Source organism: Nonomuraea sp. NPDC049750 (genome assembly GCF_040659625.1).
Lineage (GTDB): Bacteria > Actinomycetota > Actinomycetes > Streptosporangiales > Streptosporangiaceae > Nonomuraea.
In genome coordinates, this window is the sequence record NZ_JBFANB010000005.1 from 227,567 (window position 1) to 284,214 (window position 56,648).

General features: G+C 69.3%; 51 protein-coding genes (1 of these 51 cut by a window edge). 26 read left to right on the plus strand and 25 right to left on the minus strand.

All coding sequences use genetic code 11. From position 1 onward, the window contains the following. The 4 genes from AB0J16_RS16030 to AB0J16_RS16045 all read right to left on the minus strand — a co-directional run. Positions 1-426 carry the 5' portion of a VOC family protein gene (locus AB0J16_RS16030; protein ID WP_358539370.1) on the minus strand. Its footprint begins 24 nt before the window's first position, so only the first 426 of its 450 coding nucleotides appear in the window; it begins with the start codon at positions 424-426; the stop codon falls past the left edge of the window. A gap of 95 nt (positions 427-521) precedes the next feature. Continuing rightward, positions 522-2,048, minus strand: coding sequence for a tripartite tricarboxylate transporter permease (locus AB0J16_RS16035; protein ID WP_358539374.1), 1,527 nt, complete (start codon positions 2,046-2,048; stop codon positions 522-524). Continuing rightward, complete coding sequence (locus tag AB0J16_RS16040) at positions 2,049-2,561, minus strand: tripartite tricarboxylate transporter TctB family protein (RefSeq protein WP_357950184.1); 513 nt, start codon at positions 2,559-2,561, stop codon at positions 2,049-2,051. It abuts the gene before it with no gap. Beyond that, positions 2,561-3,535, minus strand: a complete 975-nt coding sequence (locus tag AB0J16_RS16045) for a tripartite tricarboxylate transporter substrate binding protein (RefSeq protein ID WP_358539377.1) — start codon at positions 3,533-3,535, stop codon at positions 2,561-2,563. The genes AB0J16_RS16040 and AB0J16_RS16045 overlap by 1 nt, the downstream gene beginning before the upstream one ends. Positions 3,536-3,746: 211 nt before the next feature. On the opposite strand from AB0J16_RS16045, the gene AB0J16_RS16050 reads away from it, so the two are divergent. From AB0J16_RS16050 to AB0J16_RS16060, 3 genes are all read left to right on the plus strand, one after another. Next, positions 3,747-5,321, plus strand: a complete 1,575-nt coding sequence (locus AB0J16_RS16050) for a sensor histidine kinase (RefSeq protein WP_358539380.1) — start codon at positions 3,747-3,749, stop codon at positions 5,319-5,321. Beyond that, positions 5,318-5,980, plus strand: a complete 663-nt coding sequence (locus tag AB0J16_RS16055) for a response regulator (RefSeq protein WP_358539383.1) — start codon at positions 5,318-5,320, stop codon at positions 5,978-5,980. The genes AB0J16_RS16050 and AB0J16_RS16055 overlap by 4 nt, the downstream gene beginning before the upstream one ends. Before the next feature lie 327 nt (positions 5,981-6,307). After that, positions 6,308-8,101 carry a VanW family protein gene (locus tag AB0J16_RS16060; protein ID WP_358539386.1) on the plus strand — a complete coding sequence of 598 codons (1,794 nt, stop codon included), beginning with the start codon at positions 6,308-6,310 and terminating at the stop codon, positions 8,099-8,101. A gap of 5 nt (positions 8,102-8,106) precedes the next feature. On the opposite strand, the gene AB0J16_RS16065 is transcribed toward AB0J16_RS16060, so the two are convergent. Then, positions 8,107-9,168: a PQQ-dependent sugar dehydrogenase gene (locus AB0J16_RS16065; protein ID WP_358539388.1), complete on the minus strand. Its 1,062-nt coding sequence runs from the start codon at positions 9,166-9,168 to the stop codon at positions 8,107-8,109. Between the two features lie 29 nt (positions 9,169-9,197). On the opposite strand from AB0J16_RS16065, the gene AB0J16_RS16070 reads away from it, so the two are divergent. From AB0J16_RS16070 to AB0J16_RS16105, 8 genes are all read left to right on the plus strand, one after another. Further along, a complete protein-coding gene (locus tag AB0J16_RS16070; protein ID WP_358539391.1) occupies positions 9,198-10,106 on the plus strand; it encodes a 2-hydroxyacid dehydrogenase in 909 nt (302 codons plus the stop codon). Between the two features lie 237 nt (positions 10,107-10,343). Beyond that, positions 10,344-12,977 (plus strand): EAL domain-containing protein, encoded by a 2,634-nt coding sequence (locus AB0J16_RS16075; RefSeq protein ID WP_358539394.1) that lies wholly within the window; start codon positions 10,344-10,346, stop codon positions 12,975-12,977. 202 nt (positions 12,978-13,179) lie between these two features. Further along, positions 13,180-14,916, plus strand: coding sequence for an acetolactate synthase large subunit (locus AB0J16_RS16080; protein WP_358539397.1), 1,737 nt, complete (start codon positions 13,180-13,182; stop codon positions 14,914-14,916). Beyond that, positions 14,913-15,437, plus strand: coding sequence for an acetolactate synthase small subunit (ilvN, locus tag AB0J16_RS16085; protein ID WP_225292071.1), 525 nt, complete (start codon positions 14,913-14,915; stop codon positions 15,435-15,437). The genes AB0J16_RS16080 and ilvN overlap by 4 nt, the downstream gene beginning before the upstream one ends. A gap of 22 nt (positions 15,438-15,459) precedes the next feature. After that, a complete protein-coding gene (gene ilvC / locus AB0J16_RS16090) occupies positions 15,460-16,443 on the plus strand; it encodes a ketol-acid reductoisomerase (protein WP_357950756.1) in 984 nt (327 codons plus the stop codon). Between the two features lie 666 nt (positions 16,444-17,109). Next, complete coding sequence (locus AB0J16_RS16095; protein WP_358539400.1) at positions 17,110-17,346, plus strand: hypothetical protein; 237 nt, start codon at positions 17,110-17,112, stop codon at positions 17,344-17,346. Positions 17,347-17,527: 181 nt separating this feature from the next. After that, a complete protein-coding gene (locus tag AB0J16_RS16100; protein WP_358539403.1) occupies positions 17,528-17,740 on the plus strand; it encodes a hypothetical protein in 213 nt (70 codons plus the stop codon). Positions 17,741-17,846: 106 nt separating this feature from the next. After that, entirely contained in the window at positions 17,847-19,034 is a 1,188-nt protein-coding gene (locus tag AB0J16_RS16105) for a low temperature requirement protein A (protein WP_358539406.1), read from the plus strand. A 20-nt stretch (positions 19,035-19,054) separates the two neighbouring features. Here the strand turns inward: AB0J16_RS16105 and AB0J16_RS16110 are convergent, their stop codons facing one another. After that, positions 19,055-19,678, minus strand: a complete 624-nt coding sequence (locus AB0J16_RS16110) for a TetR/AcrR family transcriptional regulator C-terminal domain-containing protein (RefSeq protein WP_358539409.1) — start codon at positions 19,676-19,678, stop codon at positions 19,055-19,057. 68 nt (positions 19,679-19,746) lie between these two features. Between AB0J16_RS16110 and AB0J16_RS16115 the strand changes: the two genes are divergently transcribed. After that, positions 19,747-20,304, plus strand: a complete 558-nt coding sequence (locus tag AB0J16_RS16115; protein WP_358539412.1) for a peroxiredoxin-like family protein — start codon at positions 19,747-19,749, stop codon at positions 20,302-20,304. Between the two features lie 53 nt (positions 20,305-20,357). Here AB0J16_RS16115 and AB0J16_RS16120 read toward each other — a convergent pair whose 3' ends face one another. Then, complete coding sequence (locus AB0J16_RS16120; RefSeq protein ID WP_358539415.1) at positions 20,358-20,942, minus strand: class I SAM-dependent methyltransferase; 585 nt, start codon at positions 20,940-20,942, stop codon at positions 20,358-20,360. Between the two features lie 126 nt (positions 20,943-21,068). After that, entirely contained in the window at positions 21,069-22,007 is a 939-nt protein-coding gene (locus AB0J16_RS16125; protein WP_358539418.1) for an adenosine deaminase, read from the minus strand. An 88-nt stretch (positions 22,008-22,095) separates the two neighbouring features. On the opposite strand from AB0J16_RS16125, the gene AB0J16_RS16130 reads away from it, so the two are divergent. Then, the gene (locus AB0J16_RS16130) at positions 22,096-23,241 is read left to right on the plus strand and encodes a helix-turn-helix domain-containing protein (RefSeq protein ID WP_358539421.1); all 1,146 of its coding nucleotides are present in this window, start codon (positions 22,096-22,098) and stop codon (positions 23,239-23,241) included. Between the two features lie 20 nt (positions 23,242-23,261). Here AB0J16_RS16130 and AB0J16_RS16135 read toward each other — a convergent pair whose 3' ends face one another. Further along, positions 23,262-24,443: an amidohydrolase family protein gene (locus AB0J16_RS16135; protein WP_358539424.1), complete on the minus strand. Its 1,182-nt coding sequence runs from the start codon at positions 24,441-24,443 to the stop codon at positions 23,262-23,264. A 218-nt stretch (positions 24,444-24,661) separates the two neighbouring features. On the opposite strand from AB0J16_RS16135, the gene AB0J16_RS16140 reads away from it, so the two are divergent. Genes AB0J16_RS16140 through AB0J16_RS16155 form a run of 4 tightly spaced genes read left to right on the plus strand, consistent with a single transcriptional unit; the run spans position 24,662 to position 27,985 of the window. Next, on the plus strand, positions 24,662-25,705 hold the full coding sequence (locus tag AB0J16_RS16140) for an ABC transporter substrate-binding protein (RefSeq protein WP_358539426.1): 1,044 nt from the start codon (positions 24,662-24,664) through the stop codon (positions 25,703-25,705). Further along, positions 25,702-26,454 (plus strand): ABC transporter ATP-binding protein, encoded by a 753-nt coding sequence (locus tag AB0J16_RS16145; protein ID WP_358539428.1) that lies wholly within the window; start codon positions 25,702-25,704, stop codon positions 26,452-26,454. Before AB0J16_RS16140 ends, AB0J16_RS16145 begins: the two co-directional genes overlap by 4 nt. Beyond that, positions 26,451-27,209: an ABC transporter permease subunit gene (locus tag AB0J16_RS16150; RefSeq protein ID WP_358539431.1), complete on the plus strand. Its 759-nt coding sequence runs from the start codon at positions 26,451-26,453 to the stop codon at positions 27,207-27,209. Before AB0J16_RS16145 ends, AB0J16_RS16150 begins: the two co-directional genes overlap by 4 nt. Beyond that, entirely contained in the window at positions 27,206-27,985 is a 780-nt protein-coding gene (locus AB0J16_RS16155; RefSeq protein ID WP_358539433.1) for an ABC transporter permease subunit, read from the plus strand. The genes AB0J16_RS16150 and AB0J16_RS16155 overlap by 4 nt, the downstream gene beginning before the upstream one ends. A 13-nt stretch (positions 27,986-27,998) precedes the next feature. On the opposite strand, the gene AB0J16_RS16160 is transcribed toward AB0J16_RS16155, so the two are convergent. The 4 genes from AB0J16_RS16160 to AB0J16_RS16175 form a co-directional block, all read right to left on the minus strand. After that, the gene (locus AB0J16_RS16160) at positions 27,999-28,397 is read right to left on the minus strand and encodes a hypothetical protein (protein WP_358539436.1); all 399 of its coding nucleotides are present in this window, start codon (positions 28,395-28,397) and stop codon (positions 27,999-28,001) included. Between the two features lie 195 nt (positions 28,398-28,592). After that, on the minus strand, positions 28,593-29,327 hold the full coding sequence (locus AB0J16_RS16165) for a CAP domain-containing protein (protein WP_358539438.1): 735 nt from the start codon (positions 29,325-29,327) through the stop codon (positions 28,593-28,595). 379 nt (positions 29,328-29,706) lie between these two features. Then, on the minus strand, positions 29,707-31,251 hold the full coding sequence (dacB, locus tag AB0J16_RS16170; protein WP_358539441.1) for a D-alanyl-D-alanine carboxypeptidase/D-alanyl-D-alanine-endopeptidase: 1,545 nt from the start codon (positions 31,249-31,251) through the stop codon (positions 29,707-29,709). Positions 31,252-31,394: 143 nt separating this feature from the next. Next, entirely contained in the window at positions 31,395-31,943 is a 549-nt protein-coding gene (locus AB0J16_RS16175) for a DUF1707 and FHA domain-containing protein (RefSeq protein WP_358539444.1), read from the minus strand. 88 nt (positions 31,944-32,031) lie between these two features. Here AB0J16_RS16175 and AB0J16_RS16180 point away from each other — a divergent pair, with 88 nt between their 5' ends. The 3 genes from AB0J16_RS16180 to AB0J16_RS16190 are packed head-to-tail and all read left to right on the plus strand — an operon-like array spanning position 32,032 to position 35,776. Further along, positions 32,032-32,544 carry a PadR family transcriptional regulator gene (locus tag AB0J16_RS16180; protein WP_358539446.1) on the plus strand — a complete coding sequence of 171 codons (513 nt, stop codon included), beginning with the start codon at positions 32,032-32,034 and terminating at the stop codon, positions 32,542-32,544. After that, positions 32,541-33,221, plus strand: coding sequence for an ABC transporter ATP-binding protein (locus AB0J16_RS16185; protein WP_357950254.1), 681 nt, complete (start codon positions 32,541-32,543; stop codon positions 33,219-33,221). The genes AB0J16_RS16180 and AB0J16_RS16185 overlap by 4 nt, the downstream gene beginning before the upstream one ends. Further along, on the plus strand, positions 33,218-35,776 hold the full coding sequence (locus tag AB0J16_RS16190; protein ID WP_358539449.1) for an FtsX-like permease family protein: 2,559 nt from the start codon (positions 33,218-33,220) through the stop codon (positions 35,774-35,776). Before AB0J16_RS16185 ends, AB0J16_RS16190 begins: the two co-directional genes overlap by 4 nt. Before the next feature lie 60 nt (positions 35,777-35,836). On the opposite strand, the gene AB0J16_RS16195 is transcribed toward AB0J16_RS16190, so the two are convergent. Then, positions 35,837-36,691, minus strand: coding sequence for a hypothetical protein (locus AB0J16_RS16195; RefSeq protein ID WP_358428958.1), 855 nt, complete (start codon positions 36,689-36,691; stop codon positions 35,837-35,839). A gap of 241 nt (positions 36,692-36,932) precedes the next feature. Between AB0J16_RS16195 and serA the strand changes: the two genes are divergently transcribed. Then, positions 36,933-38,522, plus strand: a complete 1,590-nt coding sequence (gene serA, locus AB0J16_RS16200; protein ID WP_357950263.1) for a phosphoglycerate dehydrogenase — start codon at positions 36,933-36,935, stop codon at positions 38,520-38,522. Positions 38,523-39,067: 545 nt separating this feature from the next. Here the strand turns inward: serA and AB0J16_RS16205 are convergent. The 6 genes from AB0J16_RS16205 to AB0J16_RS16230 are packed head-to-tail and all read right to left on the minus strand — an operon-like array spanning position 39,068 to position 43,772. Next, positions 39,068-39,190, minus strand: a complete 123-nt coding sequence (locus tag AB0J16_RS16205; RefSeq protein WP_358539451.1) for a hypothetical protein — start codon at positions 39,188-39,190, stop codon at positions 39,068-39,070. Then, positions 39,187-39,876: a class I SAM-dependent methyltransferase gene (locus AB0J16_RS16210; RefSeq protein WP_358539454.1), complete on the minus strand. Its 690-nt coding sequence runs from the start codon at positions 39,874-39,876 to the stop codon at positions 39,187-39,189. Before AB0J16_RS16210 ends, AB0J16_RS16205 begins: the two co-directional genes overlap by 4 nt. Positions 39,877-39,905: 29 nt before the next feature. Next, positions 39,906-40,781 (minus strand): ROK family protein, encoded by an 876-nt coding sequence (locus AB0J16_RS16215; protein WP_358539459.1) that lies wholly within the window; start codon positions 40,779-40,781, stop codon positions 39,906-39,908. Then, positions 40,778-41,962, minus strand: coding sequence for a sugar ABC transporter permease (locus AB0J16_RS16220; protein WP_358539462.1), 1,185 nt, complete (start codon positions 41,960-41,962; stop codon positions 40,778-40,780). The genes AB0J16_RS16215 and AB0J16_RS16220 overlap by 4 nt, the downstream gene beginning before the upstream one ends. Then, complete coding sequence (locus AB0J16_RS16225) at positions 41,959-42,678, minus strand: ATP-binding cassette domain-containing protein (RefSeq protein ID WP_357950274.1); 720 nt, start codon at positions 42,676-42,678, stop codon at positions 41,959-41,961. Before AB0J16_RS16225 ends, AB0J16_RS16220 begins: the two co-directional genes overlap by 4 nt. Then, complete coding sequence (locus AB0J16_RS16230; protein WP_358539465.1) at positions 42,678-43,772, minus strand: sugar ABC transporter substrate-binding protein; 1,095 nt, start codon at positions 43,770-43,772, stop codon at positions 42,678-42,680. Before AB0J16_RS16230 ends, AB0J16_RS16225 begins: the two co-directional genes overlap by 1 nt. 107 nt (positions 43,773-43,879) lie before the next feature. Here AB0J16_RS16230 and AB0J16_RS16235 point away from each other — a divergent pair, with 107 nt between their 5' ends. The 3 genes from AB0J16_RS16235 to AB0J16_RS16245 all read left to right on the plus strand — a co-directional run bounded on the left by AB0J16_RS16235 (position 43,880) and on the right by AB0J16_RS16245 (position 47,493). Next, positions 43,880-45,055: an ROK family transcriptional regulator gene (locus AB0J16_RS16235; RefSeq protein ID WP_358539468.1), complete on the plus strand. Its 1,176-nt coding sequence runs from the start codon at positions 43,880-43,882 to the stop codon at positions 45,053-45,055. Between the two features lie 79 nt (positions 45,056-45,134). Continuing rightward, a complete protein-coding gene (locus AB0J16_RS16240) occupies positions 45,135-46,181 on the plus strand; it encodes a 3-isopropylmalate dehydrogenase (protein WP_358539470.1) in 1,047 nt (348 codons plus the stop codon). Between the two features lie 214 nt (positions 46,182-46,395). Next, positions 46,396-47,493 carry a branched-chain amino acid aminotransferase gene (locus AB0J16_RS16245; RefSeq protein WP_358539473.1) on the plus strand — a complete coding sequence of 366 codons (1,098 nt, stop codon included), beginning with the start codon at positions 46,396-46,398 and terminating at the stop codon, positions 47,491-47,493. 580 nt (positions 47,494-48,073) lie between these two features. Here the strand turns inward: AB0J16_RS16245 and AB0J16_RS16250 are convergent. After that, positions 48,074-48,643, minus strand: a complete 570-nt coding sequence (locus tag AB0J16_RS16250; protein WP_358539476.1) for a TetR/AcrR family transcriptional regulator — start codon at positions 48,641-48,643, stop codon at positions 48,074-48,076. Between the two features lie 91 nt (positions 48,644-48,734). Between AB0J16_RS16250 and AB0J16_RS16255 the strand changes: the two genes are divergently transcribed. Further along, complete coding sequence (locus AB0J16_RS16255) at positions 48,735-49,700, plus strand: 2-dehydropantoate 2-reductase N-terminal domain-containing protein (protein WP_358539478.1); 966 nt, start codon at positions 48,735-48,737, stop codon at positions 49,698-49,700. 912 nt (positions 49,701-50,612) lie between these two features. Here the strand turns inward: AB0J16_RS16255 and AB0J16_RS16260 are convergent. Then, the gene (locus AB0J16_RS16260; protein ID WP_358539480.1) at positions 50,613-51,782 is read right to left on the minus strand and encodes a helix-turn-helix transcriptional regulator; all 1,170 of its coding nucleotides are present in this window, start codon (positions 51,780-51,782) and stop codon (positions 50,613-50,615) included. A 230-nt stretch (positions 51,783-52,012) separates the two neighbouring features. Here AB0J16_RS16260 and AB0J16_RS16265 point away from each other — a divergent pair, with 230 nt between their 5' ends. Further along, on the plus strand, positions 52,013-52,639 hold the full coding sequence (locus AB0J16_RS16265; RefSeq protein WP_358178445.1) for a Uma2 family endonuclease: 627 nt from the start codon (positions 52,013-52,015) through the stop codon (positions 52,637-52,639). 549 nt (positions 52,640-53,188) lie between these two features. Here AB0J16_RS16265 and AB0J16_RS16270 read toward each other — a convergent pair. From AB0J16_RS16270 to AB0J16_RS16280, 3 genes are all read right to left on the minus strand, one after another. Further along, positions 53,189-53,668 carry a hypothetical protein gene (locus AB0J16_RS16270; RefSeq protein ID WP_358539483.1) on the minus strand — a complete coding sequence of 160 codons (480 nt, stop codon included), beginning with the start codon at positions 53,666-53,668 and terminating at the stop codon, positions 53,189-53,191. Positions 53,669-53,786: 118 nt separating this feature from the next. Next, positions 53,787-54,896: a serine hydrolase domain-containing protein gene (locus AB0J16_RS16275; RefSeq protein ID WP_358539486.1), complete on the minus strand. Its 1,110-nt coding sequence runs from the start codon at positions 54,894-54,896 to the stop codon at positions 53,787-53,789. 397 nt (positions 54,897-55,293) lie between these two features. Next, the gene (locus AB0J16_RS16280) at positions 55,294-56,427 is read right to left on the minus strand and encodes a serine hydrolase domain-containing protein (RefSeq protein ID WP_358539489.1); all 1,134 of its coding nucleotides are present in this window, start codon (positions 56,425-56,427) and stop codon (positions 55,294-55,296) included. Positions 56,428-56,648 lie beyond the last annotated feature (221 nt).

The window sequence follows — 56,648 nt, forward strand, 5'->3', positions numbered from 1 at the left end:
CTCTGGGTCGAGCAGGGTGATCGCGTAGTAGTCGGGCAGGCCCTCCACCACGAGCACCTTCGACAGCGTCGCCCCCAGCCCGACCAGCCGCTCGGCCTCCGCGTCGAGCTGGGCCCGGCGGACCTCCACCGGCCGATCCCCGGAGGTGACAGACAGGTCCAGGTGGAGGCGGTTCTTGACCACCTTGCCCTCGGGGACCTTCTGGAACCACAGCCGTGGGCCCACCCCGGCCGGATCGATGACCGAGTCGTAGCCGCCGTCGCCCGTCAGCTCCTCCTCGGGCAGCCCTCGGGCGCGCCAGTAGTCCTGCCAGGTGGCGAAGCCCTGCGGGGGCTCTTCCAGCCGGTAGTGCAGCGCCTCGGCCCAGAACCGGGCCAGCTTGTCGGGGTCGGCGCAGTCGAACGACACCTGTATCTTCACGGCCATGCCTGCCATGATGCCCGGCCGGTACGACATAAACGGGGCTCCACCGGTTCGGACAGACCGGTGGAGCCCCGGAGGAAAACCCACAGGACCGCCGCCTAGTCCTCCTCCCGGGACGCGGGCGTCGCCGGTTCGACGTGGTGCCGTTCCATCAGCTTCCTGAACAGCGGTGCGGTCAGCGCGGCCAGGGCGAGCAGCAGCAGGATCACCGCGATGGGACTGCGCACCAGCGTGGTCACGTCGCCCGCGCCGATGGCCAATGCCCGGCGCAGTTGGATCTCCGCCATCGGTCCCAGGATCAGGCCGATCACCGCCGGGGCGACCGGCAGGCCGAAGCGCCGCATCGCGTACCCCAGCAGGCCCAGCAGGAAGAGCACGACCAGGTCCACCACCGAGCCGTTCAGCGCGTACACGCCGAGCGCGGCGAACAGCACGATCCCCGCGTACAGGTACGGCCGGGGGATGCGCAGCACACGCGCCCACAGCGGCGCCAGCGGCAGGTTCAGCACGAGGAGCATCGTGTTGCCGATGAACAGCGACGCGATCATGCCCCACACCAGGGCCGGGTTGTGGTCGAACAGCTGCGGCCCGGGCTGCAGGCCGTACTGCTGGAAGGCGGCCAGCAGGATCGCGGCCGTGGCGGACGTGGGCAGGCCCAGTGTCAGCAGCGGCACCAGGGTCCCGGCGGCCGAGGCGTTGTTGGCGGCCTCGGGGCCGGCGACGCCTTCGATGGCGCCCTTGCCGAACTCCTCCTTGGCCACGCCGCGCGCCAGTCGCTTTTCTGCCGCGTACGACAGGAAGGTCGGGATCTCGGCGCCGCCGCCGGGCAGCGCGCCGAACGGGAAGCCGAACGCGGTGCCGCGCAGCCAGGGCAGCCACGAGCGGCGCCAGTCGGTACGTCCCATCCAGGCCCGCCCGACCGGTACGACTTCGGGCAGCGAATGGCGCAGCCGTGAGGCCACGTACAGCGCCTCGCCCAGCGCGAACAGCCCGACGGCCACGACCACCACGTCCACGCCGTCGAGCAGCTGGTCCAGGCCGAGCGTGAGCCGGGCCTGGCCGGTCTGCTGGTCGATGCCGATCAGGCCGATCACCAGGCCGAATCCGAGAGAGGCCAGCCCGCGCACGACCGAACGCGACAGCACCGACGACACGGCGGTGAAGGCCAGGATGGCCAGCGCGAAGTAGTCCTCAGGCCCGAAGGAGATGGCGAAGCTCACCACGGCGGGGGCCGCCACGACCAGCAGCGCGGTCGCGATCGTGCCCGCCACGAACGAGCCGATGGCCGCCGTGGCCAGCGCCTGCGCCGCCCGGCCGCGCCGGGCCATCTTGTTGCCCTCCAGCGCGGTGATCATCGAGGACGACTCGCCGGGGGTGTTGAGCAGGATGGAGGTGGTCGAGCCGCCGTACATGCCGCCGTAGTAGATCCCGGCGAACATGATGAACGCGCTGGTCGGCGGCACGGTGAAGGTGATCGGCAGGAGCAGAGCCACGGTCATGGCGGGCCCGATGCCGGGCAGTACGCCGACGAGGGTGCCGAGGGTGACGCCGATGAGCGCGTACATGAGGTTGATCGGCGTCAGCGCCCCGGCGAACCCGTCGAGCAGCAGCTGGAACGAATCCACCTAGATCACCCCCCGCAGCAGCCCACCCGGCAGCGACACGCCCAGGCCCTTGACGAACAGCAGGTACGTGGCGATCCCCAGGACCACCCCGACGCCCGCCGCGCGCAGCTTGTGCTCAGCGCCGAGCACCACCGAGAGCCCGAAGAACAGCAGGCTCGCGGCGATGATCCAGCCGAGCACGTTCAGCACCGCGGTGAACGCCAGGAAGATCCCGCTCACCAGCCCGACGCTGCGCCAGTCGGCGGGGGCGTCCACGTCGACGTCCTCGCTCTCCTCGGGGTCGCCGCTGCCGCCCCTGAGCACGTCGGCCACGTAGAACAGGCCGATGGCGATCATGGAGCAGCCCACCAGCATCGGGAAGAAGCGCGGCCCGATGCCGAGCTGCGAGGCGGCGGCGGACACGTCGAGCGTCCCGAGCACGACGAACACGCCGAGCGCCAGCACGATGACGGCCAACCCCAGCTCGGGCCGCCACCGCCAGCGCTGCTTCTGGCCAGTGTTGTCAGCGGACATCAGGAGACGACACCCAGCTCGGCGATGATGGCCTTGACCTTGGTCTGCTCGGCGTTGAGGTAGTCGGCGAACTGCTGACCGGTCTGGAAGGAGTCGATCCAGCCGTTCTTGGCCACCGCGTCCTTCCACACCTGCGAGTCGTGCATCTTGGTCACCTGGTCGGTCAGCGACTTCTTGGCCGCCTCGTCGAGCCCGCCGGGCGCCACGAAGCCGCGCCAGTTGGTCAGCTCCACGTTCAGCCCGGCCTCCTTGAGCGTGGGCGCGTCGAGGTCGGGCAGCCGCTGGGCCGAGGTCACGGCCAGCGCGCGCAGCTTGCCGGACTTCACGTGCTCGGCGAACTCACTGACGCCCGAGATGCCGGCGCTCACCTTGTTGCCGAGCAGCTCGTTCAGGGCCTCGCCGCCGCCCGAGTGGGCGATGTAGTTGACCTGCTTCGGGTCCACGCCCGCGGCCTTGGCCATCAGCCCGGCCGCGATGTGGTCGGTGCCGCCGGCCGAGCCGCCCGAGATGGACACCTTCTTCGGGTCGGCCTTCCAGGCGGCGACCAGGTCGGCCACCGACTTGAACGGGGAGGCCGCCGGGACCACGATGATCTCGTACTCCTCGGTCAGCTTGGCGATCGGCGTCGTCTGGGCCAGGGTGACCTTGGACTTGTTCTGCTCGATGGCGCCCACCATGACCAGGCCCATGGTCATCAGCAGGTTGCCGTTGCCCTTCTCGCCCGCCAGCTGGGCCAGGCCGATGGTGCCGCCCGCGCCGGGCACGTTGAACACCTCGACCTTGCGCTTCGGGTCGACGGACTTGAGCGCCTGCTCGGCCGTACGGGAGGTCTGGTCCCAGCCGCCGCCAGGTGAGGCGGGAGCCATGATGCGCAGCGCGCTCGTGCCGCCGCCCTCAGAACCAGAGCCGGCGCCGCAGCCGGACACCGCGGCGACGGAGAGCGCCGCGACGGCGGCGAGTATGCGGAGACGCATGATCACTCCAAAGGGGGGATTTCACGTTACGGAATACTGGATGGTGAAGTCCGCTGCCGATGGAGTCGACCCTTTTCACGATAGCCGTCATATAGGTCGTATTGGTCGCAACCCCCCTCGCATCGCCTGGCAACCCCCCTCGCACCGCCTGGCAACCCCCCTCGCACCCCCTTGCAACCCCCCTGTGACCTCGGCATGTTTCGATAGTGCGGTGAGACGGGTACGTGACGCCTCCCTCGGAACCCAGCTGTTCGTGCTCCAAATGGTCATCGTGCTGCTAGCCGTCGGAGGCACCGGAGGCGTGTGGGCCGAGCACACGCGCGCGCAACTGGACTCGCTGCACCAGCAGCGAGCGCTGGCGATCGCCCAATCCGTGGCGGGCCTGCCTCAGGTCCGGGCCGCGTTCAATGTCAAGGATCCGCAAAATGTGCTGCAGCCGCTCGCGCTGAGCGTGCAGCAGTCGACCGGCGCCGATTATGTGGTCATCGCCAACCGCGAGCAGACGCGGTACGCCCACCCCAACGCCGCGCTGATCGGCAAGCGGCTGTCCACCGACGGCACCACGGTGCTGAACACCGGCAAGAGCTGGGTCGGCACCGAAACCGGCACGATCGGCACCACGGTCAGGGGCAAGGCGCCGATCTTCGACGAGTACGGCGACGTCATCGGCCTGGTCTCCGTCGGCGTGCTCCAGACCACGGTCACCGGCCAGCTGGCGGGCGCGCTGCCGCCGCTGATATGGACCGCGCTGGCCGTCCTGCTGGCCGGGCTCGCGGCCGCGGCGCTGATCACCGCGCGGGTGCGCCGCCAGACGTTCGGCCTGGAGCCGCGTGAGATCGCCGCGCTGCTGGAGCAGCGCGAGGGCGTGTTGCACGGAGTCAAGGAGGGCGTGCTCGCGCTCGACCTCGCGGGCCGGGTGACGCTCGTCAACGACTCCGCCCGCGAACTGCTCGGCGAGGTGGGCGAGGACCTCACCCAGATGCCGGTCTCCGAGCGGATGCGCGACGTGCTCGGCGGCGCCGACCCGGGGGAGGACCGGATCGTGCTGCACGGCGAGCGGGTGCTGGTACTCAACCGCACACCGGTCTCCGTACGCGGCCAGCACCGCGGCTGGGTGGTCACCCTCAGGGATCGCACCGAGCTGGTCCGGCTGGCCCGCGAGCTGGACGACACCAGCAGTGCCACCGGGGCGCTCAGGGCGCAGGCGCACGAGTTCGCCAACCGCATGCACACCGTCGTCGGCCTGCTCGAACTGGGCGAGCACGAGGCCGCGATCGGTTTCATCACCAGCACCACCCGCGGCACGTACATCACCGACCTGCGCGAGCGCGTCCAGTGCCCGACGCTGGCCGCGCTGCTGCTGGCCAAGTCGGCGGAGGCGGCCGAGCGCGGCGTCCTGCTGGTCCTGTCCGAGGACTCCGCCGTGGAGCAGGGCGCGCTGGGCGATCCGCAGGACGCGGTCCTGGTGGTCGGCAACCTGGTGGCCAACGCGATCGACGCGCTCGACGGGGCCACGGGCACGATCGAGGTGTCGGTGCTGACCGACGCCGACGGGCTGCACGTCCGGGTCGGGGACTCCGGTCCCGGTATCGCTGCGGATCTGGTCGAAGAGGTTTTCAGGGAGGGGTTCACCACCAAGGCCGCCCATTCGGGGCCACGTGGGCTCGGCCTGGCGCTGACCCGGCAGGCGTGCCTGCGCAGGGGCGGCTGGGTGAAGGTGGGCAACGCGGACGGCGCGGTGTTCACCGCCCTGCTGCCGGCCCCGGTTCGCGAGCGGGTGCGATGAGCGAGATCCGGGTGCTGGTCGTGGACGACGACTTCATGGTGGCGCGCATCCACAGCGGCTACGTGGCGCGGGTGCCCGGCTTCCGGGTGGTGGCCGCCGCGCACACGGGGGCCGCCGCGCTCGCCATGGCCGCCGAGCTCCGGCCCGACCTCGTCCTGCTCGACATCTATCTACCGGACATGTCGGGACTTGAGGTGCTCAAGGCGCTGCAGGACGTGGACGTCCTCATGATCAGCGCCGCCCGCGACGTGTCCACGGTCAAGGAGGCGATGCGCGGCGGCGCGGTCAACTATTTGATCAAGCCGTTCACCGCCGCCGCGCTGACCGAGCGGCTCCAGCAGTACGTCGACACCCGCAAGCAGCTCACCGCCATCGGCGCGGAGGCCCGCCAGGACGACGTCGACCGGCTCTTCGGCACGCAGCCCGTCGCGGCGCCGCTGCCCAAGGGCCTGTCGTCGGCGACGTGCGCGCTGGTCGCCGACACGCTCCGGACCTGCGGCCGCGACCTGTCGGCGGCCGAGGCCGCCTCGCTCGCGGGACTGTCCCGCGTCAGCGCCCGCCGTTACCTCGAATACCTCTGCGTCGCCGGGCATGCCGAACTCAGGCCCCGGTACGGTATGGCCGGACGCCCCGAACATCGCTACCGGTGGCTAGGTTGACACACTTCCGTAGTCATTTCTCGTGACATATCCCAATGCGCGTGCCTTACTGTTGCCTGAGAATGTGGCTGCGGAGCGGGAGGAGATTGAGGCGTGCGTAACGCCGGACCGATCGAATCGCCGACCGACCCTTTCGCTTCAGTGCCTCTGCCCATGTCAGGCGGTAGCAAGAAGCCACGGGTCGAGGGCTTGCCCCCGGGAGTTTCCCGTGACATCTTCGGGCCGCCCGGTCAGCCGGAACCCCGGCCGGCGACTCCGAGCGTTGCGAACGGCTCCAACGGGCAGAACGCCCAGAATGGCCCGAACGGCAGCGGCGCCCTGCCGCCGGTGGCGCCTCCGCCCCAGCCGTGGCCGGTGAACGAGGGGCGCTGGCAGGAACCGCCCGCCCCCGTGTTCGGTGTTTCCGGCTCTGAGCGGCTGCCCGCCTTCATCGACCCGGAGCCGCCCCGCCGCCGTCGCCTTCTGCCCGCGTTGGTGCTGCTCGTGGTGATCCTGGCGGTGCTGGCGTACCTGGTACCGGCCGTACTCATGTCGGGGTCCGTACTGCGGGGCACGCGCGTGGCCGGTGTGGACATCGGCGGGCTCACCGTGACGCAGGCGGCGGACAAGCTCCGCACCGAGCTCGCGGCCAAGATGAACAAGCCCGTCGTCGTCGACATCGCCGGGCGCAAGGAGACCATCCAGGCCGACGAGGCCGGCCTGGAGCTTGACGTGGTGAGCACGATCGGGCAGGCGCCCAGTGGCTTCCCCGGCCCGGTCGAGGTCTGGAAGGGGCTGACCGGCACCACCGAGCTCCAGCCGAAGATGACCATCGACTCCTCCCAGCTGGCCAGGACCGTCGAGGGCCTGGCGGAGACCTACGACAAGAAGCCGCGCGACGGCCGGGTGGCCTTCAAGAACGGGCAGCCGGTCTCGTCGGAGCCGCGCGACGGTGTGGTGATCGACCGGCCCGACGCCGTCCGGGTGATCACCGACGCCTTCCTGCGCGGCCGCGACTCCGCCGTCCTCACGCTCAGGCCCGCCAAGCCCGACACCACGCCGACCGCCCTCAAGCAGGCCGAGGCCGCCGCCAAGCGGGCGGTCGCCGCGCCCCTCACGCTGAAGCTCGGCGCCAAGCAGGCCCAGCTACTCCCGGCCGTGATCGCCGCCAACCTGACCTTCGTCTCCGACGACGACGGCGGGCTGACCCCGCAGTTCAACGCCGCGGCGGCGCTCTCCTCGGTGGAGAGCAAGCTCGTCGACGCGGCGCAGGCGCCGCAGGACGCCACCTACCAGATCGTCAACGGCAAGCCGGTGCTGGTCCCCGCCCACCGCGGCAGGGGGATCGACGCCAAGCAGCTGGCCCGCGACGTGGCCAAGGTGGTCAGCGGCAACGGCGCGCGGATCATCCCCGTGACCCTGTCGGTGGTCCCGCCGAAGGTGACCACCGAAGAGGTGACGGGGCTCGGCATCAAGACGAACATCGCCGAGTTCACCACGACCTTCGACTGCTGCCTGCCCCGCGTGACGAACATCCAGCGGATGGCCGCCCAGGTCGACGGCTACCTGGTGAAGCCGGGGGAGACGTTCTCGCTCAACGAGGCCGTGGGCGAGCGCACCGTCGAGGGCGGCTACGTCCAGGCGGGGCAGATCGTCGGCGGCCGGATGGTGCCCATCGTGGGCGGCGGTGTCTCGCAGTTCGCCACCACGATGTACAACGCGGCCTTCTTCGGCGGGTTCGATGACGTCTCCCACACGCCGATGGACTACCACGCCGCCCGCTACCCGGCCGGTCGCGACGCCGCCCTGCTGTACCCGGACCTGGACCTCAAGTGGCGCAACGACTCCGACTTCGGCGTGCTGATCAAGACGGCGTCGACCGGGACCTCCGTCTCCGTGCAGCTGTGGAGCACCAAGCGGTACGACAAGATCGACGCGGTCGAGTCGGAGAAGCGGGACTTCACCCCGTTCCGCCGCGAGACCAGCTCCGCCCCCGGGTGCATGGCCACGGTCGGCGAGCAGGGCTTCACGATCGACGTGACCCGCGTGTTCATCAAGGACGGCAAGGAACTCAAGCGGGACAAGAAGCTGACCACCAAGTACCGGCCGCAGGCGCAGACCACGTGCGTCGCCGGTAACTAGCGCGGCTAGGAGCGGCTTGGGTTCACGGACAGGATGCGGTCGTCGCCGTCCCTGGGGTCGCCCCGGCCGTCCTTGTTGCTGGTGGACAGCCACAGCGTGCCGTCGGGGGCCGTGGCCAGGCCGCGGAGCCGGCCGTACGTGTCGGTGAAGTGCGCGACCGGCGTGTCGGCCGAGCCGTCCTGACTGAGCGGGATCTGCCACAGGCGCTCCCCGCGCAGCGCGGCCACCCAGAGGGAGCCCGCCGCGTATGCCGCGCCGGACGGTGAGGCCTCCGACGTGGGCCAGGTGATGATCGGGTTGACGAACCTCGGGTCGTCGCCCTTGCCCTCCACCTCGGGCCAGCCGTAGTTGGCGGCCGGCTTGATGAGGTTGACCTCGTCGAAGGCGTTCTGGCCGAACTCCGAGGCGTACAACCGGCCCGCCGGGTCCCAGGCCAGGCCCTGGACGTTGCGGTGGCCCAGGCTGTAGACGAGCGTGCCGAACGGGTTGCCGGGCGCTGGGGCGCCGTCCACCGTCATGCGCAGGATCTTGCCGCCGAGGGAGTCACGCCGCTGGGCGAGCCGCCGGTCGCCCGTCTCGCCCGTGGTGGCGTACAGGAAGCCGTCGGGCCCGAACGCCAGCCGGCCGCCGTTGTGGATGGCGCCCTTGGGGATGCCGCGCAGGATGACCTTCGGGTCGGACACGGTGTCGCCGGTGAAGCGGTAGCGGACGATCCGGTTGTCGTCGGCGGCGGTGAAGTAGACGAAGACCTGATCCCCCTTGACCGCCACGCCCATCAGCCCGCCCTCGCCGTCCGGGGTGACCCCGGCGATGCGGCCCACCTCGGTGACCTTGCCCGTCGGCGTCACGCGCAGCAGCCTGGCCGTGTCGCGCTCGGTCACCAGCGCGTCGCCGCCGGGGACGAAGGCGATCCCCCACGGCACCGCCAGATCACGCGCCACCGTCTTCGGCTCACCGGGCGGCGGCGCGGCGGCGACGGCCGCGTCCGGCACCGCCCCTCCGGCACTGGAGCAGGCGGTCAGCACAGCGAGCAGCATCAGAGTCATGAGCTTTCCCATGTGTTCCATACTTCCTCCCTAGCCGTAAGGTTCTCGGCATGAAGATCTGGGTCCCGTCTGATGCCGTTGCCGGGGTTTTGACCGATCTCCCCGGAGCGGAGTGCGACGTTTATGACGGTACGGGGCCGGTTCCCGATGGCGTAGGCCAGGTGGAGGTGTGGATCCCGCCGCTGATCACCGTTCCGGACGTGCCGGGCCTGCTGGCCGCGATGACCTCGCTGCGCCTCGTACAGACCGTGAGCGCGGGCGTGGAACCGTACCGGCCCCACATGCCGGACGGCGCGGTGCTGTGCAACGCGCGCGGCGTGCACGACGCCGGGACCGCCGAGTGGGCGGTCGGCGCGATGATCGCGGTGCTGCGGGAGTTCCCGGGGTTCGTCGACGCGCAGCGGCAGGGGGAGTGGACCTACCACCACACGGACGTACTGGCCGATTCCACCGTGCTGATCGTGGGCTACGGCTCCATCGGCGCGGCGCTGGAGCGGCGGCTCGGCGGCTTCGAGGTCGAGGTCGTCCGGGTGGCCAGGAGCGCGCGTGACGGCGTGCACCCCCTCGACGAGTTGCCCGCGCTGCTCCCGGCCGCCGACGTCGTGGTGCTGCTCGTGCCCGCCACGTCGGAGACCGCCGGGATGGTCGACGCCGGGTTCCTGGCCCGGATGAAGGACGGCGCGGTGCTGGTCAACGCGGCGCGCGGCGGCGTCGTCGACACCGACGCCCTCGTCGCGGAGCTGAAGACCGGCCGGCTGCGGGCGGCCCTGGACGTGACCGCCCCCGAACCCCTGCCGGCGGGCCATCCCCTGTGGAGCGCGCCCGGCTTGTTGATCACCCCGCACATCGCGGGCAGCACCCCCGCGTCCGGGCGGCGCATGCTGCGCCTGATGCGCTCGCAGCTCCTCCGCTACCTGTCCGGTGAGCAGCTGAACAACATCATCACCGACACGTATTGAGAGGATTCCGGAACGTGGCTGGCCCGTGACCTTCGGTGCGTACGGTTGCCTCTAACTGAGGATTCCTGACTCGCTGTCAAGTGAATCTTCGGGGCAATTGGTCTGTGTGGTTATCAGATCGGTGACGACATCGCCGTTGTCACCACCCGCACACCCGCAAACGCACACACTGGCGATGTGATCGACCGGACTTCGGCGATCACTGGACAGCGTTCGAGACGGGATGGGCTAACGACTGTGATCCGCTGGCGTGATCCACGGGCACCGCTGACCGCCGCGGCGGCGTTCGGTGCGGCGGGGTTCGCGGCTGCGCTCCTTGCGGGCGGCCCGGCTCTGCTCACCGGCGCGATCTCCGGACTCCTCGCGGCGCTGCTCGCCGCGATCTCCCTGCTCGTCGCCTCGGTCAAACTGGACGAGCACCGCTCGACCGCGATGGGCGCCCGCTGGATGGGCAGCGGCGCCATCATCTGGGCCGCCGGAGTCGGGGTGCGTCCGATCGCCGACACCTCCAGCGTCGCGGTGAGTTTCGCGGACCTGCTCGTGCTGCTCGGCGTGGTGCTCACCGCGGGCGGCGTCCTCATCGCGGCCCGGCGCAGGCTGCCCGCCACCGTGGTGCTGCGCCACGTTACCGGCGCCTACCTGTGCGCCGCCTCACTCTTCGTGATCGCCTGGGTGGTGGCGCTGCGGCAGGTCTACGCCGAGGCCGCCGACCCGGCGATGTTCACCTTTGCCATGCTGCCACCGATGATCGCGCTGTTGGTGACCTGCGCCGTGATCCCCTCCGTGATCACCAGCAGGACCGCGGCCTGGCCGCTCGGCCTCGCGGGCACCGGCGTGCTCGCCACCACCTCGGTCGCCGGGGTGGCGGCCGCGACCGCGCGCCTCACCGGCGGTGTGCCGCCGACGTGGAGCATCATGATCGCGCCCGTCGCGTTCCTGCTCCTGGCCGCCGTGCCCTGGGGGCCGCGCCCAGCCGAGCCGCAGACCCGCGCGAGTGGCAGCGGCATCGGCAACCTGATCGCGACGGTGCCGATGGCGCTGGTCGCGGTCGCGACCTGCACGCTGCTGGTGCACCTGGTGGGCGGCCAGCCGCAGACACCGGTCACCGGCGTCGTCGTGCTCATCGCCTCGGTGGTCCTGCTGCTGGTCGTACGCCTGTTCGTGCTCGCCGCCGCCAACATCCGGCTGCGCAGGAAGGTCTCGCTCGGCGACCGGCAGCTCAGGGAGCTGGCCGAGAGCACGGGCGACGTGGTGTTCATCTGCGACTACGACGGCCTCATGTACGAGATCGGCGCCGGGATGCAGGTCACCTACGGCTACCGCCCCGAAGATCTCGTCGGCGGGTCGATCTTCGACTACATCCACCCAGAAGACGTCCCCGGCATCCAGGCCGCGCTGAACGCGATGGGCCTCGACGACGAGGGCGCCACGTCCGGCGCCTGCCTGATCGCCTGCCGCGTGCGCGCGGCCGACGGCACCTGGCGGCCCACCGAGTCCGTCGCCACCCGCCACGTGGGCGGTGAGGACCAGCTGCTGGTGACCACCCGGGACGTGAGCGACGAGGAGGCCCTGCGCAACCAGGTCGTCCACCTGACCTTCCACGACGGCGTCACCGGGCTGCCCAACCGCTCCTACTTCGAGGAGCGCACGCGCGAGGTGCTGTCCGGCCGGATGTCCGGCCACGTGGCGGTGATCTTCCTCGACCTCGACGGGTTCACCTCGGTCAACGACTCCGTCGGCCATGCCAGCGGCGACTACCTGCTCGGGCAGGCCGCGCGTAGGCTGCGCGGGGCCGTACGCCCCGACGACACGCTCGCCCGGTGGGGCGGCGACGAGTTCGCGGTGCTGCTGGAGACCGGCGGTGAGGCGCAACCGGCGGTCGACCTGGCCGAGCGGTTGGTCAGGGCGGTCTCGCAGGAGCCGTTCCGGGTGGCCGACCGCGACGTGGCGCTGACCGCGAGCGTGGGGGTGGCCTTCGTCGAGGAGGACATGCCCTCCGGCGATCTCATCCGCAACGCCGACGTGGCCATGGCCAGGGCCAAGGAGCTGGGCGGGCGCCGGGTGGAGGTGTTCGCCGCGCAGATGCACGCCGACGTGGTGCGCAGGCTGGAGCTGGCGGCCGACCTGCAGCGGGCGCTGATCGAGCACCAGTTCGCCATCGAATACCAGCCGGTCGTCGACCTGGCCACCTCCCGGGTGACCGCGGTGGAGGCGCTGGTGCGGTGGTGGCGCGGCTCGGAGTTCGTCCCGCCGGACCAGTTCCTCGGCCCGGCCGAGGACACCGGCCTGATCGTGCCGCTGGGCGAGTGGATCCTGCACGAGGCGTGCCGCGAGGTGGCCGCCTGGCGGGCCTCCTCCTGGGACATCGGCCTGTCGCTCAACCTGTCGGCCCGCCAGATCACCGCGCCGCGCTTCGTCGAGACGGTCGAGGAGGCGCTCGCCGAGAGCGGGCTGCCCGCCTCCGCCCTCACCCTTGAGGTGATCGAGGAGATGCTCGTCGAGGACGCCGAGGAGACGGTCAAGCGGCTGTCCGAGCTGCGCGCTCTGGGCGTACGCCTGGCCATCGACGACTTCGGCACCGGCTACGCCTCGCTGGCCTTCCTCAGGCAGCTCCCGGTCGACATGATCAAGATCGATCCGTCGTTCGTGTCCGGGCTGGGCCGTGACGAAACCCTGACCCTGCTCACCCGCACGATCGTCCGGCTCGGCCACGACCTGGGTCTCATCGTGGTGGCCGAGGGCATCGAACGCCCTGAGCAGCTCGAACTCCTGCGGGAAATGGGCTGCACCAGGGGCCAGGGTTTCCTGGTGGCGCGCCCGATGGCGGCTCGCGGCGTGGACTCGCTGATGAGGACCAGTCTCACGGTTTGAGACATCTGTCCCAAGAAGTTGACATCAGGGCCTCCACAGGGGCTAAGGTGTGGCCATGCTTCGCAGTGAGATCCTCGTAGTACTTCGCCGGCGCGCAGGCCGATAGCGAAGCACTACAGCCTGCGCGCCGCCCCACTCCCACCCTCGGGTGGATGGGGCATTTTTTATGTCCTTAAGGTGTAGCCACGCAAGGAACGAGCCGATGACCGAACGGATGACAGGTGCACAGGCCCTGGTCAGGGCGCTGGAGCACGTGGGAGTCGACACTGTGTTCGGGATCCCCGGCGGCGCCATCCTGCCCGCCTACGATCCCCTGTACGACTCGACCAAGGTCCGGCACGTGCTCGTACGGCACGAGCAGGGCGCGGGCCACGCGGCCGAGGGATACGCGCAGGCCACGGGCAGGGTCGGGGTCTGCATGGCGACCAGCGGACCGGGTGCGACGAACCTGGTCACGCCCATCGCCGACGCCTACATGGACTCGGTGCCGATCGTGGCGATCACCGGCCAGGTGGCCAGCGCGGCGATCGGCACGGACGCCTTCCAGGAAGCCGACATCTCCGGCATCACCATGCCGATCACCAAGCACAACTTCCTGGTCACCGATCCGCTGGACATCCCCCGCACGATCATGGAGGCCTTCCACATCGCCTCCACGGGCCGTCCCGGTCCGGTGCTGGTCGACATCTCCAAGGACGCGCTGCAGGCCGACACCACCTTCAGCTGGCCGCCGATCATGCAGCTGCCCGGCTACCGGCCGGTGACCAGGCCGCACTCCAAGCAGATCCGCGAGGCCGCGAAGCTGATCGCCGAGGCCAGGCGTCCGGTGCTCTACGTGGGCGGCGGCGTGCACAAGGCGGGCGCCTCGCCCGAACTCCTCAGGCTGGCCGAGCTCGCCAACATCCCGGTCGTCACCACGCTGATGGCGCGCGGGACGTTCCCCGACAGCCATCCCCAGCACATGGGCATGCCGGGCATGCACGGCAGCGTCACGGCCGTCGGCGCGCTGCAGAAGGCGGACCTGCTCATCGGCCTGGGCGTGCGCTTCGACGACCGGGTGACCGGCCAGCTCTCGACGTTCGCGCCGCACGCGAAGGTCGTCCACGCCGACATCGACCCGGCGGAGATCTCCAAGAACCGCCACGCGGACGTGCCGATCGTGGGCGACTGCAAGGAGGTCATCACCGACCTGATCGCCGCTGTCGAGGCCAGTGGCCAGCAAGGCGACTACGCCGACTGGTGGAAGCTGCTCAACGGCATGAAGGAGACCTACCCGCTCGGCTACGAGGAGTTCGAGGACGGGTCGCTGGCTCCCCAGTACGTCATGGAGCGGCTCAGCGCCATCGCCGGGCCCGACACCTACTACGTGGCGGGCGTGGGGCAGCACCAGATGTGGGCCTCGCAGTTCATCGACTATGAGAACCCCGGCACGTTCATCAACTCCGGCGGCCTCGGCACGATGGGGTTCGCCGTGCCGGCCGCGATGGGCGCCAAGATGGGGCAGCCGGACAGCACCGTGTGGGCCATCGACGGAGACGGCTGCTTCCAGATGACCAACCAGGAGCTCGCCACCTGCGCCCTGGAGGGGGTGCCGATCAAGGTCGCGGTCATCAACAACGGTAACCTCGGCATGGTCCGCCAATGGCAGACGCTCTTCTACGACCAGCGCTACTCCAACACCAACCTCCAGTCGACGCGTCGCATCCCCGACTTCGTCAAGCTGGCGGAGGCATACGGTTGTGTCGGTCTGCGTTGCGAGCGGCCGGAAGACGTCGACGAGACCATCAAGAAGGCCATGGAGATCAACGACGTGCCCGTCGTGGTCGACTTCGTGGTCCACCAGGACGCGATGGTCTGGCCGATGGTCGCGGCGGGCACGAGCAACGACAGCATCAAGATCGCCCGTGACATGGCGCCGAAGTGGGAGAGCGAAGAATGAGCAGGCATACGCTTTCTGTGCTTGTCGAGAACAAGCCGGGCGTGCTCGCGCGCGTGTCCGCGCTGTTCAGCAGGCGTGGCTTCAACATCGACTCGCTGGCCGTCGGGCAGACCGAGCACGACGACATCTCACGCATGACCATCGTCGTGAGCGTCGAGGAGCTGCCGCTGGAGCAGGTCACCAAGCAGCTCAACAAGCTGGTGAACGTCCTCAAGATCGTCGAGCTCGACCCGACCCAGTCCGTGCAGCGCGAGCTCATGCTGGTCAAGGTCAAGGCCGACGCCGACAGCCGCTCGCACGTGCTGGAGCTCGTCCAGCTCTTCCGCGCCCGCTGCATCGACGTGGCGGCCGACGCCGTGACCATCGAGGTCACCGGCACTCCCGACAAGCTCGAGGCCTTCGTCAAGGTGCTCGAACCGTTCGGGATCAAGGAGCTCGTCCAATCGGGCATGGTGGCCATCGGCCGCGGCGCCCGTTCCATCACCGACCGGTCCCTCAGGGCACTGGACCGTACCGCCTGAAAGGTTTATGCAAGTGACCGAGATTTACTACGACGACCAGGCCGACCTCTCGATCATCCAGGGGCGTCACGTGGCCGTGCTGGGGTACGGCAGCCAGGGCCACGCCCACGCGCTCTCCTTGCGTGACTCGGGTGTCGACGTGCGCGTCGGCCTGCCGGAGGGTTCCAAGAGCCGGGAGAAGGCCGAGAACGACGGTCTGCGTGTCCTGACGCCTTCGGAGGCGGTCGAGGAGGCGAACCTCACGATGATCCTGGCGCCGGACCACATCCAGCGTCACCTGTACGCCGAGCACGTCGCGCCGAACCTGGTCGAGGGTGACGCGCTGTTCTTCGGCCACGGCCTGAACATCCGCTACGGCCTCATCGAGGCCCCCGAGGGTGTCGACGTCTGCATGGTCGCCCCCAAGGGTCCGGGTCATCTGGTGCGGCGCCAGTTCGAGGCCGGGCGCGGGGTGCCGGTTCTGGTGGCGGTGGAGAAGGACGCCTCGGGCAAGGCGCTGGATCTGGCTCTGTCGTACGCCAAGGGCATCGGTGGCACCCGGGCCGGGGCGCTGCGCACCACGTTCACCGAGGAGACCGAGACCGACCTGTTCGGTGAGCAGGCCGTGCTGTGCGGCGGTGTGTCGGAGCTGATCAAGGCCGGGTTCGAGACGCTGATCGAGGCGGGCTACCAGCCCGAGGTGGCCTACTTCGAGTGCCTGCACGAGATGAAGCTGATCGTCGACCTCATGTACGAGGGCGGCATCTCGAAGATGTACTGGTCGGTGTCGGACACGGCGGAGTACGGCGGCTACACCCGTGGCCCGCGCGTCATCACCGACGAGACCCGCGCCGAGATGCGCCGCATCCTGGGCGAGATCCAGGACGGGACGTTCGCCCGGCAGCTGGTGGAGGAGTTCGACGGCGGCCAGAAGGAGTTCACGCGTCACCGCGAGGAGCTGGCCGAGAACCCGATCGAGAAGACCGGCGCCAAGCTCCGCCCGATGATGAGCTGGCTCAAGGCATAACCAAACGGCCTCGCTACGCTCGGGCTGTGCTTTCTTTGGGGCTACAGGCGAGGTCCTCGTTTTGGGGGCTTCGCCCAATGGCTCGGGCTGTGTTTTGTGGGGGGCTCGGCGCCCCCCACCCCCCCCACAAGGGCGTGGTCCTCGCTACGCTCGGGCGTTTGCCCGAGGCGAGGGCTGCGCCCTCGCGCTGTCGCGAGGTGCGGCTGCTTGGGCTTCCATCCTGGCCGAGCCGATGAGGTCCCTCGCGTGTGTCGGGCGACACGTACCGAGTCCGGTACCCCCAAAGGGGTTCATCGCATCCACCCGGACGCGACGGCCAACGGCCATAGGTGGAACGCAGCCAATGATCGGAACGACGAAACCGCAGTAACGACAGGGATGGATGCGCGCCCGACCGAATGGCGTAGCGGTCCAGCCTGAGAAAACCTCACCACCTAATGGCCATGTCTCTTTCATGTTCCGTCACTCGTCCGCGCTGAGCGAGCACGGCCGGAAGCGGGAGGGCGGGCGTGGTCGACGCCAAGCAGGAAGCGCGCTTGGCCTTCGCGCATCAGTGAGGCGGACGAGTGTGTGGCTCGGCCTGTGCTTTGCCGGAAGTTCTTGAGAAGAGTTACGGAAGCCTTCTCTGCGACGCTCTTCGCGTAACCGAGCGAAGGCAGGTTCTCCATGCGGAACAAGGTCGTGAGCGTGGTGGTGTCAGCGGCCGCCCTGACGATGGCGGCGACACTCTGCACCAGCGTGTCCGCGAGCGCGGATGTGGCCACGACAAAGAAGGCCCACATCATCAGCACCCACAGGACCCTCGCGGAGTGTGAGAAGGCGGGCAAAAGGTACTCCGGAGACGGCGAGTACTGGGACTGCCTGTGGGACAGCCCGTTCTGGGCGCTCTGGGCCACGATCTAACGCGACCGCCGGTCCATGCTCTGGGGCCGGACCTTCCTTTGTGTCATGCGGGAGAGGTCGGCCGCAAGGGCGATAGCTGCTGATATTGACTAGATCACTTGATATGTCTTGCCGCTCACCCGGCTCGTTCGCCGCTGCGATGATCTCTGTGCATTGCCCCAGTGGTGAAAGGGAGTCAAGAATGCGTGTACGGACTGCAATAGCGGGCGCGGGAATCGCCGTCCTGGCGGTCGTCGGACTCGGCTTGCCCGCCCAAGCGGCCGACTGGGTGTCCTACGGGCAGTTCCCCACCAAGAAGAAGTGTGTCGACGCAGGCCAGCAGTATGTGCGTGAGAACTTCAACGCGTACAAGTGCACCGAAATACCCGGCGCCTGGGTCCTCTGGCTCAAGTAGGCCCGAGTGCCGGTCCCCTACTCGCCGGGGACCGGCACTCGTTCGCCGCCGTTTGGCAAGGCAGGCGCCTGTCAGCGAGGCAGGCGCGGGTCAATAGGGTAGGCACATGTCGCCGCTCCGGACCCGCATGGCCGCTCGCGATCTGACCGAGCCGCATCGCGTCTCGAGCCCGCTCGAGCTGCTCTTCGATCTCACCTTCGTCGCCGCGGTGTCCCAGATCGTGGGCCGGCTCGCCCACGCCACCGAGCAGGGGCACGGCCTCGAAGCGGTCGGGCCCTTCCTCATGGTCTTCTTCGCCATCTGGTGGGCGTGGATGAACTTCACCTGGTTCGCCTCCGCGTACGACACCGACGACGTCCCGTACCGCGTCATGACGCTCCTGCAGATGGCCGGCGTGCTGGTGCTCGCGGCCGGGGTGCCCGCGGCGTTCGAGGGCGACTTCACCGTCGTGACGATCGGCTACCTCGTCATGCGCGTCGGGCTCGTGAGCCTGTGGCTGCGCGCGGCGGTCGCGCACCCCGAGGGACGGGCGACGGCGCTGCGCTACGCGATCGGCATCTCGTTCGTGCAGGTGCTCTGGGTGTCCAAGCTCGCGCTGCCGGGGGGCGGGCCGGTCTGGTTGTTCATCGTGTGCGCGGTCCTCGACCTCGCGGTGCCGCCGATCGCGGAGCGTACGGGCTCGACGAGCTGGCACCCGCACCACATCGCCGAGCGCTACGGGCTGTTCACCATCATCCTGCTCGGCGAGAGCGTGCTCGCGGCGACGAACGCGGTGCAGGGCGCGGTCGCCCACGGGCTGAGCGTCGAACTCGTCGTCATCGCGATGACCGGCCTGGTCATCCTTTTCGCGCTGTGGTGGATCTACTTCTCCGAGCCGGCCGGCGACGGGCTTGAGGAGCGACGGGAACAGTCCTTCGTCTGGGGATACGGGCACTATCTGATCTTCGCGGCGCTGGCCGCGCTCGGTGCGGGTCTCGAGGTCGCGGTGGCGTCGGCAGGGGAGGGGGAGCACCACATCGCGGCGGGCGCGCGGGCCGTGGTGGCCTCGGTCGCCATTCCGGTCGTCGTCATGCTCGTCCTGCTGTGGGCGCTGCATGCACCCTTGGTGAGCAGGACCGTCGTGCGGCCGGAGTCGATCGGCGTGGCGGTGGTGCTCGTGGCGCTCACCGTGTTCGCCGCGCCCAGCGTGGGTGTGGCCGCGGGACTCACCGCCATCGCCGCGGTGCTCGTACTCCTGCTCGTGACGACACTCGCGCGCGAAGGACGCCGGTCGCTTCCCGCACCGCCGCCTTAGCGCACGTCCGCGCCGCCGCCTTAGCGCACGTCCGCGCCCCCGCCTATGCCGCGCAGCAGGAGGGCGAGCCCGCCCCGGAACTCCTCGTCCGTGGTGACGTCGTGGGCGTGCCTGGCGGTCTCGGACAGGTAGGGGAGCTCGGCCCGGTCCGCGATGACCTGGGTGCCCGCTCCGGCCAGCGGTCCGAGCTGTTCGAGCTGGATCGCCCCCACCACGTACGCGAGCAGCGAGCGCAGCGCGATCACCCGCTCGCCTCCGTCCAGCCCGGCCTCGGCGAGGATGGCGGCCAACGGCTCTGACCAGCGCAGTATGGCCACCGACCGGTGCCGATGGGTGATGATCAGCGGCACGAGCCACGGGTGGGAGCTCACCACGCCGCGCAGCCGCTCGACCATGATCTCGATCCGCTCGTACCAGGGCCGGTCCTTGTCGGGCGGCACGGTGTCGACGGTGTCGAGGACGCGGTCGATGACGAGTTGTTCGAGCTCACCGCGGTCGTCGACGTAGCGGTAGAGGCCCATGGTGCTCATGCCGATCTCCTGCGCGACCGCGCGCATCGACAGCCCGGCCAGTCCGTCGCGGTCGATGACGGCGAGGGCGGCCGTGGCCAGTTGGTCGGGAGTGAGTGAACGGGGTCGCGGCATGACAGTTGACAGCGTACGGCATACGCCTATCATCGTAAGCGTATGCCGTACGCCTATAGGAGGTTCACATGCGTGTCGTCGATGCCAGAGAGCTGAGCGCAGTGTCCGGTGAGGCGGTCGCCATCCCTGACCCGGAGCGGCTGGTCCACCTGCAGTTCCGGCGGTTCGCCGGGTGTCCGGTCTGCAATCTGCACCTGCGCTCCATCGTGCGCAGGCACGACGAGATCGAGGCGGCGGGCGTCCGCGAGGTCGTGGTCTTCCACTCACCGGCAGAAGAGCTGGCCGAGCACACGCCCGATCTGCCGTTCCCGGTGATCGCCGACCCGGACAAGCTGCTGTACGTCGAGTTCGGCGTGGAGTCGGCGGCCCGCTCGTTGCTCGACCCGCGCGTGTGGGGGACGATCCTCCGCGTGGTCGCCGTGACCACGTGGCGGGTCCTGCGGGGCCGCGAACGCGCCCCGGCGGCCAAGCCGCACGGCGGCCGGTTGGGCCTGCCCGCCGACTTCCTGATCGGGCGGGACGGCCGGGTGCTCGCCGCCAAGTACGGCGAGCACGCCTACGACCAGTGGTCGGTCGACGAGATCCTCGACCAGGCGTCCCACGCGCCGAAACCCGTACAGAAGTAGCCTGGTCAAGGCGCCCCCGTCCAGCAGTAGCTCGGTCAAGGCGCCACGGCCTGCTACAGCCGCACCACCGTGAGCACCCCGTCGCCGACCTCGTGCAGCTGTACGGCGAACTGCCCGTCCGCCGTCACCAGGTCACGAAAGGCCGCCACCTGCTCCTGATGGCTGAGCGCGTTGTCCACGGCGACGACACCCCGAGGGGTGAGCACCCGCTGCAACTGCGGCCAGTAACCCACGTACGCGGGCCGTTCCGCGTCGAGCACCACCAGGTCGACCGACCCGTCCGGGCTGGCCGCCAGCACCTCCCCGCCATCCGCGTGGATCACGGTCACGTGGTCGGCCACTTCGGCCGCCGCGATGTTGGCCCGCGCCTGGGCGACCCGTGAGGCGTCGATCTCCACCGTCTCCAGATGTCCGCCGGTGTCCCGTACGGCGTCGCCGAACCAGATGGCCGAATAGCCGTTGGACGTACCGATCTCCAGCACCCGCCGGCTCCCCTGGACGCGGATCAGCAGCGCGACGAGGCCCGCCGCGCCAGGGGTCATGTTGCGCAGCCGCAGCAGCCGGTCGGCCAGGGGCGCGTCGTGGTCGCGGCCCAGCTGGTAGAGGCTGTCGAGGTAGTCGGCCAAGGATGTGTTCACCGGATGTCCTTCCGTCTCCTTCCGAACCTAGAGTCAGCCCATCCGACGCCGTCATCCGCCCCGCGGTTTTGGGTCCCCGATCGCCCGCGGGCCGAACTCAACCGGCTCCTCCGGACGCTCCACGCCTCATTGACCGGCTGACGGGACCTCGACGAACGACGCCTCGAAGGAGTTGCGGGCGATCTGGTCCAGTTGCGCGTCCGTCATGCCCAGCTCGTCGCGCAGCGCCCGGTAGTTGTCCTCGACATAGCCGCCGAAGTACGCCGGATCATCGGAGTTGACCGTCACCATCAGGCCCTCGTCCAGCATCGCGGGCAGGATGTGGTCCCGCAGCGACGGCACCGTGCGCAGCCGGACGTTCGACAGCGGGCACACCGTCAGCGGGATCCGCTCCTCCCGCAGGCGGGCGACCAGCGAGGGGTCCTCCATGGCGCGGATGCCGTGGTCCACCCGCTCCACCTTGAGCACGTCCAGGGCCTCCCACACGTAGTCGGGGCCGCCCTCCTCGCCGGCGTGCGCGACCCGGCGCAGGCCCTCCGCGGCCGCCATGTCGAACACCCGGCGGTACAGTGCCGGCGGATGACCGACCTCCGCCGAGTCCAGCCCGACGCCGATGAAGTGGTCCCGGTACGGCAGCGCGGCCCGCAGCACCTGCTCGGCCTCCTCGGCCCCCCGGTCACGCAGGAAGCACATGATCAGGGCCGCCGAGACGTCGCTGTCCTTGAGGGCGGCCGACAGCCCGCCGAACACCGCCTCCAGCGACACGCCCCTGCTCAGATGCGCCTGCGGGTCGAAGAAGATCTCGGCATGCCGTACGCCCTGCGCCCGGGCCCGCCCCAGGTAGGCGGTGGCAAGGTCGTAGAAGTCCCGGTCGGTGCGGAGGACCGCCATGTTCTCGTAGTAGATGTCCAGGAACGACTGGAGATCGGCGAAGTCGTAGCGCGCCCTGATGGCCTCCGCGTCGAAGGTCGGCAGGTCGATCCCGTTGCGCCTGGCCAGCTCGACGACGAGCTCGGGTTCGAGGGTGCCTTCGATGTGCAGATGGAGTTCGGCTTTGGGACGCATGTGATCGAGTAAACCTGACAAGACACCGGCCACGGTATCGTGCGAACCTCCGAACTCTCGCCCGATGACCTGGCATAACATCACATTCATGAGGCTGGCGGATCTGGTGGCGCGCGAAGACCTGAGTCTCGTGCCGGTGACCGGACATGACGGGCTCGGCAGGGAGGTGGGGCGAGCCTATCCGACGGATCTGCCCGACCCACGACGCTACCTGCGCCCCGGCGACCTCGTCCTGACCAGCGGGGTCTGGTACACCCAGCCGTCCGACTGCGAGACGTTCGCCGACGCGCTGTGGACGAGCGACGCCGCCGGGTTGATCGTCGGGCTGGTAGTGCTGGGGGAGCTGCCGGAAGCGCTGGTCAAGGCGTGCGAACGCCGCCGGTTGCCGCTGCTCCTGGCCGCGCCCGACCAGTCGTTCGGCGCGATCACCGAGGTGGTGATCGAGGAGGCGTTCGCGGCCGAGCGGCGCCGGGATGAGCGGGCTCGGGCGCAGACGCTGCTCGACCTCCTGGGCACGCAGCGGATCGCGCCCGGTGAGGTGTCGGCCCACCTGCGGCTGCTCGGCGCCGATCCGGGGCTGCCGACCACGGCCATGGTGGTGGCCAGGACCGGCGGGTCGGACGACGACGACGTACCCGCGATCATGTACGCGCTGGCCAGGAGAGGGCGGCAGCTGGTCGTCGGCGGACGGTCCGACGAGGGGATCGTGCTGGTCAACGGCAAGGTGTCGCGCCAGGCGCTGACCGACGAGTTGCGCGCGCTGGTGACCAACCGGCCAGGGATGCGGGTGGCGGTCGGGATCAGCGACGCGACCGCCAGCGTGTCGCAGCTGGGCGAGGCGCTGGAGTCCGCGCGGCGGGGCATGGAGTCGGCCCGCTACGGCGAGGGGCCGGTGTCGGTCATGTCGGTCGCCGACGTGGACAGCCACGAACTCCTGCTGGCCCAGCTGCCCGTGAGCGTGCGGCGCTCGTTCAGGGAGCACCTGCTCGGGCCGATCATCGAGTACGACGCGCGGCACGGCTCCGAGCTGCTGCGCACGCTCGACGTCTTCCTGGAGACGTGCGGCTCCTGGCAGCGGACGGCCGACGAGCTGTATGTGCACGTCAACACGCTGCGCTACCGCATGCAGCGGATCGAGGAGCTGACCGGGCGGCGGATGTCGTCGATGCGCGACCGTACGGACCTCTATCTGGCCCTCAGGTCAGCTCAGCCGTCCGAAGGGGACCCTGCCTGAAGGGGTCCCGTCTTGACGGGTCAGGGCAGCTCGCCCGCGACGAGACGTCCTCGTGAGACCACGGCGACGATGTTCTCCACGGCCAGGTCCGCGATCCGCTCCCACGGACGCCCGCGCAGCACGATGAAGTCCGCCCCGAGTCCGGGCTCGATCCGGCCCACCGGCACGCCGATCGAGTCGGCGGCGTCCGAGGTGGCCGCGCGCAGCGCCTCCGAGGCGGACATGCCCAGGATCTCGGTCATGTGGACCACCTCAGCGAGCTGGTCGCCGAACTGGACGTGGTGCCCGTTGGCATCGGTGCCCAGGACAAAGCGGACACCCAGCCGCGCCGCCTCGGCGAGCAGCACGTTACGCGTGGCCACGAGCTCGGCGGCCTTGGCCATCGACTCCGCGGTGACCGGGACCCGGCCTTCGGCGATGGCCTCGTTGATCAGGAGGGTCGGCGCGACGGGCGTACGGCGGGCCGCGAGCACCTCGGCGAGATCCGCGCTCAGCAGCGTGCCGTGCTCGATCGAGTCGACGCGCTCCTCGACGGCGACGCGGATGCCCTCCTCGGAGTGGGCGTGGGAGGCCACCAGCATGCCGAGCGCGTGCGCCTCGTCGACGACGGCGCTGATCTCCTCGCGCGTGTAGTTGCGCCAGCCGTTCTTGTCGCCGATCGACAGCACGCCGCCGCTGGTGGTGAGCTTGATGCCGTCCATCCCGGCGCGGGCCCAGGTACGTACCAGCTTGCGGCACTCGTCGGGTCCGTCAGCGGTGGGCTTGCGCTGCGGGATCGCCGGTGGCACGAACAGGTCGTTGTGCCCGGCGGTCATGCCGACCACGCCGTGGACCTGGACGCGCGGGCCGGGCAGCACGCCCGCGTCGAAGGCCCGGCGCAGGGCGATCTGCGCCTCGTCCCCGGCCAGGTCGCGCAGGGTCGTCACGCCGTGGCGCATGGCCCGCTGGGCGTGGGCGACACCGTGCAGCACTTGCTCGTCGCGGGTCGTGACGAGCGGCCAGGTGGCGAAGTCGGGCATCGGCCCCGAACCGGCGTAGCCGATCAGGTGCACGTGCGTGTCGACCAGGCCGGGGAGCACGCACAGGTCGTCATACCGCTGCGCGGCCGGCCTGACGTCGCCGATCCGGTCCGGTTCCCAGCTCAGCTCGACCGAGCCCCGGAATTCGGTGCCGTCCCAAAGGGGGATTCCGTCCAGTTTCATGTCAGCGAAAACGCTACCGGACGCCTTCCGCCGCTGGAGGGATCTACGGACCTCGCCGAGCGCTCTCGTAGGGACCTACAGGGTCTGAAGCGCCGGTGCTGGGCTTTTCCACATCCGGGCCCCGCACCCCATGCGATGTCCGATTTTTCGTCACACGATGGTAATAATCAGTGTATAGCTTCCTGACCTGCAGGTTCACCGCTCTTCCAAGGAGAATTATGGCTACCCTCGACCGTCGCGCGTTCCTGCGGACGACGGGAATGGCCGGACTGGCGCTCGGCCTGGCCGCCTGTGGCGACAGCGGGACGTCCGGCGCGGGCGGAAGCGGGTTCGGCGCGGTCAAGATCCAGCTCTCCTGGAAGAAGAACGTCGAGTTCGCCGGCGAGTACTTCGCCGACAGCAAGGGCTACTACAAGGCCGCCGGGTTCTCCCAGGTGGAGCTGCTGTCGGGCGGCGGCTCCGGCACCTCGGTCGAGTCGGGCCTGACCACCGGCCGCTGCTGGATCGGCCTGTCGACGCCGACGATCACCGCGCCCGCCGTGCTCCAGGGCGCCCCGCTCAAGATCGTGGGCGCGACCTTCCAGAAGAACCCCTTCGCCATCGTCTCCCTCGGCAAGAACCCGATCAAGGACCCCAAGGACCTGGCCGGTAAGAAGATCGGCGTCCAGGACTCCAACGAGCTGGTCTGGAACGCGCTGCTCAAGTCCAACGGCATCGACCCGTCGAGCGTGACACGGGTGCCGTTCCAGTCCGACCCGTCGATGCTGACCTCCGGCCAGCTCGATGGCTACGTCGGCTTCGTCACCAGCGGCCCGGTGCGGCTGAAGATGCAGGGCGTGGACGCGGCGCACATGCTGTTCGCCGACCACGGGCTGCCGCTGGTCGCCGAGACGTTCACGGTGACGCAGGAGACCATCGACAAGGAACGCGACAAGCTCAAGGCGTTCCTCACGGCGGAGATCAAGGGCTGGAAGGACGCCGTCGCGGACCCGGCCAAGGCCGCCGAACTGGCCGCGAAGACGTACGGCAAGGATCAGAACCTCGACGTCGCCGAGCAGACCGAGGAGGCCAAGATGCAGAACGAACTCGTCGTCACCCCCGACGCCAAGGCCAACGGCCTGTTCACGATGACCTCCGAGCTGATCGAGCAGAACATCGCCTCCCTCGCCAAGGCCGGGCTGACCGTCAAGGCCGAGAACCTCTTCGACCTGTCGATCCTGGACGAGATCTACAAGGCCGACGCGAGCCTCAAGCTCTCATGACCGGCATCGGCATCACGGGGCTGAGCAAGACGTTCGGCAGCGGGCTGACCGCGGTCGAGAACGTCGACCTGGAGACGCCGAAGGGCTCCTTCCTGTCCCTGCTCGGCCCCTCGGGCTGCGGCAAGTCGACCGTGCTGCGCATCCTGGCCGGGCTTGAGAAGCCCACCACCGGCGAGATCCGGGTGAACGGCGAGACCCCCGAGGAGCTCCGCAGGAGTCACCACCTCGGCATCGCCTTCCAGGACTCGGCGCTGCTGGCCTGGCGCAGCGTCGCGGCCAACATCCGGCTGCCGCTGGAGGTCGCGGGGATCAGGCCGGAGCCCGGCGTGATCGACGACCTGATCAAGCTGGTCGGGCTGCAGGGCTTCGAGAAGGCGCGGCCCGCCGAGCTGTCGGGCGGCATGCGGCAGCGCGTGTCGATCGCCCGCGCGCTTGTGGTCAAGCCCAGCGTGCTGCTGCTCGACGAGCCGTTCGGCGCGCTGGACGACATGACCCGCCAGCGGCTCAACCTGGAGCTCCTGCGCATCTGGACCGAGAAGCCCGCCACCACGCTGATGGTCACCCACGGCATCGGCGAGGCGATCTTCCTGTCGGACGTGGTGGCCGTCATGAGCCCGCGCCCTGGCCGCATCGAAGAGGTGGTCCCGATCGACCTGCCGCGCCCCCGGGTGCCCGAGATGATGCGTACACCGGAGTTCCACGCCATCCACGACCACCTCAGCGACCTGCTGTTCGGGCACGGCTCGTGAAGCGGATCCACGGGCTGCTCGGCGTCGTCGCCCTGATCGCCCTGTGGTGGCTGCTCGCCGTGACGGTCTTCGCGGACGGTGGCGCGGTCCCGACGCCGTGGGCGGTCCTGGCCGGGATGGGCCACGACGGCTGGGGCTTCTACGGCCCCAACACGACCGCCACTGTCAGCGCCGCGCTCCAGGGCTTCCTCTGGGGCAACGGCCTGGCCATCGGGGTGGCGCTGATCGTCCTGCTCGTCCCGCGCCTGGAGGCGGTGGCGACCCAGCTCGCGGTGATCAGCTACTGCATCCCGCTGCTGGCCATCGGCCCGATCGTCCTGGTCGTCTTCGGCGGTGAGGCCGCCGTGGTGTTCCTGGCCGCCGTCTCCGTCTTCTTCACCACGCTCATCGGCGCGCTGCTCGGGCTGCGCTCCGCCGACCGGACCAGCCTCGACCTCATCGCCGTGTACGGCGGCGGCCGCCTGGCCAAGCTCCGGCACGTCCAGGTCATCGCGGCGCTGCCGAGCACGTTCGCCGGGCTGAAGATCTCGGCCCCCGGCGCACTGCTCGGCGCGATCATCGGCGAATACCTCGGCAGCAACGACCAGGGCCTCGGCGTCTCCCTGATGATCTCTCAGCAGCAGTTCCAGGTCCCGCGCACGTGGGGGCTGGCGCTCGTGGCCGGTCTGGTCGCGGGCCTCGGCTACGCGATCGTCGCGCTGGTCTCCCGTGTGGTGACACCCTGGTCGTACGGCAGAGCGAGGTCCTCCTCATGATCGGCCGCATCGTGTTGCGCGTCGTCGGCCCGCTGCTTCCCTCCGTGGTCATCGTGGTGGCCCTCTGGTGGCTGTCCCTGGAGGCTTTCGGCATCAGCCCGTTGGTGGGCAAGCGTCCCCCGCAGGTCTGGGAGTACCTCTTCGGCTCGTCCCCGGCCCATCGCGACGCGGTCTTCGCCGCTTTGGGCATCACGATCAGGGACGCGGCCATCGGCTTCGTCAGCGGGATGGTCGCGGCGGTGGTCGTGGCGATGGCGTTCGTGCTGTTCAGGACCGTCGAGCAGACGTTCATGCCGGTCGCGATGCTGCTGCGCTCGGTGCCGCTCGTGGTGATGACGCCGCTGATCACGCTCGTCTTCGGCCGCGAACTCGTCGGCGTCGCGGTCATCGGCGGCATCGTGGTGTTCTTCCCCGCCCTGGTCAACGTCGCCTTCGGGCTGCGCTCCGCCTCACCGCAGGCCACCGACCTGATCATGGCGTACGGGGGCGGACGGCTGACCGTGCTGCGCAAGGTGGCCGTGCCGACGGCGATGCCCTCGGTGTTCGCCTCCATGCGGATCTCCGTGCCCGCCTCGATCATCGGCGCGCTCATCGCCGAATGGCTGGCGACCGGGCAGGGGATCGGCGCCGGGATCCTGCGGGCCATCGGCGGGTTCCGGTATGACGAGGTGTGGGCGGACATCGTGGTGGTCACCGCCGTGTCGATCCTGGCGTACGCGGCCGTGGGCGTCGTCGAGTCCCTGGTCCTGGCCCGCTTCTCGGACAACCGGGACTGACCGCTCCCGGGAGTCAGGGGCGGCGGATGGGGCAGGGGTGTGTGACGTGTCTGTTCGGGCAGCAGATCACGCTGATCGTGGCGAACCTGCCCCCGGTCAGCCACTCGCCCCACTGCACGTCCACCCCACGGGGTAGCGCGTCGGCGGCGCCGTCGAGCCGGGCCGTCAGCCCGACGCGGTCCGGGTGCGGGAACGCGCCCCTGATCTGCGCGTACTGGACGGCCAGCCACTCCACCGCTCGGCCAGGGTCGTCGAAGGTGGCGCGGATCCGGGAGGCCGGTCGGGCCAGCCAGTCGCCGGTGCGCATCGGCGGAAGGAGTGAACCGGCGAACCCGGGCGAACCCGGACGCCGCTCGTCCTCCCTTTCCCGCTCCTCGCCGCTGCCCACCCACGTGTACGCGTGCCAGTGCATGAGATCCCCACAGGTCTGTTGCCCTATACAGGCTCATTCCCCGTTAAAAGGGTGCGGGCCCGGTCGCGGTCCGCTGTGCGGGGGGAGGCGCGACCGGGCCCGCCGGATGGGAGCGCCGTGGCGTTGCGGTGGGAACCGGCGCGGTGGCGCGCCTGGTGGAGGCCCGACGCTCCCTGGCTGGGTGGGTTCTGTGGTCTAGTGGGCGGCGAAGTCCTGGGTCCAGTAGGGGCCCTTCGTGGACTGGCCGACGCCGATATGGGTGAAGGAGCAGTTCATGATGTTGGCGCGGTGTCCGGGGCTGTCGAGCCAGGCCCGTACGACCGCGGCGGCCGTCGGCTGGCCCATGGCGATGTTCTCGCCCCAAGTGCTGACCGGCGCGAAGCCGGCCGTCGATATGCGGTCACCCGGAGTCCGGCCGTCCTTGGAGTCGTGGTCGAAGTAGTCGCGGGCGGCCATGTCGGCGGAGTGCCGCTCGGCCGCCGCGTGGAGCTTGGGATCGTGGGTGAGCGGGCGGCAGCCCTTCTTGGCCCGCGCCTGGTTGGTAAGGCTGACGACCTGGTCCTCGGTGGCCGAGGCGGCGCCGGTCTTCGCCGGTGTCCGGGCGTCGCAGGACAGGGCCACGGGCCGTGACCGGCTCGGCTTGCCCTGGTAGTCCATGGCCAGGACGTAGTAGCGCCCGGGAGCCGCGCAGCCGGCGCGGACGCTGATCCGGCCGTTCAGCACAAGCTTGGCGCCGCTCTTCAGCGTACGGTCGGGACGACCGACCATGTCCCGGACGATCCGGACTCTGAGCGTGGCCTTGGTGTCGCAGCCGATCCTGCTCGCCGAGCCGACGATCACGCCCTTGGACAGGGACGGCTTGGCGGCCACGACCCGGCACGGGGCCTTCGTGGTGGTCGCCGCCTGGGCGGCGGGCGTGGGGATGCTCAACGCGGCCAGACTTCCGAGGCAAACGAGTGCCTGGAGTTGCCTGCGCATCCTGTCCCTCCGCTGCTGCTAGATACGGCGTCGATCCCGCATTCTGGTGTGCCCGCAACGGCCATGTCCCGAAAAACACCTCTATATCTGGAGCACCAGGTGACCTAATCGTAACGATTGCCCCATCGACCTCGGTAAACCTTCTCTGTCACCTGCGCGTCTTGTGCGAAAAAAAATAGGGCCGTGCGGTGAAATGCCGCACGGCCAGGGGTGGAAGTCGGGGGCGGATGCCTGGGAGTCGAGGCGCGAGGCGTCAGCTCCCAGGCAGGACAGGAGACGTCAGGTCCCAGGCGGGACAGGAAGTGTCAGCTTCCCGCCGGAGCGGAAGGCGTCAGCAGGCGGCGGGCTTGAGCCAGGAGCACTCGAGGTCGCCGGTCGCGCTGTCATCCGCCGCGCGGAGCTGCGACACGGCGTCCACCGGCGCGGTCCGCGAGAACTGGGCGAGCCGGATGGCGATCTTGTCCTCGATGTCCTTCGGCGAGCCCGACAGGTACTGGTTGAGCATGATGGAGAACACCAGCGGCTCGCCCTCGGCGCTGTTCACGTAGCCCGACAGCGACGTGACGCCGGTCAGCGACCCGGTCTTGGCGTGCACGTTGTTGGCGGCGGCGGTGTTGCGCATCCGGCTGCGCAGTGTGCCACCGGTGAACCGGTCGGCGTTGCCCGCGATGGGCAGCGCGTCGTACCAGGTCTTGAACCACGGCTTGGCGCGTACGGCGCTCAGCAGCTGGACGATCGAGCCCGGGGCGAAGCCGTCACGGCGCGAGAGGCCGGAGCCGTCCCGCATGTTGAGCACCTGCACGCCGTTGGCCTTGGCGAAGTCGGTGCTCACCTTGAGCCCGGCCGCCCAGGTGCCCTGGCCGGAGACCTTGCGGCCCATCGCCTTGGTCAGGATCTCGGCGTGGATGTTGTTGCTCAGCTTGAGGAAGGGCACCAGCAGCTCGCTCAGCGGCATCGACTGATGCTCGGCCAGCGTGGTCGCGCCGGACGGGGCCGCGCCGGTGACGGTCGGGCCCGCCACGCGGACGCCGTGCTTGGCCAGCGACTTGCGGAACAGCGACGCCACATAGCGGGTGGGGTCGTCCACGGCCACCCACTCCTGGTACGGGTCGGCCACGGTGCCGGTGATGACCACGGTGTTCGTGGAGTGCTGCCGTTCGATGAGCACGTCGGTCGTGGTGCCCACGGTGGCCTTGTTGACGATCTTCAGGTAGTCGGTCTCGGGCGTCGTCGACACCTTGACCTCGTTGCCGGCCGCCGCCACGGAGACGATCACCGAACCGGCGTCGTAGTCCCGGTCCGGGGAGGCGGTCAGCGCGGAGATCTGCGCCGCGTAGTAGGCCGTCTCGTCGTCCCAGGTCCAGTCGTTGCCGAGCCGTACGGAGTCGAACCACGTGTCGTCGGCGACCATCTTGCCCGCGACCAGCTTGACGCCCGAGGCGGCGACCTTGGCGGCCAGCGCGTCGTAGTCCTCGGCCAGCATCGTCGGGTCGCCGGTGCCGCGCAGGATCAGGTCGCCGGTCAGCACGGAGCCGAGCTTGCGCCCGCCGCTCAGCACGGTGGTGGGGAAGCGGTAGTCCAGGCCGAGCGTGTCGACGGCGGCGGCGGAGGTGAACAGCTTGGTGTTGGAGGCCGGGATCATCAGCTTGCCGGCGTCCGTGGCGTACAGCTCGTCGCCGTTGGCCGCGCTCTTGACGACCACGCCGGCCCGCCCGACCGTGAGCCGCGAGTCGGCGAGTATCTGGTTGATGTCCTGGGTCAGGTCCGCGACGCCCGCCGTGGGTTCGAGCGCGACGGCGGGGGAGGAGGGGCTGGACGCCCAGGCGAGGGCCGCGACGAGCGCGCCCGCGACGAGGGATGCTGAAGTACGCCGCATGGGGTCTCCAATGAGGACTGGGGGTCTCGCTTGGGATCATGCGGCAGCGCACGCAGCCTGTAATCCGCAAATATCCGTATTTCTTGGGTCGGTCGTACGGCGGGCACGCCGTTACGACGGCGGGCCCGTACCCAGGAAAGTACTCAGGAGAGCTGGCCGGCGCTCACCATGAAGCCGCAGTCGCCGAAAGAGACCTCGTCGCCCGACTTGATCTTGGCGGGTCCCACCAGCCGCCAGCCGTTCAGCCGCGTGCCGTTGAGCGAGCCCAGGTCGACCAGCATCCATCCGCCGTCGTCCTCGCGCCGCAGCTCGGCGTGCACCCGCGAGACCGTCAGATCGGACAGCACCAGGTCGCAGGCCGACCCGCGACCGACCACGTAGCGGATGCGGTGGTCGTCGGGCAGGGCCAGCCTGGGCAGGCGCGGCCGGCGCCAGGCCGCCTGGAGGCGGGTGGTGAAGTCGGAGACGTTCGACACCGCGTCGGTCACTCGCTGGTGGAACGTCCGGCGGCGGGGCAGATCGGCGACCAGTTCGTCGAGCTCGTGGCGGTTGCGCGCCCGCAGGGCCTGATCCACCCGGCCGACGAAGGTGTCGTGGGAGATCCGGCCTTCGACGGCGCGGTCGCGGAGCTCGTCGATCGCGCGATCGCGTTCCCCGTCGGACGCGCGGAACGGTGGATGCGTCGAGCTCATGCCCCGAGTATCGGCCTGAACGGCGTTCCCTGTCCAGAATATGCGAATCAGTTGCGTTGAGCATACTCAGTATGCATACTCAGTATCCATGTCGATCAGACACGGACTGCTCGCGTTGCTGAGCAGGGGGCCGCGTTACGGCTACCAGCTCCGGGTGGAATTCGAGGCGTCGACAGGGGCGACCTGGCCGCTCAATATCGGCCAGGTCTACACGACGCTCGCCCGGATGGAACGTGACGGCCTCGTCGAGCCCGGGGGGGCCGACGAACAGGGGAGGGCCGTCTACACGGTCACCGAGGCCGGTCGGGCCGAACTGGAGCGATGGTTCAGCACCCCCGTCGACCAGACCGACCGGCCTCGGGACGAACTGGTCATCAAACTCGCCATGGCCGTCGCCGCAGGGGACGTCGACGTGTCAGCGGTGATTCTGGCCCAGCGCACCGCCACCATGCGCGCGCTGCAGGAGCTGACCAAGGCGAAACGGGCGAACACCGAAGGGCTCGCGCAGCGGCTCGTCCTCGATTCATTGATCTTTCAGGCCGAGGCGGAACAGCGCTGGCTGGACCACTGCGAGGCCGTACTCAAGGAGAAGAACACATGACTGTGCTGAGACTGGACGAGGTGACGCGCGTGCACGGTCAGGTGCACGCGCTCAAAGGGGTGAGCCTCGAGGTCTCCAGCGGCGAGCTGGTCGCCGTCATGGGCCCATCGGGCTCTGGCAAGTCGACCCTGCTCAACTTAGCGGGCGGCCTCGACCGGCCGACCTCGGGCAGCGTGACGATCGAGGGCACGGACCTGGCCGGCGTGACGGACCTGGCGGCGCTGCGGCGCGGCAGCGTCGGGTACGTCTTCCAGGACCTGAACCTGATCCCGTCACTCACGGCCGCCGAGAACGTGATGCTGCCGAGGGAGCTCGACGGCGTCCGCTCGCGGCAGGCCCGCGAGGAGGCGCTGGCCGTACTGGCCTCGGTGGGGGTGGACCATGTCGCCGACCGCTTCCCCGGGGAGCTGTCCGGCGGGCAGCGGCAGCGTGTGGCGATCGCCAGGGCGCTGGTCGGTGAGCGGCGCCTGGTGCTGGCCGACGAGCCCACGGGGGCGCTCGACACGGCGAGCGGCGACGAGATCCTGCGGCTGCTGCGCGAGCGCTGCGACGAGGGCGCGGCGGTGCTGCTGGTCACCCACGAGCCCCGCTACGCCGGGTGGGCCGACCGCGTGGTGTTCCTGCGCGACGGGGAGATCGCCGACTCGACGGCCGTACCTCTGGAGAGCGCCCGATGAGCGCGTTCACCGCCGCGCTGCGGATCTCCCGCAGGGACGCGCTGCGGTTCAAGGGCCGGACCGCGCTGATCATGGTGATGATCGGCCTGCCGGTGCTGCTCATCACCGGCGTGCTCACGGGGTACGCCACGCTCCACGTGGACATGCGGGAGGGACTGACCGCCGAGCTGGGCAGCGCGGACGCGCGGATCGCCACCTCGTCGGCGGGGCAGAGCCGGATCGAGCAGGACGTCTCGGGCAAGAGCTGGTCTAGCGACGGAGAGCCGCCCAAGTCTCCGCCGTGGACGACCGCAAGGGTGGCCGCGCTGGTCGACGGCCGGCTCATCCCGTACGACAAAGGCACCGTGGTGTTCGTGGGCAAGGATGGCTATCAGTGGGGGGACGCCAGTGAGGTGGACCTGCGGGACCCGATGACGCGGGGGATGCGGCGCCTGACGGAGGGCAGGCTCCCGGCCGCTTCCGGCGAGGTCGTGGTGACACCCGCGGTCGTGGAGCAGGGAGTCAAGGTCGGCGACACCGTCAATGTGATCCGGGCGAACAAGCGGGTGCGCGTGGTCGGCGTGATCGAGTTTCCGAACTGGCCGGGTGTGCGGGAGTTCGTCGGACTCCAAGGTGCGCTCCTGGCGGACAAGAACAACGGCAACGGCACCGGCTGGCTCGCCGACACCGCCACGCCGTTCGGTTGGTCGCGGGTGGAGGCGCTGAACGCCCAAGGGCTGCTGGTCCAGTCGAGAGCCGTCATCGAGGATCCGCCCGCCGATGCCCCCCAAGGTGCCCTGGACAGAGACCAGCTGATCGCGATCGCGCTCGCCGTCGTCTTCATCGTCATGGAGACGGTCCTGCTGGCCGGACCCGCGTTCGCCGTGGGACTGCGGCGCCGCCGGCGGGAACTGGCCGTGATCGCGGCACAGGGCGGTTCGGGGGCGCACCTGCGGGCCATCGTGCTCGCCGACGGGCTGGTGCTCGGCGGCGCGGCGGCGCTGGCCGGGACGGTCATCGGCGTCGGAGGCGCCTTGGCGACGGTGCCGTTGGCCGAGGGGCTGCTCGGTTCGCTCGGCCCGCGTGAGGTGCCGTGGGCGAGTGTCGCGGGCGTAGCCGCGCTGGGCGTGGTGAGCGGGCTGATCGCCGCTCTGGTGCCCGCCTTTCAGGCCGCGCGGCAGAGCCCTGCCCAGGTGCTGGCGGGCCGTGAAGGCGAGCTCCGCGACCGTGCGGGTCGTCCGGTGCTCGGTCTGCTGCTGGTGGTGGCCGGACTGGTCCTCCTCTGGCTGGCCCTGGTCAGGCTGAGTACGCGCGGCCAGGAGTTGCCGCTCGTCGCGGCCTTGGGGCTGGTCGTGCTGGGGCTGGTCGCGTTGATGCCGTGGCTGGTGCGCCGGACGAGCCGGTTCGCCGCCCGGCTGCCGCTCCCGCTGCGCCTGTCGGTCCGCGACGCCTCGCGCCACCGGTCCCGTACGGCCTCCGCGATGGCCGCCGTCATGGCGGCCACCACGGCGGCGGTCGCGTTCGGCACCGGGCTCGCCAGCTCCGACGCGGCCTACGACGCCGCCTACCATCCCTACGCCCCGACGGGCAGCATCAAGATCGAAGCCGTCAAGCTGGACGACAGCGGCTGGGCCAGGGTGCGGGCGGCGGTCGAGCGCGAGCTGCCGAAGATCCAGCTGCTTCCGGCCCTGAGTCCGGTGGACTCCCAGGGCCGTCGGGCGTGGATCGACCTCGACCGGCGCTGCGATGGGCGGTGCGGGGAGTCCTCTTACGGAGGTGAGCTTCCGGTCGGTGACGCGCGATTGCTCGCCTTCATCCAGGGACGTCGGGACCCGCAGGCCGCCGCGGCCCTGGCCGCGGGCAAGATCGTGGTGTTCGATCCGGCGCTGATCAAGGACGGCCTGGCCACCCTGAAGTCCTACGGGGAGGATGGCAAGATCGGCCGCAAGCAGGTTCCCGCCGTGCTGGCGAGCGCCGCCGATCCGCGAGTCAGTGGCGGGGTCGTTCCACCGGAGGTGCTGCGGACCATCGGAGCGCAGGTGAAGGAGCGGCGGCTGTACGCCATGTACCAGCCGACGGATCAGGCCCGCCTGAGACAGTACCTCTCGGTGGTCGGGAACGAGGCCGACCTCTACGTCGAGAGTCCCAGGGAAGGCTCGTTCACGCAGGTGTTCTGGATCCTGCTGGGCGCCGCCATGGTGCTGGTGCTCGGCGGCACGTTCGCGGCCACCGGGCTCGCCGCGGCCGACATGCGCCACGACCTGAACACCATGTCGGCGGTCGGCGCCCCGCCGCGTGTCCGGCGGCTGGTGGTGGCTGGTCAGGCGGGTTACATCGCCGGGCTGGGCGCGCTGGTCGGCGTCGTGGCCGGGGTCGTGGGTGGAATCGCGCTGTCGTGGCCGATGAGCCGCCACAACGGGGTCCAGGGGGCGAGTTGGTTCACTCCCGGGCCCACGACGATCTCCATCCCCTGGCTGTTCCTCCTCGCGTTCGTGGTGGGACTGCCGCTGCTGGCGGCGCTGGTGGCCTGGGCGTTCGCCGGGACGCGGCTGGAGCTGGCTCGCCGCCTGACGTAAGGCGTACGCGCGTGCTCGTGACCGCGGTCCGCTCGATGCGGGCCCCGGTCACGAGCATGGTTAGTCGATCACGTCGGCGCAGACCACGTGCGCGCCGATCTCGATCATCCGGCGTTCACTGCGCGAGTCCGCCACCCGGGCCATCAGGATGGGCGCCCCGCTCGCCGCGAACTGCGGCAACCGGGCGCGGGCCCCTCGGTGCAGGTCGCGGACCACGTCCTCGGCGGCCGACATGTGCACCTTCACGTGCAGCATGATCCCCGGCGCCCCCGAGGCGGTGCGCGCCTCGGAGATCCAGACGTGGTGCACGAGCGGGTAGTCCATGAGCAGGTTCCCGATGGCCCGCCGCAGGGCGGGCAGGATCGGGTGCGTGCACCGCCGGTAACCGGGGTCGACCTGCTGCATGGGCCCCGACAGGTGCGGTCGCGGCGCCGGTATCCACGGCAGCGCGGGCGCGTCCGGCGAGGGCGGCGCCACCTGGGCGAGCGCGGCTCCCCGTGACACCGTGGCCATCGCGCCCGTCGCGTACGCGGCGGGGACGGCGCCCGACAGCACTGGATGAGGCCCCGATCGCGTGGAAGCGAGGAAGCGCTGGAGGTCGTCGATGGGCACGGCCGCCGCTGCGGGCCCCGCCGCGTCGATCACGATCTCCCGCACACCCGTGACGCGCTGGATGTCGAGGATCGTGTCCGGATCGCAGGCGGAGAGGGAGTGACTGCCGCGGTGCCGGGCGTACGTAGCCGCGCCCGTGTATCCGAGCAGCACTCTGTCGCCGGCCTGGGTCGTACCCAGGACGACTGATCGGTCTGGTCGCACTGCCACCAGAACCCCACCATCAGCGAGCGCCGCCAGCAGGCGATGTGGATTGCCATGCTGGGCGAGCACGTCGGCAAGCGCAGGATTCCCGATGCTCATATGACGAACCATAGGTAGTCGGTCACGGCTTATCAGGCTAATAGCCAAGAAATCCCCCGATCAAGACAAAGATGGGAGCAGTCTGGATGAGTTTGCGGGACACGGGGTATGGCGCCAGCCGTCTCAGATCCTGGGTCACTCGTGAACACATTCACAAGCGCGGATAGACTCGGAGGCGATCCGAGGGTCCCGGAGACGTGTCCCTCAATGCCCGCCCAGCTGCCCCTAAGGATCCACTTCCATGAGCAAGCCCGTCGTACTGGTCGCAGAGGAGCTGTCCGAGGCAGGCCTCGCCGTACTCGCCAACGATTTCGAGGTCCGCCACACCGACGGCGCCGACCGCTCGCAGCTGCTGCCCGCGCTCGCCGACGTGGACGCGCTCATCGTCCGCTCCGCCACGCAGGTCGACGCCGAGGCCATCGCCGCGGCGCCGAAGCTGCGTGTGGTCGCACGGGCCGGCGTCGGGCTCGACAACGTCGACGTCGAGGCGGCCACCAAGGCCGGTGTGATGGTGGTCAACGCCCCGACCTCCAACATCACCAGCGCCGCCGAGCAGACCGTCGCGCTCATCCTGGCCAGCGCCCGCAACACGGCCCAGGCGCACGCCGCGCTGAAGAACGGCGAGTGGAAGCGGTCCAAGTACACCGGTGTCGAGCTCGACGAGAAGGTCGTCGGCATCCTCGGCCTGGGCAAGATCGGTCAGCTCGTGGCCCAGCGCCTGCAGCCGTTCGGCGTCGAGCTGATCGCCTACGACCCCTACCTGCCGCCGGCCCGCGCCGACCAGATGGGCGTCAAGCTGGTCAGCCTCGAAGAGGTCATCAAGCAGGCCGACTTCATCACCGTGCACCTGCCCAAGTCCAAGGAGACGCTCGGGCTGATCGGTGACAAGGAGCTGCACGAGGTCAAGCCGTCGGTGCGGATCGTCAACGTGGCCCGCGGCGGCATCGTCGACGAGGCCGCGCTCTACTCGGCGATCAAGGAGGGCCGTGTCGCCGGGGCGGGCATCGACGTGTTCTCCAAGGAGCCCTGCACCGACAGCCCGCTGTTCGAGCTCGACCAGGTCGTTGTCACGCCGCACCTGGGCGCCTCCACGCACGAGGCCCAGGAGAAGGCCGGCACCCAGGTCGCGCGGAGTGTCAAGCTCGCCCTCGCCGGCGAGTTCGTGCCCGACGCGGTCAACGTCCAGGGCGGCGCGGTCGCCGAGGACGTCAAGCCGGGCCTGCCGCTGGCCGAGAAGCTGGGCCGCGTCTTCACCGCGCTGGCGGGCGAGGTCGCCACGAAGCTCGACGTCGAGGTGCGCGGCGAGATCGCCTCGCAGGACGTCCGGGTGATCGAGCTGGCCGCGCTCAAGGGCATCTTCGCCGACGTGGTCGAGGACTCGGTCACGTACGTGAACGCGCCGCTCCTCGCCAAGGACCGCGGGATCTCCGTCAATCTGGTGACCAGCTCCGACAGCCCCGACTGGCGCAACGTGGTCACCGTGCGCGGCGTGCTCGCCGACGGCCGCCGCGTCTCGGTCTCGGGCACGCTGTCGGGCCCGCGCCAGATCACGAAGATCGTCGAGGTCAACGGCTACGAGATGGAGATCGAGCCGACCGCGCACCTGTCGTTCTTCACCTACACCGACCGGCCCGGCATCGTCGGCGTCGTCGGCCGCCTGCTCGGTGAGCACGGCGTCAACATCGCCTCGATGCAGGTGGCCCGTGACGCCAAGGGTGGCAAGGCGCTGATCGCGCTGACGGTCGACTCCGCCATCCCGGCCGACGTGGTCGAGCAGATCGGCACCGAGATCGGCGCCGAGAGCGGCCGCTCGGTTGACCTGGAGGACTGACCCCTTCTTCAGAGCGTTCCAGGATCAACGGCTGTCGCGTCCGCGGCAGCCGTTTTTCTGTCTCAGGATGCGAGATAGTAGGACGTCCAACGAGACAGCCAAACTACCGCCAGGTATTCTTTCGGATGATGCGCCAGGTTCTCGTACTTATTACCTGCCGCGGCGGGGCCTGTTAGGGCAGGTCGACGACCCGCCGTGGTGTGCGGCGTTGCGTCGACCGGTAAGCCCCATCGTCCGGTCCGCGATCCGGACCCTACGAGCTCAGGCCCGGTCGGATTCGTGACCGGAGTCCGACCGCACAGCACACGACGCCCCGCGAAATGAGATGAGACACACATGTACGAGATGTATGCCTGGAACTCCACCGACGAGACCGCTGATGAGGCGACCGAGGCCCTGCAGACCGCCCTGGACCGCAGGGACAACGGCGGCGCCCCGCAGAACACCGGCCGCTAACCGCCAATTCCGGCCGGAAGCCCGCAGAACTCCGGCCGGTTGCTCTCAGAAGTCCGGCCGGAAGCCCTCACCACTCTGGCCGGTTGCCCTCAGAACTCCAGCCGGTAGAAGGCCGCCATCCTCCTGAATCCGGGCACGACCTTGGCGAGCCCGACCGAGATCCGGTGCGACGCCGACAGGCTGCCGTAGCCGGGCAGGTCGAAGGCGCTCATCGCGGTGACCAGGCGTAGCTTCGGACTGATCGACAGCAGGTCGGCCGGGCCGTCCATGCCCCAGTGCATCGTGGCCTCGGCCTTCCTGACCGGTTTGTTGAGCTTCTGCAGACGCAGCCCGAAGGGGCTGAGCGCGTCGAAGACGAACTGGCCGCTGGGAAACGGTCGACGATCGCCCTGACCAGCGCGCGGCCCTCCGCCGGGTCGAGGTAGTAGAACAGGCCCTCGGCGATGACCAGCACCGGCTTGCCCGCGGGCACCTGGTCCAGCCAGCCGAGGTCGGTGACCGAGGTGCCGATCGTCCGGTGCTCCTCCGGATACAGCCGTCGCCGTAGGTCGATGACGTCTGGATAGTCCACGTCGTACCAGTCGATGCTCGGCGGCGGGTCCAGGCGGTGGGCCCGCGTGTCGAGACCGCAGCCCAGATGCAGCACGGTCGCCTCGGCGTGCCGGGCGAGGAACTCCCTGGCCCAGCCGTCCAGAAAGCGGGCCCGGATCGCGACCGAGCCGGCCATGCGCTGGTCCATGCCGGTGTCGCTGAAGTCGTGGTCGATGCGCTCGACGGTCGCGGCCGCCAGGCGGTCGTCGAGTATGGGACGCGGTGAGCGGGCGTCCAGTGCCCTGCCGTACAGGGTGGCGAGGAGCGTGGCCTTCTCGGCGGTCAGCCGCACCTTTTCAGGAGCCATGCCGTCGAAGCTACACCCGTTTCACGAACTTATGAAGACTGTGAAGCGGCATGGGCGAGGGCCAGCGCGCCGAGCAGCGGGGCGTCGTCGGCGAACCGCGCCGGGCGTACCTCGGGCGGGAAGGGTACGGCCCGCCGCAGCTCGGCTGTCAGGCGTGGCATGATCAGGTCGGCCGCGCCCATCATGCCGCCACCGACCACCAGGCACTCGGGGTCGAAGGTCGCGCACAGGTTCGCCGCGTTCATGGCCAGCAGCCCGAGCGCCTCGTCCACCAGCTCCGCGACCGCCGAGCCGGGGGCCGAGGCGGACAGGGCGAACAGGTCGGCCGCCGTGGTCTCGCGGCCCAGCAGGGCCGTGCCCCGGGCCGCGAGCGCGCCGCCCGAGACCCGCTCCTCCAGGGGAACGTGCCCGTCGGCGAAGGCGGGCTCTCCCGGAACGGCCTGCAAGTAGCCGATCTCGCCGGCCGCGCCGTGCGCCCCGGACACCACCTGGCCGTTCACCACCAGCGCCGCCGCCAGCCCGGTGCCCAGGTTCAGGTAGACGCCCGCCGACACGCCGCGCAACGCTCCCCAGCGCAGCTCGGCCGCCGCGGCCGCCTTCACGTCGTTGTCGATCGCCACCGGGATCGCGCCGTACTCCTCGCGCAGCAGCCTGGGCAGCTCCAGCCCCTCCCAGCCGGGCACGTTGGGGGCCAGCCAGATCCGGCCGTCGCGGATGACGCCGCAGGTCGAGAAGCCCACGGCGGCCGGCGCGCCGTCCAGGTCCCGGGCCGCCGCCAGGGCCCGTTCCAGGGTGCCGGCGCCGGTGTCGAGCCGGATCCGCTCGACGATCTCCGGCCCGTCGGAGCTGGACACGCCGACGGCGACTTTCGTGCCGCCCACATCGATGCCCAGCACGCGGCTCACTGGGCGGCTCCCCGGCGGGCCAGCGAGTCGATCGCCACGGCCAGGGCCAGCACCGCGGCCGTCACCATGAAACGTACGGAGGAGTCGACGCTGAGCAGGTACATGCCGCTGGTGATCGACTGGATCACCAGCACCCCGAGCAGCGCGTCATAGGCCCGCCCCCGCCCGCCGAACAGCGAGGTGCCCCCGATGACCGCCGCGGCGATCGCCATGAGCAGGATGTCGCTGCCGCCCGACTGCTGGTTGACCGCCGACAGCCGGCTGGCCGCCAGGATGCCCCCGGCCGCCGCCAGCGTGGAGGCCAGCATGAACGCCAGGATCCTGATGCGCGTCACGTTGATCCCGGCCCGCCTGGCCGCCTCCGCGTTGCCCCCCACGGCGTACACATGCCTGCCGAACGCGGTATGCCTGAGCACGAGATCGAACACCACCACCAGCGCGCCGAAGATGATGAGCAGCAGCGGCACGCCCCGGTCGGCCGACATGATGACCACGCCCGCCGCGAGCAGGACGGCCAGGCCGCCCGTTCTGACCAGCAGCCACCACAGCGGGGTGACGGGCAGCCCGGCGGCCAGCCTGAGACGCCGGGTGAGCAGCGCCGCGCCGCCCGAGACGAGCACCAGAGCCGCCACCAGCAGCCACGACAGCCAGGACGGCAACCAGGTGTCGCTCAGCTTCGAGATGAACCCGGTGAACGGCAGGTTGATCGTGCCGCCCTGCCGCAGCAGGAAGAGCAGCAGCCCGAGCCAGCCCATCAGCCCGGCCAGCGTGACCACGAACGACGGCATCCGCAGTTTGGTGAACATCAGCCCGTGGATCAGCCCGATCCCCGCCCCCGCCGCGAGGGCGACCAAGATGGCCGCCAGCGGGTTCCAGCCCTGCTTGACGTGCATGATGGTCATGATCGTCGCGCACAGGCCGCTGACCGAGCCGGCCGACAGGTCGATCTCGCCGAGCAGCAGCACCATGATGATGCCTAGCGAGATCGTGCCGGTCGCGGCCATCTGGAGGGCCAGGTTCGTGAGGTTCTCCGGCGCGAGGAAGCGGTCGTTGAGCGCGCTGAAGACGATCGCGATCGCCACCAGCCCGCCGACGACCGGCCACGCGCCGACGTCGCCCTGTCTCAGCCGCTCGACGGCGACCTTCGGCGTGTAAGGCTTGCGCGCCAGCGTGTCGGTCATCGCCCTGCCCCCGTGATCGCGGCCACGATCTCCTCCTGCGTGGTGTCTGCCGTACCGAAGTCGCCGGCGTTGCGTCCCAGACGCAGCACCACCACGCGGTCGCTCACCTCCCGGACGTCGGCCAGGTTGTGCGAGATGACCAGGACCGCGAGCCCGCGATCGCGCAGCCGGCCGATCAGCGCGAGCACCTGGGCGGTCTGCTCCACGCCCAGCGCGGCGGTGGGCTCGTCCAGGATGACCAGGCGTGGCTCGCCGATCAGTGCCCTGGCGATCGCCACGGACTGGCGCTGACCGCCTGACAGCATGGCGACAGGCACCCTGATGTCCCTGATACGTACGTCAAGTTGCTGAAGCAGGTCGCGGGTGGCGCGTTCCATCGCGATGTGACGCAGCAGCGACCAGCGGCGGCGTTCCGTACCGAGGAACAGGTTGGCCACCACGTCCAGGTTCTCGCAGAGCGCGAGGTCCTGGTAGACGGTCGAGACGCCGAGCGCCTGCGCGTCGTGCGGGTTGGCGATCTTGACCGGCGTGCCGTCGAGCGTGATCGTGCCCTCGTCCGGGACGACCACCCCCGAGATGGCCTTGACCAGCGTGGACTTGCCCGCGCCGTTGTCGCCCATGAGGGCGGTGACCTCGCCGGGACGCAGGTGGAGGCTCGCGCCGTCGAGGGCCTGGACCGCGCCGTAGCGCTTGGAGATGCCTGTCGCGGAGAGCACTACTGGATGCCCGCCTTCGCGCAGGCCGCCTTGACCTCGGCGGTGCAGATCTGGTCGGCCGTGTAGAACTTGTCCTTCACGATCGTGTCCTTGACCTTGTCCGCGGTGACGGCGATGGGGTCGAGGAGGAAGGCGGGGATGTCCACGGTGCCGTTGTTGACCTTGCTGGTCGCGGCGGGCTGCTCGCCCTTGGCCACGGCCACGGCCAGCTCGGCGGACTTCTCCGCCTCAGCCCTGATGTCCAGATATATGGTCATGTACTGCTCGCCGGTGAGGATGCGCTGCACGGCGGCCAGCTCGGCGTCCTGCCCGGTGATCGGCGGCAGCTGCTTGTAGCCCGCGCGCTTCATGGCCGCGATGGCGCCGCCCGCCATGCCGTCGTTGGCCGACAGCACGCCCACGATGTTGTCCCGGCCGATGGCGGTGATCGCCTGCTCCATCTGCTGCTGGGCCTTGTCGGGACTCCAGTCGGGCGTGTCGAACTCCCTGCCGACCTTGACCTTGCCGTCCAGGACGCTCTTGGCGCCCTTCTTGTAGTCGGCCGAGCTGGGGTCGGTCGGGGCGCCGTGGATCTCCACGATCTGTCCCTTGGCCGTCGTGCCCTTGGCGTTCATCGCGTCGAGCAGGGCCTGGCCCTGCATCTCGCCGACCCGGACGTTGTTGAACGAGACGTAGTACGCGTAGTCGATGCCGGAGATCAGCCGGTCGTAGGCGATCACCGGGATCTTCTTCTGCTTGGCCTGGTTGACCAGCGGTGCCACCGCGTTGGCGTCGACGGCGTCCAGCACCAGGACGTTCGCGCCCTGGGTGAGGGCCGCCTCGACCTGTTGCTGCTGCTTGGCCGCGTCCTGCTCGGCGTTGCTGTAGAGGATCTTGCAGTCGGCGCAGAGCGACTTCACCTTCGCCTCGAACAGCGGGCGGTCGAACGCTTCATAGCGCGTGGTCTTGGACTCGGGCAGGAAGAGGGCGATCGTCTTGGATGCCACCCCGGCGCTCGCGCTCGCCGTGCTGCCGCCGGTGCCGGCGGAGTTTCCGCAGGCGGCGGCGGTCAGCAAGAGCGCCGCGGCCGGAATCAGTCGCCATGCTCGGTCCATCGCACATCGTCCTCTCGAGTGGGCCCGCCCGGCTGTTCGTTGGTTGGTAAGAAAGCTAGTTTACTACCAGGGTCGTTGGCTAGAGTTTGGCGCGAGGAGGGCTGAAGATGCGAGGTGGGCTGGGAAATCCGCGACTGCTACGGGTGCTGAACGAGCGTCGGCTGCTCGACCAGCTCCACGCGAACGGCCCGGCGTCACGGGCCGATCTGGCCAAGATCACCGGGCTGTCGAAGCCGACGGTCTCGGCGGCGCTCGCCGGGCTGGAGGAAGACGGGCTGGTGCACCTGGTCGGCGAGGTGTCGGGCCGGCCGGGCCCGGTGACCTCGCTCTACGACATGAACGCGGCCTCCACCCACGTGGCGGGCATCGACATCGGCCGCGACTGGATCCGCGTCGCCGTGGCCGACCTGCGCGGCACGTTCGCGGGCCGGACCGACGGGCGCAACACCGCCCGCGACTCCGCCGAGCTCGCGGTCCTCGTGGGCGACCTGTGCCGCGCCGCGGCCAGGGAGGCCGAGCTCGACTGGTCGGTGATCGCCTGCGCGGTGGTCGGCTCGCCCGGCGTCTACGACCCGGCCCGGGGCCGCCTGGACTTCGCGCCCAACCTGCCGGGCCCGCCCGACCTGGCGGGTCGCCTCCGGTCGGCGCTCGACGTGGAGCTGACCATCGAGAACGACATCAACTTGGCGGCGGTCGGCGAGCACACGTACGGGGAGGGGCGCGGCAAGGCCAACTTCGCCCTGGTCTCCATCGGTACGGGCGTCGGGATGGGCATCGTCATCAACGGCGAGCTGTATGTCGGAGCCAGGGGAGCGGCGGGAGAGGTTTCCTATGTCCCCACGGACTCGCCCCCTTACGTCCCACCCTTTACGGACGACGCCCTGGCCCACGGTGCCACGGAGACGGTGACCTCGGCTCCCGGCGTGGTCAGGGCGGCCAGGGCGGCCGGGCTGGACCTCGAGACGGCCAAGGAGGTCTTCGCGGTGGCGGCGGCCGGAGACCCGGCGGCCCGCTCGGTGGTGGAGGCCGAAGGGCGCCGCATCGGCGGTCTTCTGGTGGCGGTGGCGGCGGTCCTGGATCCGGAGGTCATCGTCCTGAGCGGCGGAGTGGGCCGCAACCTGGACCTGCTGGGCGCGGCGATAGAGGATCGGATCGCGGAGCTGGGCCCCCTGCGGCCGATGGTGGTCGCCAGCGCTTTGGGGGACAGTGGAGTATTGCTGGGCGCGGTCGCCCACGCCCGAACCAGGGCCTGGGACCTGATCTTCGACGCCAGACAGGGCTGACCCCTGGTCTTTTGGAAGGTCCTGTCCAAGACGTGAGATGTCGTGCTCGTCAGTCGAGACAAGCGGGTAAGGTACGCACATGGAGTCGCGGAATATTCGCCTGGCCGTCATCCCCGGAGACGGCATCGGCGCCGAGGTCGTCGCCGAGGGGCTGAAGGTCCTGGAGGCAGTCGGGACCAAGATCGAGGCCACCCACTACGACCTGGGTGCCGCCCGCTATCACCGTACCGGTGAGACGCTGCCCGACGCCGTGCTCGAAGAGCTGCGCGGCTATGACGCGATTCTGCTCGGCGCCGTGGGCGATCCCAGCGTGCCGCCCGGCATCCTGGAGCGCGACCTGCTGCTCCGCCTCCGCTTCGTCTTCGACCACTACGTCAACCTGCGCCCGGTCAAGCTGTTCCCCGGCGTCGAGACCCGGCTGGCCGACACCCCCACCGAGAACATCGACATGGTCGTCGTCCGCGAGGGCACCGAGGGCCTCTACGCGGGCACCGGTGGCGTCATGCGCCGTGGCACACCTCACGAGATCGCCACCCAGGAGTCGCTCAACACCGCCTACGGCGTGGAGCGGGTCGTCCGCTACGCGTTCGAGAAGGCCAAGTCCCGCCCGCGCAAGAAGCTGACGCTCGTCCACAAGACCAACGTCCTGACCTACGCCGGCGACCTCTGGCAGCGCACGGTCAACCGCGTGGGCGAGGAATACCCCGAGGTCACCACCGACTACTGCCACATCGACGCGGCCTCGATGTTCTTCGTGAGCCAGCCCGAGCGGTTCGACGTGATCGTCACCGACAACCTCTTCGGCGACATCATCACCGACCTCGGCGCGGCGATCGCGGGCGGCATCGGCCTGGCGGCCAGCGGCAACATCAACCCGGAGCGCACCGCGCCCAGCATGTTCGAGCCGGTGCACGGCAGCGCCCCCGACATCGCCGGGCAGGGCAAGGCCGACCCGACCGCCACGATCCTGTCGGTCGCCATGCTCCTGGAGCACCTCGGCCTGACCGCCGAGGCGGCCAGGGTCGAGCAGGCCGTCGCCGACGACATCGTCGAGCGCCTGGCCGGCTGGGCGGGCCGCTCCACAAACGAGATCGGTGACGACATCACCGCGCGAGTATCGAGCTAGGGCCGCCCAGCTCCCCAAGCGCCTGGCGGTCCACATAAGGACCGCCAGGCGCTTTTTCGCGTCTAAACGGCCAAAGCACCCCATTGGCCACTTACGATCCCAAATGGCGAGACACTAGGAAGTGCAGACCTGCTCAGCAGTGACTGTCACGAACCGCAGAGACCGTCCAGAACCGTAGAGTTTGTCCAGGACCGTAGAGAGAAGGACCTCCGTCATGACCATCGCTCAGAAGCTCAGCTTCGACGTGCAGCTATCCGACCACGCTCGCACTGCGGCCGAGCGGGAGCAGGTACTGGCGAACCCCGGGTTCGGGCAGACCTTCACCGACCACATGATCTCGATCGACTACACCGAGGGCGAGGGCTGGCACGACGCCCGGCTTGAGCCGTACGGGCCGCTGTCGCTCGACCCGGCCACCTCGGTGTTCCACTACGCGCAGGAGTTGTTCGAGGGGCTCAAGGCGTACCGCCAGGCCAACGGCTCGATCGCGACCTTCCGCCCGTATGCCAACGCGGCCCGCTTCAACGCCTCGGCCGAGCGCATGGCGATGCCGTCGCTTCCGGAAGAGGTGTTCGTCGAGTCGCTCGAACTCCTCGTCCAGACCGACAAGGACTGGGTCCCCACGACCGAGGGCCACAGCCTCTACCTACGCCCGTTCATCATCGCGACCCAGGTCGGCCTCGGCGTCAACTACCCGTCCCGCACCTACCGGTACATGGTCATCGCCTCCCCGGCGGCCTCCTACTTCACCGGCGGCGTCAAGCCCGTCTCCGTCTGGCTCTCCACCGAGTACACCCGCGCCGCCCCCGGCGGCACCGGCTTCGCCAAGTGCGGCGGCAACTACGCCGCCGCCTTCGTCGCCCAGCGGCAGGCCGTCGAGCAGGGCTGCGACCAGGTGGTGTGGCTGGACGCGCACGAGCACCGGTACGTGGAGGAGATGGGCGGGATGAACCTGTTCTTCGTCTTCGGCGACAAACTGGTCACCCCCGCGCTGACCGGCACCCTGCTGCCCGGCATCACCCGCGACTCCATCCTGTCCCTCGCCGCCGACCTGGGCCTGGAGGCGTCAGAACGCCTTATCTCGACGGAGGAGTGGCAGGCGGGCTGCGAGTCGGGCGAACTCACGGAGGTGTTCGCCTGCGGGACGGCGGCAGTGGTGACCCCGGTGGGCTCGGTCAAGGGCACGGACCGCGCGTGGACCGTGGGCGACGGCACCCCTGGGGAAGTGACGATGCGCATCCGCGAGGAACTGGTGGGCATCCAGTACGGCTCCCGCCCCGACACCCACAGCTGGGTCCACAAGATCAGCTAACACGCCTTCACCGGGCGTCTTTCGCCCTCCCACCCGTTACCCGTTTGGGTGGTTGGCCGTTTGACGCCCGCCCCTCCACAAAGGGCGCACAATCGGCGCTTCGCGCTCTGGAAGTTCGGCGCTCTTCCTTTGGCGCTTACGCGCACTGCAAGGGCCTCCGCTACGCTCCGGACGTTCTCCCAGGCGGGCTACCGCCCGCCCCCTGGAGGACCTCGCTCCGCTCGGACAGCCTTCCCAGCGCTTCGCCGGGTTGGCCGGTTGAAATGCGCGAGATGCCTGGCCGGAGGCCCATGGCGCGGTGAAGCCGGCCCTACCGTGCCTCGCCGCATCAGAAGACCTCTCTGGGGGTCGTTCCGCTCGCTGGAGGCTTGATCCTCGCGTTTGTGCAGCTAAGAGGCTGTCAGAGAAGGCAGTAGCGACGTGCGGTGCAGCGACTTCGCTGCGTGTCGGGAGCGAGACGCGGGAACAACGGTGATGTCGCAGGCATGGTGGTCACATTGAGGCGGTCTCGGTTGTGATGAAGTCGACATAACCGAGGCGCCCTCAGAGCTCGAGGCATGCGACCTGGTGTCGCATCTTGTCATTGCGGGCGGCGTAGTCCGTCCAGTACGAGGGTGATGAGATCGTCGGCCTCGGCCCGCCAGTTGGGGCGGTCATGGGCGGCGCCGATGCCGTGCAGCGCCATCATCACGGCACCGGCGTCCACGTCGTCGCGAACGGCGCGGTCCCGCACGGCGGCGGCTACCAGGTCGGTGACTGCCTGCTCCAGCGCCCGGCTGCCCTCGGCGAGGGCACCCGAGCGATCGGCCCATAGCGTGGCCAGCGTCCGGGCCAGGCCCTCGTGGGCAGCTATGTGGTCGACCATGCCGCGTAGGAAGGTCGCCAACGCCTCCGCCGCGGGCAGCGTGGTCTGTAGCTGGCGGGCGCGGTCGCACAGCGCGGCGACCTCGCCGTGGTAGACCGCCTCGGCCAGGGCCTCCCGGGTGGGGAAGTGGCGGTACAGCGTTCCGGTGCCCACCCCGGCCAGCCGAGCGAAGTCATCGAAGCGCAGGTCGAAGAAGCCTCCGGCGTCGAAGACCTCCCGGGCCGTGGCGAGCAGGGCCTCGCGCTTGCGCTGGGCGTCGGCCCGCAGCGGCTTGTCGGCGGTCATGCGCTGCCCCCTGTTGACAAAATGGAGATGACCTCCATATTTTGGAAAGTGGAGATGACCTCCAAATCGATCGTACCCCACGAGGTGCAGCGTGAAGATCCTGATGTTCGGCCGAGGCGTGATCGCCACCATCTATGGCTGGGCCCTGCAACAGGCGGGACATGACGTCGAGTTCTACGTCCGGCCGGGCCGCGCGGCGACGTACGGAGACGCAGTGGACCTCGACCTGTTCGATACGCGGCGCCGGGTGTGGGGGCAGCGCGTCGTCGAGAAGTGGCCGGTGCGCTACCGCGAGGCGCTGGAGCCGGACCACGACTTCGACCTGATCGTGCTCAGCGTGTCGCACCACCGCCTCGCGGAGGCGGCAGCCTTCCTGACCCCACGTGTCGGCCAGGCCACGGTGCTGGTCTTCGGCAACATCTGGACCGAGCCGCTGGCCGCGATCGGTGCACTCCCTGTCGACCGGATCGCCTGGGGCTTTCCCCAGGCCGGTGGCGGTTTCGGCGCGGACGGCGTGCTCCGTGGGATGCTGCTGCCGTCGGTCGTCTTCGGCACCCTCGGCCAGCCCCCGACCGACCGGGAGCAGGCCGTGCGCCAGGCGTTTCGCGGGGCCGGGCTCCGGCTCAAGGAGCGGCCCGACTTCCGCGGCTGGCTGTGGGTCCATTTCGTGTCGGATGCCGGCCTGTTCTCGCAGGGGCTGCGGCTGGGTTCCCTGTCCAAGCTGGCCGGGGCAACGGGTGACCTGCGCGAGGGGCTGCTGGCCGGCCGCGAGCTGCTGCCGCTCCTCCAGGCGCGCGGCCTTGACCTGCGACGTCACCGGGGCGGTGTGCTGCTGTTCCGGGCGCCCACCTGGCTGACGGCCCCCGCGCTCGCCTGGCTGACTGCTCATATGGCGCCCCTGCGCGTGAGTTTCGCGGCGCACTCCGACCCCGACGCCGAGGAGCCGCGTGAGGTCTGCCGGGACACCCTGGCCGAAGCACGGCGGTTGGGTATCTCGGTACCGCGACTGGAAGCGGCGGAACCGAACTTCGCCCGTGAGGGGACGGGTCGAGCCTGAATTTACCGATGTTGTCGGTCCCGGTGGTCCATTGGGCCTGGGTGGTCAGCCGCCACGAAGACGTGCGTTCTCCTGGACGATCTGCTTCTTCTGGCGCTTGCGTGCGGCGTTCTCCTCCCGCAACGTCACCGACTCGGGTTGCTGTGCCTCGCGGCGGGCGAACGCTGCAACGACGGTGTTCTTTGAACTGCTGTGGGGATCGGTAGTAGGAGTCGCGGCCGACGCCGGCTTCGCCGCACACGCTGGAGATAGTCAAGGCTCTGTCGCTGGAGGTTGGTTGGCCGGCCAGCAGGCGGGTCAGGGCGTGCTCCAACCGGGTCTGGGTGTCCGCAGGGGTCACTGGTCACCACCTGGGGTATCGAGGTGGGTTCGCATTTATCCGTACCACCTCCGCACACCAAGGAGTACACCGACAGGGCGTCAATGTCGGTGGACGTGCCGAGCCCGGACTCGCGCCAGGCGTGCCCGCCGAGCGGTTCGGACGGTCAACTTACGCGACGCAGGCAGCCAGAGGCGTTGCATTCCGAGACCGTCGATGTGATGCGTATTACTGTCTGGGTGCCGAAGTGGAGTTCGTCGGCCACCACGACGAAGGCATGCAGCCATGGCAGGGGAAGTTCGGGGCGGCCATACGTCTACAGATATCAACTCATCGTCCAGCGCGTATTGGACGTATCGCCCCTGGCCCTCCTAGCGTTCGTCGGGTGACGGAGCGACGCCAATTCATCGCTCAATCGCGTGGCGGCGCGCGACGGCGTGACCGGCGATTTCCCGTGTGCGTTGATGGGACGGGAACCCATGGAGGCCGGATGCATACTGCAACGCTATGAGCAGGCCAAATAGGCTCGGAAGTGCGATTTCGTGTCACTTCCTGATGGCCTGCAGCGGAAGTGACACGAGCGGTGCCATAACTCAGTATTCAAGTCGCACAAAGTCCGCGAGATCACACATTTCATCGGTGAGAGAGCGCCGTCTGCCGATGATTCCCTTCAGGATGTCTCTGGCATAGCTCTGGTTCGTCATCCACTCCGGGGCATCGTGCCGAACACCCTGCAAGATCTCAAAGGCCTCACTCTGCCGATGCATGCGGCGGTGCGCCTCGGCCTCGTCGAGGAGATGCCGGTTCCGGTTGTTCGAGGTTGGCCGCAGGTCCGTGACCGGGATCGTCTGGGAGAGCTGGAGGACCTTGTCCGGGCGGTCCTCGATCATGGCGTTCTCCACCCGCTTCATCGCCACGGTCACCGGCCCGAAGGTGCGAAGGAAGTCATCGCTCGGCGTCAGATCCTGGCCCATGGTCACCGCCGCGGTGCGCGCGAGGCGGATCGTGTCGTCCGCCTCCCCGGGCCGGTTGTCGCGGATGGCAGCGGCAGAGGCCCGCAGCAGCAGCCAGCCCCAGGCGGAAAGCTGGTGCGGTGTCGCGCAGGAGATACGAGGTTCCACGTCATCGGCCCAGCGCGTCGCCATCTTGCGAGCTTCGTCCAGGCGGCCCTGACGCAGGAGAAGCCAGCAATGTGTGCTGATCGTCGCCGCCGCGTCCAGGGAGTCGTTCATGTCGTCCATGGCCCGGGACAGCGCAAACTCGGCCTCGTCGAACTGGCGCGTCTGGGTCATCAGCCAGCCGACGAGGTGCAGCAGCCTGCCTCGCATGTGACGCTGCAACAGGTCCATCTCTATCAGCGCGTCTGCGTCCCTGAGCATCGGGGGCAGCATGGCGGCGATCTGTGTGTAGCGATCCTGTTTCCACAACGGCATCGACGCTTCCAAGGCGTCGCCCAGACCCTCTCGCGTCGGCGCCTCTGTGGGCTGACCGTCGAGTCCGCAGAGTGCCCGCCGTACCGGCGCCCACAGATCGAGTGTTTCTTCGTGCGCCGGCTCAGCGTCCAGCTGGCCCATGAGCGACGTCGTCGGCACCTTGAGGGCCACTGCGACCTTGCGCAGCGTCTCCAGACGCACGTCTTTTCGCGCGTCCTGTTCCAGCTTGCGGATAAGCGAAGCGGATACGCCCGCGAGGTCGGCCAGGCCCTGCTGAGTCAAGCCCCGGCGCTTCCGGACGCTGCGAATACGTTCGCCTATCGTGGCCATGAATCCATGCTAAGGATGGGCTGCCGAGCGGTGGGCTGACAGTGACGAGGAGATGCCGGATGCGGCCCCGCCGGATGGCAGTTGGGTGCTCAACATGCGATCTGTGGCTGCTGGCTCCTCCTTCGCAGCAAGGCCGGTTGCCCCTGCCCAGGTGCGCTCCCGTGTGGTCCCCACCAAATGAGGGATAGACCGTAGGCTTGGCTCGGCGGACAGTGACGAGGAGATGCCGAATGACAGCTCTACCGGATGACAGTTGGCTTCTCAACATCCGTCCTCAGCCCGCGTTGGTCACCGCCGAGGAGTATGAGGCGCTTCCGGAAGAGATCGCCAAAGCCATCGAGATCGTCGACGGTTACGTGGTCTACTGCGCGGCACCAACGCCAGATCATCAGACCGCCGGTCGGCGGCTGGCCAACATGCTCGAACGTCATGCTCGCGAGGCGATGGGCAAGGGCCACGAGTGCGTCACCGTGAACAACGATGTGGATCTGCGTCTCAGAGATCTGCCACTGCTCAACCGACGCCCCGATGTCGCCCTCTATCGGTGCCTGGACCGCGAGCGGGGCGAACGGCTCCGCGCCGAGCACGCGCTGCTCGTCGTGGAGATCGTTTCTCCTGGGTCCGAGACCCAGGACACGACCGACAAGCTCGGGGAGTACGCCAAGGCTGGCATTCCGCACTACTGGATAGTCCGGCTTGACCGCTCTGGTGTGTCGATCATCGAACGCTATCGGCTGGATCGGGCAGCCATGCTTTACAAGCACATCGGCACGTTCATGAAGGACGAATCGGGTGGCGCTCCCAGCGTCAGCAACCCGATCCCCATGGTGATCGACTGGTCAGAACTGCAGTTCTGAGCAAAGCCGCCAACCATGATCCTTACCGTCGAATTCCGGCACGGGTGATCCACAGAACCTGGCCCTCGCGTCGATCGCGTACGTCAGCCGTTTGTAACCTCGACCAGGCCCTCAGGCGCTCTGCCGGGCGTCACATCCGTCGTCTCAGACGCCGGTCCGTGGTCTGCTGGCTTTTCGCCCTGTCCAATGTCGGTTGGCCGCCTGCAGCCTGTCGGTTTCTGCACCGTACGAATGTCGGTTGGGCTTCACACTGGTGCCGATCGTCGCAGGGAGGACCTGCCATGCCCGAGTTGGCCTCACGCCGGGTGATCGGTCATGCCGAGGAGGCCCTTCGCACGGGGGCCCTGGAGCGGATGACCCGCGTCCTCAACGGTGACTGAGTGACAAGGCGAAGGCCCTCCGTACGCTCCGGGCGTTCCACCAGACTGGCCACCGCCTCTGCCCGTCCGCTACCCACTGCTCTCGTCGGCACCTTGATGTGCCCTGGACGCCAACGATGGCTGGACCAACAAATCGGGCCGGCGCGGGGGCGGCAGGCGCGTGTGCAGGTCAAACGCGCAGGAGAGCGATGGCGCGTTCGTCGAGCTGGATGGCGCAGCGCAGGCCGCGGGCCCAGAAGCGGGACAGGTCTCTCCGCATGCGGGTGACGGCCTTGCGAGTGCGGGCGGAGGCCACGCCGTCCATGTGGTCCATCGCGTGAGTCCAGGTGGCGCAGGCCTGCTCGATGCCGCCCTGGGAGAGGTGCAGTTCACCCTCGGCGACCAGGTCGAGGGCGATGATGCGGGCGTAGGTGGCAGTGGGTCGGCAGGCCGCAGCTCGAGCGTACTGTTCGGCGGCGTTGGCGCGGTCGCCGAGAGCCTCGAACACCTTGGCGGTGCGGGAGAACACCGAACCTTGCGGCGGGCCCCAGGCCAGCGCCCAGAACGGCACGTCCGCGTCCTGGCCTGCCGCTATCAGGGCGCGGGCGCGCTCGGTTTCGGCGATTGCCGACCGGCGTTGCCCGGCCTTGGCCAGAGTGTGGGCGTGCAAGCGGGATGCGGGCGCTGCGGGCGGCTTCCCAGACCTGGCCGACGAGTTGGCGTCGGTGCTGCGCGACGCTCACCAGACCGGACGTGCCGAGTAGGGCTGCAAACCGTAGGGTAGGACTTCAAGCCGCCGGGCAGAGGACGGCTTCGACGGTTTTGATCATCGCGGGGGCGATGGCGTTATCGTCGGCGGTGCTCCGCGTGACGGAGATGGCGAACTGCTGCCGGCCGTCGGTCGAGGCGAAGGTCAGTGTGGAGATACCGGGCGCCGAGCCGCCGAGCATCTGGCCTTTCAGCTTGCCTCCGCACATGCCTGTGCCCTGCTGTGCGCTGCCACCGGTGACGACCTCCTGCAGCAACGGCGGCAGCAGCTTGCCCTGGTTGAAGGCCCGCCGGAAGGTGCCGAGGTCATGCGTGGTCGAGACGACGCCGCCGGCGCCGTTGCCCCAGCTGGCGTTGAAGCGGTGCACATCGCGCAGGGTGCCGGTGGAGTCGGGGTAGTAGCCGTGCCCGTGCGGGCCCTTGATGCCCTTCGGGGGCTGGGTTGTCTGGTAGGTCTTGGTCATGCCGAGCGGGCGGAAGAGACGCCGGTCGAGTTCGCGGGCCAGGGTGTGCCCGGTCGCCTTCTCGATGAGCATGCCGATGAGGGTGTAGTTGGTGTTGGAGTAGGTGAACTTCTCGCCCGGCTCACCGGTGCGCGGCCGGCCGCGCACCATCTTCACGATGTCGATGGGCCGGTAGTAGGTGGTGAAGTCGAAGACGTCGAACGCCGGTTCGGTCGAGCCGCTCTGGTGGAACCAGTCGGGGATGCCGGAGGTGTGCTGGACCAGTTGCTGGACGGTGATCTCGTCGGCTCGTTCCACCAGCCCGTCGGCGGCCACCTCGGGCAGTAGGTCGGCGAGTTTGTCGTCCAGGCTGAGACTGCCCTCCTCGACGAGTTGGAGGAGCACGGTTGCCACCATTGTCTTGGATTGCGAGCCGATGCGGAAGCGGGAGTCCGCCGGGATCGTGCTGCCCCTGCCGTTGAGCAGCCGCGACCCCGCGCTGCCGCGGCCGACGGCCTTGCCGTCTACGTAGGCGCCGCCGATCGCGCCCACGACGCCGGGCGTCTTGGCCAGGTTCTCCATGGCCTGCTGGACGTCGCCGATCGCGGTGGCGCCGGCGGTTGCGGGCAAGGCAGTGGCCAGCATCAGGGCTGCCGTGCTTACGGCGGCAAGGGACGTGTACTTCAACGACGACAACTCCTTCGAATGGACGAACAAGGGTCAACAATGTGCGCGGGCGGGTCACGTGATGATCCGTCGTGCCGTCGGCGAGAGACCGTCGGTGATATCGGCCCGAGGGCCGCGCGGCTGAGTGGCGTACAAGCGTGCGGTCATCGGGGCGGCCGTCAGCTGCGTTTCACTCAACCGGCGCCGCCATGTCCTCGCTGGCTGAGCCAATCGTTTCGCAGATCACCACGGATCTCGGAGTGGCTTCGTTCGCTGACTCGCGCGAAGACGCCACTTGGTCATCCGGCGTCACAGAGTCATGGCCCCGGCATGTGCCGGGCACCGTGCACAGGTTCGCGAACCTCCAGCCGCACTTGGCGATCACGCCGCTCACGCTCGCCATGTGCGGCTGGAGTGCTCACTTCGCAGGGCAGAACAGCGATTTGAGGGCGTTGGTGATGCGCGGCGGCACGGTGCCGCGCTCGGCGTCGTCCATGGCCAGAGTCAGCGACACGGCGAACTGCAGGCGGCCGTCGGAGGAGGTGATCGTCGCGGCGGTGAAGCCGGGAGCGCTGCCTCCGCCCCCGGCGGCGAACTCGGGGGCGCCGGAGCACGGGCCACCCGCAGGCGGCGCCGGCTGACCGGGAGGCGGGTCGGTGATCACCTTGCTCAGGGACGCCGGCAACAGCTTGCCCTGACGGAAGGCGCGCTGGAAGGCGCTCATCTCGCGCGCGGTGGAGATCACACCGCCGGCGCCGAGCATGCTGGTGGCGTTCATCGTCTTGTCGACATCGCGCATCGTGCCCGATTCGTCCGGGGCGTAGCCGTGCCCGTGCGGGCCCTTGACGCCTTCGCCCGCCTTCGTGGGCAGGTAGGTGTCGCGCATGCCGAGCGGGGCGAAGAGCCGGCGGTCGAGTTCGGCCGCCAGCGACCTTCCAGACAGTTTCTCGATGATCATGCCGAGCAGGATGTAGTTGGTGTTGGAGTAGTTGAAGGTCCCGGTCTCCACGGGCCGGGACCTCTTGCGGGAGGCCGCCAGCAGGTCGATCGGGCGATAGTCACGCGTGGGGTCGGAGGTGTCCGGGCCGATGTAGTCGGGGATACCCGAGGTCAGCTGGATCAGATCGCGTACCGTGATCTCCTCGGCCCGCTCCACCAGGTCCTTTTTCACCACTTCCGGCAGAACCTCGCTGAGCTTGCCGTCCAGGCTCAGCTTGCCTTCCTTGACCAGTTGCAGGACCGCGACGGCGGTCATGGTCTTGGTCTGCGAGCCGATCCAGTAGCGGGCGCTCGCCGGGATCGCGCCGCCCTTGCCGTCGAGCAGGCGGGACCCGGCCGATCCCTTCCCGACCCGCTTGCCGTCCACGTACACCTCCCCAATGGCGCCCACCACGTGTCCCGTCTTCACCAGGCTTTCCATCGCCTTCTGCACGTCCCCGACCTTGACGGGGACGGCAGCCGTCGAGGCGGTGGCGCGCGGGGCCGCACTCAAGACCAGCGCCGCGCACGCCAGCGAAGCTGCGCCAGTGAGCGTCGCTCGACGCAGAATCATGAAGTCTCCCTCTTCCAGGTCCGAATACTCGGCTGTCGAGCCACAAGTTCTAACGAGGGTGGTGTTTCCTCGGCGTTAATCTCAAGGCGCAACTCCGCCGCGCTGGTACGTGGAGCCTCTCAGCGACCAAACCCCTTTGTCAGCAGGCTCTCAGACGCCGGTCGTGGCCCGCAGTCTGTCGGTTTTTCTCCCTGTCAAATGTCGGTTGGCCACCTGCAGTC

Excerpts from the sequence above, each read along its gene's own strand:
- AB0J16_RS16040 (WP_357950184.1), bottom strand. The coding sequence starts at position 2,561 with ATGTCCGCTGACAACACTGGCCAGAAGCAGCGCTGGCGGTGGCGGCCC.
- AB0J16_RS16045 (WP_358539377.1), bottom strand. The coding sequence starts at position 3,535 with ATGCGTCTCCGCATACTCGCCGCCGTCGCGGCGCTCTCCGTCGCCGCG.
- AB0J16_RS16055 (WP_358539383.1), top strand. The coding sequence starts at position 5,318 with ATGAGCGAGATCCGGGTGCTGGTCGTGGACGACGACTTCATGGTGGCG.
- AB0J16_RS16065 (WP_358539388.1), bottom strand. The coding sequence starts at position 9,168 with ATGGAACACATGGGAAAGCTCATGACTCTGATGCTGCTCGCTGTGCTG.
- AB0J16_RS16070 (WP_358539391.1), top strand. The coding sequence starts at position 9,198 with ATGAAGATCTGGGTCCCGTCTGATGCCGTTGCCGGGGTTTTGACCGAT.
- AB0J16_RS16080 (WP_358539397.1), top strand. The coding sequence starts at position 13,180 with ATGACCGAACGGATGACAGGTGCACAGGCCCTGGTCAGGGCGCTGGAG.
- ilvN (WP_225292071.1), top strand. The coding sequence starts at position 14,913 with ATGAGCAGGCATACGCTTTCTGTGCTTGTCGAGAACAAGCCGGGCGTG.
- AB0J16_RS16095 (WP_358539400.1), top strand. The coding sequence starts at position 17,110 with ATGCGGAACAAGGTCGTGAGCGTGGTGGTGTCAGCGGCCGCCCTGACG.
- AB0J16_RS16100 (WP_358539403.1), top strand. The coding sequence starts at position 17,528 with ATGCGTGTACGGACTGCAATAGCGGGCGCGGGAATCGCCGTCCTGGCG.
- AB0J16_RS16105 (WP_358539406.1), top strand. The coding sequence starts at position 17,847 with ATGTCGCCGCTCCGGACCCGCATGGCCGCTCGCGATCTGACCGAGCCG.
- AB0J16_RS16110 (WP_358539409.1), bottom strand. The coding sequence starts at position 19,678 with ATGCCGCGACCCCGTTCACTCACTCCCGACCAACTGGCCACGGCCGCC.
- AB0J16_RS16115 (WP_358539412.1), top strand. The coding sequence starts at position 19,747 with ATGCGTGTCGTCGATGCCAGAGAGCTGAGCGCAGTGTCCGGTGAGGCG.
- AB0J16_RS16125 (WP_358539418.1), bottom strand. The coding sequence starts at position 22,007 with ATGCGTCCCAAAGCCGAACTCCATCTGCACATCGAAGGCACCCTCGAA.
- AB0J16_RS16130 (WP_358539421.1), top strand. The coding sequence starts at position 22,096 with ATGAGGCTGGCGGATCTGGTGGCGCGCGAAGACCTGAGTCTCGTGCCG.
- AB0J16_RS16135 (WP_358539424.1), bottom strand. The coding sequence starts at position 24,443 with ATGAAACTGGACGGAATCCCCCTTTGGGACGGCACCGAATTCCGGGGC.
- AB0J16_RS16140 (WP_358539426.1), top strand. The coding sequence starts at position 24,662 with ATGGCTACCCTCGACCGTCGCGCGTTCCTGCGGACGACGGGAATGGCC.
- AB0J16_RS16145 (WP_358539428.1), top strand. The coding sequence starts at position 25,702 with ATGACCGGCATCGGCATCACGGGGCTGAGCAAGACGTTCGGCAGCGGG.
- AB0J16_RS16155 (WP_358539433.1), top strand. The coding sequence starts at position 27,206 with ATGATCGGCCGCATCGTGTTGCGCGTCGTCGGCCCGCTGCTTCCCTCC.
- AB0J16_RS16160 (WP_358539436.1), bottom strand. The coding sequence starts at position 28,397 with ATGCACTGGCACGCGTACACGTGGGTGGGCAGCGGCGAGGAGCGGGAA.
- dacB (WP_358539441.1), bottom strand. The coding sequence starts at position 31,251 with ATGCGGCGTACTTCAGCATCCCTCGTCGCGGGCGCGCTCGTCGCGGCC.
- AB0J16_RS16175 (WP_358539444.1), bottom strand. The coding sequence starts at position 31,943 with ATGAGCTCGACGCATCCACCGTTCCGCGCGTCCGACGGGGAACGCGAT.
- AB0J16_RS16180 (WP_358539446.1), top strand. The coding sequence starts at position 32,032 with ATGTCGATCAGACACGGACTGCTCGCGTTGCTGAGCAGGGGGCCGCGT.
- AB0J16_RS16185 (WP_357950254.1), top strand. The coding sequence starts at position 32,541 with ATGACTGTGCTGAGACTGGACGAGGTGACGCGCGTGCACGGTCAGGTG.
- AB0J16_RS16190 (WP_358539449.1), top strand. The coding sequence starts at position 33,218 with ATGAGCGCGTTCACCGCCGCGCTGCGGATCTCCCGCAGGGACGCGCTG.
- AB0J16_RS16195 (WP_358428958.1), bottom strand. The coding sequence starts at position 36,691 with ATGAGCATCGGGAATCCTGCGCTTGCCGACGTGCTCGCCCAGCATGGC.
- serA (WP_357950263.1), top strand. The coding sequence starts at position 36,933 with ATGAGCAAGCCCGTCGTACTGGTCGCAGAGGAGCTGTCCGAGGCAGGC.
- AB0J16_RS16205 (WP_358539451.1), bottom strand. The coding sequence starts at position 39,190 with ATGAGCGCCTTCGACCTGCCCGGCTACGGCAGCCTGTCGGCGTCGCAC.
- AB0J16_RS16210 (WP_358539454.1), bottom strand. The coding sequence starts at position 39,876 with ATGGCTCCTGAAAAGGTGCGGCTGACCGCCGAGAAGGCCACGCTCCTC.
- AB0J16_RS16220 (WP_358539462.1), bottom strand. The coding sequence starts at position 41,962 with ATGACCGACACGCTGGCGCGCAAGCCTTACACGCCGAAGGTCGCCGTC.
- AB0J16_RS16230 (WP_358539465.1), bottom strand. The coding sequence starts at position 43,772 with ATGGACCGAGCATGGCGACTGATTCCGGCCGCGGCGCTCTTGCTGACC.
- AB0J16_RS16235 (WP_358539468.1), top strand. The coding sequence starts at position 43,880 with ATGCGAGGTGGGCTGGGAAATCCGCGACTGCTACGGGTGCTGAACGAG.
- AB0J16_RS16240 (WP_358539470.1), top strand. The coding sequence starts at position 45,135 with ATGGAGTCGCGGAATATTCGCCTGGCCGTCATCCCCGGAGACGGCATC.
- AB0J16_RS16245 (WP_358539473.1), top strand. The coding sequence starts at position 46,396 with ATGACCATCGCTCAGAAGCTCAGCTTCGACGTGCAGCTATCCGACCAC.
- AB0J16_RS16250 (WP_358539476.1), bottom strand. The coding sequence starts at position 48,643 with ATGACCGCCGACAAGCCGCTGCGGGCCGACGCCCAGCGCAAGCGCGAG.
- AB0J16_RS16260 (WP_358539480.1), bottom strand. The coding sequence starts at position 51,782 with ATGGCCACGATAGGCGAACGTATTCGCAGCGTCCGGAAGCGCCGGGGC.
- AB0J16_RS16265 (WP_358178445.1), top strand. The coding sequence starts at position 52,013 with ATGACAGCTCTACCGGATGACAGTTGGCTTCTCAACATCCGTCCTCAG.
- AB0J16_RS16280 (WP_358539489.1), bottom strand. The coding sequence starts at position 56,427 with ATGATTCTGCGTCGAGCGACGCTCACTGGCGCAGCTTCGCTGGCGTGC.